Genomic DNA, 57,671 nt, shown 5'->3' on the forward strand with positions numbered 1-57,671 from the left:
TTAAATCTTCTGGAGTTAAACGACCAAGAGGTACCGATAGCCCCACATAGCTTAGCAAAGGTTGCTTTTGAGCATGAACGCCGTAATAATATCCTGCGTTCCAACCGCGAGTTAAGTCAATTCCTTCGGTTTCGAGGGGGCCAGTCAGCATAAGAAGCTCCGTCTCAAACTTCTCTCTTCCCCAATCCGCTACAAGAAATTTAAGCCTTGCATGTCGACGATTCTTTCTGTATCCATGATCTCTAAAAAGAGTTGCAACAGCAATTGAAACCTTTAACACTTCATGGGGATGTACAAACAGATTCAACTTCTGGGCAATATGTGGTTTTGCGGATAAACCACCGCCAACATAAACATGAAATCCGTAAATCTCCCTTGTTCCATAGTTCTTCATGGCCGGTGTAAATGCCAGATCATTGATTTGTGCATGCCCGGCATTATACATATTTGCCGAAATCGATAGTTTAAACTTCCGTGGAAGATTTGAAAACTCTCTGTTTCCCTGAAAGGATTCAGTAACCTCTTGTACGATTCCCCTCGTATCAATCGTTTCATTAGGGTCAATTCCAGCTAAAGGATTCCCTGTAACCGTTCGAGGACAATCTCCTTCGGCCCCGATCGTTTGCAATTGGACTTTATTCAAAATGTCCATAACGATAGGGATAGTTTCTATTGTAAGCCAATGAAACTGAACCGCTTGACGAGTCGTTAAATCTAGACTTTCTCGACCATAGTCTTTTGCAATATTGGCTAAAACACGAGCTTGTTCTGAATTGATGACTCCACTAGGAATTTTTACTCTCATCAGAAAATATCCCGCCTCTCGCGGTTTTTGCACATTAACCCCAGCCCATTTTAAGAGAGTACGCTCACTAGTATTTATAGCTTTAAATCCAGACTTTTTATATTCCGGAATTTTTTTAACGATATCTAAGCCATCGTTAACTAGCTTTACCTTTTCAAAATCATTCAGTTCCTCATAATTCTTTACCCAAACCTGGTTCATATGATTACCCCCTATTCATAGCGAATTACTAGGTATTAACTATATGTTATAGACTACTATATAATAAGGTTTTGTGCCAGTCCCAATATATAGAAGTATTTTAATCCAAATACGAAATTCGATATGTGGTGTAACAAAAAGAGGGATGCCCATGTGAGCAACCCTGAAGACTTCAGATTCAATTTTTCTTTCTTCTATAATATAGAATTTCTAATGTTTAATTTTTATTTTCTGACCGATATAAATCAGATTTGGGTTCTTTATTGAAGGATTAATGTGAAGCAAATGATGAACGGATGTGTGGTGATGATGAGCTATTTTCCAAAGGGTATCCCCTCGCTTTACGGTATGAAACATCATATGCATTGTCAGCACTCCCTTTACCAATTTAATCCATAATATTTATTCTTTGATTAAGAAGTGCAAGGCCACATAAAAATCTCAAGAAATCTAATCAAACATCCAATCCTACTAAAAAAATACCGATAGTTTTACCCCATATGTCCCAAAACTGTTTAACTGGAAGTGGGTTTGTTCCACGTCCACATTCCACCGTGAATCCCGGGCGTCTCCATTCTTGAATAAACCAGTCCTTGTACCCGGCATCACTCTCGACGTATCGAATAGATTTGTAGCCGCTTACTTCCACGAATCTTTGTACAATACGAATTGATTCGTCTGGTTCTAACCCTCTGTAACCCCAATAGATTTCCTGACCTTGTGTATGAAAAGCAATCACCAAACGAAAATTGTGAGAACGAGTAAAATTGGCCATTGCTCTTGATTCCGGTTCTGAGAGGGGTGACGGGCCTGGATAGTCGCGAGGAGCTGGGGCCAAACCTGAGCGCCTGGCTACTTCTACTTCCCATCTAGCTGGGAACTGATCATTCAAGTCAACACCTCGGAGATTAGCCTTCCATCCCCTAAAGTCTCTTAAGCCACGGTTTATCCTCATGACTGTATCATAAAGTGGATCAGTGGGCTGAATGCCATTTTGCACAAGTTCAACCCCATCCGGATTGACCATCGGGACAATCCATAAAGATGTTCGCTCAAAGAGATTCTTTACATTAAAATGTCCGATATATTTTCCATCTCGATAAGCTTTAGCATAAACCTCTAGAAACTTCATTAATAGAAGAGTTGTTATCCATTCATTGGCATGGAACGATCCGTTATAATGAACTTTCTTAATACCTTTACCAATCTGAACTGCAGGAATAGAACGCCCTGACACGGACTTTCCAATAGTACTTACTTTAATGAAAGGATAAACCGTTGACAGAGCATCTAAATCAGACATCATTTTATTATAGTCATAGTTCTCTTGAGGGACTACAATGGTCTTACGTAAACTAGGAACGTGTATTGCCTGCCCTGGTATTATTAGAGATGGATTCTTAATATCAGGATTAGCTGCCAGAAGCACATTTACAGTTAGTCCATACTTCTTAGCAATAAGAAATAGAGTTTCTCCCCGCTGTACAATATGCCTAATCATCGGGCTCATATAAAACACCCTCCTCCATAGCTATCTTATTCACGTTTATAAATAAGAATTACCAAAAGCGACTAAGGATTATCCTCAGCCGCTTTTAGGTAAATTACTTATGGTCTTTACACTTCACACATAACAAATGTTGAACGGAAGTGAAGTTATGAAGTCGGAGTTCGGCAGGGTACACCTTTTTGATCCAATACTCGTGTTCTTAAATATTGCCCGATAAGCTCAACGAGAACCACTAAAAGAAATATTGTAATAATCAAAGTTGAAACTTCCTGATACATAAAGAGTTTCATGCTAATCATGAGCTGGGTTCCGATGCCTCCCGCTCCCACAAATCCCAGTAACGTAGCGGATCGCATATTACACTCCCAACGAAACACAGTATAGGAAAGGAAAACGGGCAATGTTAAGGGGATTCTCGTCATAACCAAGATCTTCAGATCATCCATGCCTCCCACACGGGACATTTCCACAAGTCTTTGGTCAACAGATTCGAACATTTCAGCATATAATTTGCCGAGAATTCCTGTGCCATGAGCCATTAGCGCTAGAACCCCGGGAAAGGGGCCCAGCCCAACCGCCACAACAAAAATAAGAGCCCACATCAATTCTGGAACACCTCGAAGCAAAGCTAAAACACCACGGGATAAATAATATAGACCCCAACGCCAAGACCATAAAGCGCTTCCATAAACCCTTCTTGAATATTCTTCCCCCCGGGGCCTCATGGCAAAAAGCGAGAGCGGTAGAGCGAAAAAAATGGCCAAGACTGTAGCGACTATGGAAATTTCGACGGTTTCTAATAGTAATTCGAAAACAGTATGCAAAAAGACAGGACTGGTCTCTGGAGGCCATAAACCACCTGTAAAACGAGTCATGGCCTTAATATTCCCGGGATCTAAAAATTCACTGGGAGAAAAATTTGTATCAATTCCGCTGATAATCACAATTCCCAGGATGACTACCGTAATGACCCAATTAAGGATGCTGGATTTCTCGTGCTTCATACGACCTTTACCCCCCTCTCGGGGAAATTTCGCATTAGCTTTTTACTGACGTCACTTTTACAATAGTCCTCGGGAGATCCGTTAAAGGCTATGGTACCATGATCAAAAGCTAATATTTTAGAACAATACTTAAGAGCACTATCAATTTGGTGCAAACTAAGAAGTATTGTTTTTCCTTGCTTATTAAGGGATTGAAATAGTTGTAGGATAAGTTCAGCAGTTGCAGGGTCTACTGAAGCTATAGGTTCATCTGCCAAAATCAGTTCCGCACCTGAATAAATAGCTCGGGCAACAGCAACACGTTGTTGTTGTCCACCTGAGAGTTCTTGGCATCTCTCATAGAGCTTATCTTCAATACCGAGGGTGGTTAGGATCTCTTCAATCTCGGATTCCTCTTTTGCGGTAAGGCGAAAGGTTCCTCGAACCACTGAAGCGAAGGACATTTTACCAGCCTTTCCCATGAAAACGTTTCTTGCCACATCCAAGGAGGGAATAACATTAAAGTTTTGATATACCGTAGCAATCTTGCCTCGCAAGGTCTGAAGCTGTTGGCGATTTAAATGGCTCATAGTTTGACCCAGGATCGTTAGATTCCCTTCACTAGGGAAAATAGCCCCGCAAAGCAAGCGAAGTAAGGTTGATTTACCTGCACCACTGGGGCCGACGATACCTATGATTTCTCCTTTGCTTACGGAAAAGGAAGCATTGTGAAGTCCTTGTCCGTTAGGGTAAACTTTCGAAAGTCCTTCTGCGAGAATGATATCCATAATAGCCTCCATAATATAAGTTGGCAGGAATGAGGTTCCTGCCAAGCTGGTTCTTATTTGTTAGGGTTAATTAGGCCGAGTCGATTCGCTTCTTTTTCTATTTCAGTGTAATTTGCTTCAGTTACTCGGGTAAAACTCTTAGCTCTCATTAGGGTAAGGAGTCCGGGATCATTCATTTCAAGAAAGGAATTGATGATTTTTTCTTCGAGAGATTTATCTAGGCTATCTCGAACAACCCATGGATATCCCTCGACAAGATGTTTATCAATGATTCGAATCTTACTGGAGTCGACGGTTTTATTAGTAATAAGTCGGTTCAAGATACGGCCTTCGATTCCCCCTGCATCCACCGTCCCATTCTGAACCGCTTGAGCTGTCGCATCATGGCCACCGGAGTATAGGATATTCTCTAGATCATTTGGTACTTTGATCCCTGCTTCATCAAGCATGAAGCGAGGATACAAGGAGCCAGAGGTTGAGCTAATATCTCCAAACGCAAAGACTTTACCTTTGAGGTCAGCTGTGGATTGAACTGGGCTGTCTGCGGGAACGATAATTAAACTATAGTATTTTGAGGTTTGTGTCTCCTCATCGATTTCCGTTACAATTGGATGGATATTAGCTCTTTGTTTTGCCTGCGCATAAGTAAGACCACCAAAGTATGCTAGATCGAGTTTATCATTTGCCATCGCTTCTACGACTCCTGCATAATCGGAGGCAACGAAGAGTTCAACAGGCATGTCCAATGTGTCAGATAAGAATTGACGAAAAGGCTCATACTGCGCTTTAATCTTATCTGGAGCTTGATTAGGCACAAGTCCAACTCGCAAGGGCGGCTGGTTTGTTTCTTTAGTCCCTTGTGACTGGCTCGGGCTTTGGCCGCAACCACCTATAAGGAGAGTGAAGGATAAAAGAACTGAAACTATGAGTGCGATCTTTTTCTTCATTGATAGTCACCTTTTTCTTGTATATTTCGACAAGAAAATTATATAACTAACTATAAATACGTGTCAATAACTAATTAGTTATCTTCCTTCAATTTGTCGTAAGGATTAGCACAAAATAGTACAATTCTTACCACTTTGTTTAGCCCTTAAGAGTGCTTGGTCGGAAGCCACAATAAGATCATGAATAGTCTCGCCATCTTCCGGATAACTTGAAACCCCTAAGGAAATCGTAATTTGTGGGTATGAGCCGTTATCAAGCTCACTAATTTTGGAACGGATCGTTTCGGCCATCTTCCAAGAGTTCGCTTTATTGCAGTCCCTTAAAAGTAAAACTATTTCTTCTCCACCATATCTGTATACTCGATCGGTTGTACGAACACTAGCCTGAATTGCTTGTCCAACTTTAACCAATACGCTATCTCCAACATCGTGACCAAACCTATTATTAAAATCTCGAAAATTGTCAATATCAATAAATATTAATGCGTATGAACCATTATGTTCCAAGTTTTTTATATCCTCATCAAAAGCTCTTCGATTAAGTACTCCGGTTAGATTATCGGTCTTAAGCTTCACTCTTAGTTGCTTATTTATTTTAGTGAGTTTATCGAGTCTCCGAGAGAACAGTTCCGCTACTAAGAAATTTATTAATCCGAAAACTATACCTAGTACCAAGCATTTAGCCACGAAATTGTTAAAGAAGGGTACCACCATGAAGTGCGTAAGTGCTGAATGCATAATTGAGATAATAACCATAGCAAAAAACAACCAAACTCTGATCATAATTCCAACTCCCTTTATCCAGTCTTTAAGACCCTACTTCTTGTAAGTGGGGGGCCTTAGTAAACTTCGTGGAGTAGAGTAACGTACCTCAGCGCAATAGTATTCGTTACAGGCTGGGCTTTCGGTGAAACCTCCACATCAACTACAAATGGTACCACTGACTAAATAAAAAGTATACAGTTATTTATAGATCGAACCAAGCGTTTTTGCTTCGTAATAAGTAAACAATAACCTATAATCGTAATTGAAAAGGAAACTTCTTTCTAAATGAATCATTGTGCCGATACTTGATGAAGTCTTCCGAATTTATCACAAATTCTCTCTCTTCTTCGCTGTCTAAGTGTTTTATAATTACTTTCATTCCTGTTTGTATCCGTTCAATTGGAAGATCTCGGCCTCTTACAGAAAAACCCAATTCATGACTATTATCTTCATAGAGTCTACTACCACCCGAACTATAACCAGCGCCCATAGAATCTACAACATTTATACTTATGTGATCCTCAAAATACCCATTGTATTTTTCAGACTCATTATATTCTGTCGAGTCATTGATGTGGTGTGTGAACTCACATTTGCCAAAAAGGGCCGTCGTATAGCTTTTATTGTCTATTTCATAAGGGCTGCTATATAAATACATTATTCTCCAATATGGCATTACCAACGATTTCGGAAGCGCTGAAAGCAATTTATATTTGAACTTTTCAGTTTCATTAGTATCAAGAATGGGTGCTTTACGTTCAAAGTTATAAAGCACCAAACTGTTCAGATGAATACTTACATCATCAAATTCAACTGTTTTGTTAATTTTCGCTTCTTTACCTACTACGGAATGCTTAGTTATAAAATATAAGGTGAATCCGAGCCATATTACAAACAATACCGTTAAAACACTGATTACTCTTTTCAATTAATTCATCCTTCCTCCAAGTCTTATCGGTCTGGTTACTTTGGTTCTTATATGCTGACCTAATCATCTCATAATTGTTCTGCAGAATATGGGGAAACCTGTATCTCTTTATTGGAAAAAGGTCCCCTACTTTTTATAGTAAGAGACCTCACTGTTATACAACCTCTTGATACCTTAGACTACCCATCATGCTGGCAATGAACAAACAGTCTGGTTAGTGGTTAGTTAAATAATCGGCCATATGGAACAGGATTGTTCATCGCTATCTATAGTCTTTTTTGATATTTGTATCAAGGTTTTAGACAAACGCTGTACACTTTCTAGCAAAACTGCTTCATTGTGAGTCGTAAAACAAAGGCGAAACTCTTTGTCATGAGTGGGTACTGTATGGAAAGCTTCACCAGGCACAAAGGAAATTCGGTTCTTTGCAGCTTCTTGTAGGAGCCGCTGGGAAGTGACTGCTTGTTTTAATTTACACCAAAAGAAAAAACCTCCCTGGGGTAAGTTAAACTCAATTTGGTGTGCACATAAACGCTGGAGAGCTTTTGCCATTGTATCTCGGCGTTTTTTATATTCCCTACGCACCGTGGTCAAATGTTGAGGAAGCATCCCTTCGTTTAAGAACATGGTCACAAGCCATTGGGCTATGTTATTTGAATGTAGATCAACGAATTGTTTTTCAAGGGCAAGCCGATTAATTAAAATCGGCGGACCTACAAGATAGCCTGTACGTAAACCAGGGAAGAGAATTTTAGAGAACGTCCCCAGATAAACCACTCCCCCGTAGGAATCTAAAGCTTTAAGAGCCTGCGGGGGCTGTTCGGCATAACACAAATCGCTATAGGGATCATCTTCTACAATAACCAGTCGATGACGTTTGGCAAGTTTAATCAAATCCTGGCGATCATGTTCTGATAAAACTCTGCCGGTGGGGTTTTGATAAGTAGGTATCATATATAATAATTTTGGCCGGTAGCGTATGAGAAAGTCCTCCAACAGCTCCAGAGATAATTTTTCAGAGTAAGGCAGGCTTAATACCCTAGCACCTGCAGCCTGAAAAACTTGAATAGCTCCGATAAACGTCGGTGCTTCCATCACAACATAGTCGCCAGGCTCTAGTATTACTTTGCTTAATAAATATAAGCCTTGTTGAGATCCTGTAAGAGTGAGTATGTTCTCCGTCGAAGTGGGTATGCCCTTCTCGCTTAACATTACGGCGATTGCTTTTCTCAACGGAGTATAACCTTCTGTAGGAATATGTCCAAAATGGGCAGGGTCAGTCTTGCCAATATTGCGGTTAAACAGCTCTGTAAAGGTTTCCATAGGATAAAGGGCCGGATCAGGCATACCTGCTGCCAGAGATATAGTTCCTGGCGCAGGAGTCGAAACGAGATCCCTTAAGATTGATGTTATGGGATTTTGGGGATAGGCAGTAAACAGTTGAGGCCAGGGAACTTCGGATAATGACTCAACTTCACGTGCTTGCGCTACATATGTACCGCTGCCCACTTTTGTCCATACCAACCCCTGCTGTTCTAAGTGGCGATATGCATTGATAGCCGTAGTGCGGCTTACAGCGAATAGTTCAGCTAATTCCCGCTCAGGGGGAAGTTTCGTACCCGGCTGCAGGATTTGTCTTCTAATTTTATCAGCAATGAGTATGGCAATTTGCATATAGAGAGGTTGCTTATCCGAGGAATCCAGTTCCGAGCTATTTAAATGTTTGGATATGTCCATTTGGCATTTCTCCTTAATTAATATCCAATTATGATTATATATTGGTAATTGGATATTTACAATGTTTTGCCAACTAGTTAAGATTGAGAAAACATAAAGAGATAGGTGGAAGGATTATGCAGCTATCAAATCTGCTCTCAGGTAAAAACGAACTAGCGGAAGAGGTATGGATTGCACTCCGTGAGTGCACTCCTGTCGTCCTAGGGGTAGTGCCCTTTGGTATCACCTGCGGGATAATGGGGCTTACAGCACAAATGTCGGGCTTAGAAACTATTTTAATGTCAATCTTTGTTTTTGCCGGTGCGGCCCAATTCATTGGCATTACCATGCTGGGGGCAGGCATTACGGGTTGGGGAATTATTATCCTGACTACTTTACTGGTAAACTTGCGCCACTTGATTATGGGGTCATCTTTAGCACCCTATATGACTAAACTACCCTTTTCCCTTCAAGCATTTCTGGCTTTCTTTCTGACCGATGAAGCCTATGCTCTGACCATTAGCCGAATTTACAAAGCTAAATACAGTATGCTCTATCAGTTGACCGTAAGTACTACTCTTTATCTGGTTTGGGTTCTGGCTACTGTAGCCGGGGTGGTCTTAGGCAGTTACATATCAGACCCTCTAACTTGGGGACTCGATTTCGCCATGCCGGCCACGTTTCTGGTACTTCTGATACCGTTATTGGTAGACCGCAAGAGTTTAATTGTATTCGGTATGGCTGCAGTAGTCTCTGTATTAGCTGCCCTATATTTACCCGGTAAATGGTACATTATTATCGCCTGTTTAATAGCCAGTTTAATGGGGGGATTATTAGAAGGTGGTAGTAACCATGCGTAGTGAAGCTATTTATATTATTATGGGAATGGCCTTAGTAACATACTTTACCAGGATCGGTGCTCTAGTTTTATTTCGGTTTACGGGGGTACCAACCTGGTTAAACAGATGGCTTAAATATGTACCGGTTGCAATATTGACTGCCTTAATTGTACCGTCATTACTCCTGCCACAGGGATATTTAGATATTAGTTTACAAAACCATTACCTGATCGCGGGTATAGCTGCTGCTATTGTGGCTTACAAAAGCCGTAATATTATTGCTACTTTGGGCATCGGAATGTCAATTATGTTTATCTTGAACGTATTATAGATAATTACTAACTTTAAATACCCTGACACTACGAAAGCGACCTTATTGGTCGCTTTTACGCAAAAAAACGCCACTTTTCTCACGAAAAATGGTGTTTGTAATCTAAATAGCGTATGAACAAAGTTCTTGTTTGATCCGCTATACTTCAATTGATTTCGATAAGGATCCGCGTTTGTGTCCGAAGGTTACGAGGAACTTTTTATAGACTTGATAACATGAAGTTACTATAAATTTAACACTTGCAATTGCTAATAGAACCAACAGGACTATTAAAAACCAAGTAAAAATTGTTTCAGCCATTATTTATTCCCCCTTCAATATTAAATTATTGTATACTCTTTTCCTATTTTAATTATAGCAGAACGAATTCGTAAAAGATAGTGATAGTTCACACATTCTCAAAGTCTTACTCTTTTGACTAGTTTAAATTTTTTAATTATTGTGTCAACGTTAAGAATCAATGATCTTTACATAGTTAAATGCTTGCCTCCGAGCAAAAGAGGCAAGCATTTTATCTTATCTTACTTAGCAGAAAGTATAACTTCGTTGCATACTGCGAGAAGGCTAATACGTGCGAAGACAGTGTCTTCGTCTGTAGCATAAGTGCAACCAACGGTTTCGCTTTCGCTAAGGCTCGGCGAAGCCAGGTTTTCTTTAAATGCTTTTATGTGAGATCAGGTACCACAAAAAGTACGGTAAGGTTGAGTTAAGAGCTCAGGTAATGCAGAGTAATCCTCTTGTTCTGGGGAATGTGCGTAGGGGCTTGAGAGAACCTTGAGAAGCTTCTCCATGACGCTGTAGTCTCCATGTTTCACTGCCGAATCTAAGGCTGCCTCGACCCGATGGTTACGAGGGATTATCGCCGGATTGCTGTTTCGCATCAGCTGATGGGAAGAGGCTTGCGGTTCCTGCTGCCTGCCTAGTCTCGCGTGCCATAGCTCAAGCCACTGAGAAAATTCTTTAGTGCCAAATAGAGCAGTATCCTCCAACCTATCAAACGTTAAAGCCCTAAACGTATTGGTATAGTCAGCACGATATTTCTTCATCATACTGAGCAGATCTTCAATGAGAGATTCATCCTTTGACTCTTCATTAAATAATCCCAATTTCCTTCTCATTCCTGTCAGCCAATTACAGTTATACAACTCAGTGAAGTTTGATATCGCTTCCTGAGCAATCTTGACAGCTTGTTCCTCATTGACATGGAGTAGGGGTAACAGAGTTTCGGCAAACCGTGCAAGATTCCACCCAGCTATACTTGGTTGATTGCCATAAGCATAACGACCTTGAACGTCTATTGAACTGAAGACAGTAGCCGGATCATAGATATCCATAAAGGCGCAAGGACCATAGTCTATGGTTTCTCCGCTAAGTACCATATTATCGGTGTTCATCACCCCATGAATAAAACCAACTATCTGCCAATTAGCAATCAGTCCTGCTTGACGTTTGATTACTTCCTTAAGCAGGGAAAGATAGGGGTTCTCTACATCGTCAACCTCAGGAAAGTGTCGTTGCAAGGTATAATCCGCAAGGGCCCGGAGGTCTTCAACGCTGCCCCAATTTGCAACATATTGAAAGGTACCGACCCGGAGATGACTGGCCGCTACGCGGGTCAGAATTGCACCAGGCAGGGCTGTCTCCCTGAATACAGACTCCCCGGTTGTCACGACTGCTAAGCTGCGGGTGGTTGCTATACCAAGTGCATGCATTGCTTCGCTGATAATGTATTCGCGGAGCATCGGTCCAAGTGCCGCTCGGCCATCTCCTCCACGAGAATATGGCGTTCGGCCTGAACCTTTGAGCTGAATATCAACCCGCTCACCCTGAGGAGTGATCTGCTCACCAAGCAACAAAGCTCGTCCGTCCCCTAACATGGCGAAATGTCCAAATTGATGACCGGCATAAGCTTGAGCAAGAGGAGACGAGCCTTCTGGAACCTGGTTACCGGCTAGCACCGCTACCCCGTCTTTGCTACCCAGCTCCTGGAGGTTCAAACCAAGGGTTAATGCCAAAGGCTCGTTGAGAATGATCAACTTTGGGGACTGGACAGCAGTTGGTTTGAGACTAGTGAACATCAGTTTTGGCAGACGAGCATAACTATTGTCTAAGTTCCATCCGGTTGCATTTATTTCATTTTCTTTAGTCATGGTATCTCCTTTTCTTCTTTAGTTCTCAAACACCATATAGGTCAACATTTTTGGGATATGTACTTTATTCGGATATGATTCTCCATTACATTGTAACCCTTTTTAGTGTCTACCTCTTCAATTATATTATACCGTTACATATACATAGGAAATGAAATGAATTATTCAGGAACATAGGAAAAGCCAGTCTTAAACTGGCTTTCAAACGATTCTTCGAGCTTTTCCTCTTTAAAATCAACGGGTGTGTGAAATGATTAAGTCAACGGACTGAATTGCCCTTTGTTTTAATCTTATAGCTCGTGTTAGGTCCTTTATGCGGGTGATCCGTTGTTTTATCCTCGGTATTTAATAGGACATCGTCAATCTCAATTTCTGCATAGTCCCCCTCGGGGGTTTTAATACACTGGCAACAATCATCACATTGTTTCGTCGGATCTAAATCACAAACATCACAATCACCGCATTCAGTACATACACGATCCTCTAAAATACAGGAATCTCCAAGGTTATTCAAATTTCAAATCCTCCATTAAACTTCTGTGATCAAGTAAATAAATAAGTCCTATGAATACTAGCTAAAACAATCCCGGACTCAAAATTAAGGATCTTGGATCTTTAGCTAGCCCTTTCAGAGCAGCTTTTGGACGCTGCTCAGCCCAGGTCTCATCGAGTAATAAAATAGTATCTTCGTAGCGTTGCTTGCTTCCCAATAAGACCAGCAATAAGTCTCCGTCTGGTCGTGAGACATAAGTTACCAGACATTGTCCTGCTTCTGTCGTAGTTCCCGTTTTTAAACCTTTGTCTCCAGGATAAACCTCAAGGAGTCGATTTGTATTTTGTAAATAGGCATTATGTAATATCCCTTCCGCGTCAGTCCATTGGACATGAGCGCTGACCTCTTGAACAAATCCCATGAGTTCCTCATTCTCGATAAATTGAAGGGCAATTTTACTCAGATCATTGGCTGTAGTGTATTGGCCTGGTTCGGGCATTCCATGCGGGGTTGTAAAGTGAGTATTTTGACACCCAAGAGTAGCCGCATATTCGTTCATTCTCTGAGCAAAGGCTGGAATTGACCCACTGATTTTCACCGCCAAAGCTGCAGCTGCATCGTTAGAACTATTAACATAAAGGGCAGTTAATAAGTTTTGCACGGATATTTGGTCACCTGGTCTGAGTCCTAGTCGAGAGCCTTCAACATTTACTTCCGTTCCGACTTTTATGATATCCGTCGTTTTTAATACATCAATTGCTATAAGCCCAGTGATTAGTTTTAACGTACTGGCAGGGGCTCGTTGGGTATCTGGGTTATGGGATTTCAAAATTTGATTTGTCTCAGGATTAATAAGGACATAGCTCAAGTCTTGCGTTGAAAGATTTGTTTTAATTGAATTTGACTTCGGTATATCTTGTTTTGTCTCAGCGATTGCTGGTTTGATCACTGGGTTGAGGTTTGCTGTACTTAGATAATGAACTGACACTAATAAAATAAAAATGGTTAGAATGGATATCGTCATTCTCTTAAGTTTAGATTTAACTCTCGAATATCGCTGTTTAGGTTGTTTCACAATAACCCCTCTTTTTGTAACTATAAACAACGACATTATAACTAATTTAGGGAATAGAGGCAAGCTTAATGAATCTCTAAGCAGAACATGGCTATTTTCCTTCCTCCCAAATTTGCCATACTACCAAAAAAGGATAGGGATTAATCCATTGCCCGTTAGGGAGTTCAATACCAAGATGAAGATGATCGGGTGTCGTTAAAGCATCTCCTGTATGTCCCATCCCTCCAATTAGCTCCCCCGCTTCTATTCGATTCCCTTTACAAAGTTCCGGGGAAATATATTGGAGGTGTGCGTAATAATAGTAATTCCCATCGTCTCCGCGTACACCCACACGTTCTCCTCCCAGACGATTCCAACCAAGCTGTTCGATTATCCCCCCGCAAATATTGACGACGGGCGTACCTTCTTTTCCAAATACATCCGTACCTTCATGTCTGCGTGCTCCTCCTTCTCGATCAGCACCAAAACTATCTTCGAACCAATACTTTCCGATGACCGGAAAATGATATAGATTTGGTTGGAAATAGGAATACTGCTTAAGAATTTCACGATGTCTTCCCACAAGCTTAACTGTTTCCTCCCGGAGTACACCCCACTTTAGATCTGAGAAAGGAACATTAGCATTAAGTTGGTCAACTAGGGGTTGGGCCTCTCTTTGTGGAATTGTCGAACGTATTGCTAACAAGTCCTCATAGGAGATAAACGAAGATCTGTTTTTTTCTTCTAGACATTGTTTAACTAGTGTTGGAGGTATTGAACTGAAATACGGATAAATATCTGGAGATATGTTCGGTGGACGATGGATTACCTGCCAAGAAACTATCCCTATAATAATCAGAATGCACAACTGTGTAAATCCTCGAAATAAGTTAAAGGGAAATTTCATAGTTTCCTCCTACTCTACATTTATAGGTTTATGGTTTTGCTTTTAACGAACATTTGTTTGCACATTTTCGAGAAGAATGGTACAATATTCCTTAATAGATGGGGGTGTTTTTTTATGTACCCGGATTTATCTCAGCGACAAACAAAGATTTTGGAATTTATTAAGGATCAAATACGAAAAAAAGGATATCCACCTGCCGTTCGGGAGATAGGGGAAGCTGTTGGCCTGCTATCTAGCTCTACGGTGCATGGCCACCTCCAGACTTTGGAGGAAAAAGGATATATCCGACGTGATCCTACCAAGCCAAGGGCAATCGAGATTCTGGATAGTTCTAGTGAAGTACTCCATATTCAGAACGTAGTGCAAGTCCCAATTGTAGGACATGTTACAGCCGGCCAGCCTATTACAGCTATCGAAAACATCGAAGGTACCTTTCCTCTCTCGGCTGATTTTGTTCGCCAGGACAACATGTTCATGCTTCGTGTGCAAGGAGAGAGCATGATTGAAGCAGGAATTTTAGATGGGGATTACATTATCGTCCGTCAACAGAATCAGGCTCGCAATGGCGAAATTGTTGTGGCCTTAATTGGTGATGAGGCTACAGTAAAACGCTTCTATAAAGAAAGAACGCTCATTCGACTCCAACCGGAGAATTCTGCAATGGAGCCGATCTACTCTCAAGATGTTTCAATCTTAGGAAAAGTTGTTGGTGTTTTCCGTTCTCTCTAAGATATAAGGCACTTATAACAAGATATGCTCTAGACAAAAAAGTTAACCTTATTACCTTTATATTTCTTCAAAAAAATAGTCTATGTTCTTCTTTTGTTTGCTCAGACTGTCGTTACCTTATGTTTTCTAAGTAATTAAAAAGCCGGTTCTCCTTTTTGAGGAAAACCGGCTTTTATCTTTGCTTTAAGTTAGATTGAGATTTTGCTGATTTGCTTGTCCTTGAACCGTTCCAGGCCTAAAGAGATTAGACGGTCAATCAATTCAGGATAGGGTATTCCAGTAGCCTCCCAAAGCTTAGGATACATTGAAATTTCCGTAAAACCTGGTAAGGTATTTATCTCATTAACAAATATTTCACGTTTAGACGTTACAAAAAAATCAACTCGACTTAATCCGTTAGCTTCAACTGCACGAAAGGCTTCAATAGCCATGCTTTGTAATTCTTTAATCACTGAGTCCTCTAAGGCAGCTGGAATCAACAGACTGGATCCAATGTTTGAATATTTTGCTTCATAAGTATAAAACTCTTGCGCAGGTAAAACTTCCCCTGGAATCGACGCTATAGGCGCATCATTTCCCAGGACTGAGACTTCTATTTCTTGACCAATGATGGTCTCTTCTATGACGATTTTGCGATCAAAGATAGCTGCGGTCTTCAGGGCTTCCATCAACTCTTCACGATCATGAGCTTTAGAAATACCCACACTAGATCCTAAATTGGCAGGTTTTACGAAGCATGGATAACCTATCGTTTCTTCAATCTCGTTCAGACATTGTTCCGGACCATTGAGGAATTCAGATCGCAAAAGAGTAACATAGCGGGCTAAGGGCAGATTCTTTTCCAGAAAAACCGCTTTCATACGATCTTTATCCATACCAAGAGAGGATCCTAATACCCCTGAACCTACATAGGGAACATTAGCCATTTCAAGTAAACCCTGAAGAGTTCCATCTTCTCCAAAAGGACCGTGAAGGACCGGAAAAATAAGGTCAAACTTCCCTTGATCTGGGAGGGTATGCCCATTTAAAGACATAAAACGTGGGTTGGTTGGATCAATAACCAGATTAACCTGAATGGACTCATTTGGTTCAGGAAATCCATCCTTTAAAAGAGTTTCTGGTAAGACACCCCAAAACCATTGGCCTTGTTTACTAATACCGATGGTTTCAACCTTGTAACGGTTTCGGTCGATTGCTTTGTATATTGACCGTGCAGAATTTAATGAAACCTCATGCTCACCTGAGCGACCGCCAAAAAGAAGAACGACGTTTAGTTTGTGATCATCCACAATACTCCACCCTCTCAATAAGTAGTTAGATAGTAAAGTAAACCAGTATGTGCTCACTGTCCCATAAATTTTAAACTAGCCTCTCGGGATAAAGGTGCAACTTATAAAAGTATATGCGTAAAAACGAAAAAAGCTCCCACCTAACGGGCAAGAGCTCCTATTTGATCTATTGGCCAATATCGAAAAAGAGTTCTTCCAGTAATATTTTCGACGGGTAGAAATCCCCATTCTCTAGAGTCCGCACTGTTGTTGCGATTATCTCCCATAACAAAGACCGAATTGTTGGGAACCACTATTGGACCGAAATCCTTCATTGATGTTTCAAATAAATAGGGTTCATAAAGAGGTTGATCGTTAACATAGGTTTTCTTATTTCGTATTTCAACTTTATCCCCTGCTAAACCCACGACTCGCTTAATATAGTCATCCGTGGCATGAGCACTTGGCGGTGGATGAAAAACAATAATATCTCCAGGACTAATATGATCGAACCGTTTAAAGAAAAACTTGTCCACTATGACTCGGTCCTCGAGCTGAATGGTTGGAAGCATGGAACCCGTTGGGATTTTACGTGCTTCAATAACATAGGTGCGCAAAACCCAAGAAAGAGCAAAGGCAATGAGGACAATTTCTACGAGTTCTATCAAAAAACGTGCTGAACTTTTTGGTTTCTCAGATTCTTCCATATAAGCACCTCTTTTCCCCTTACATAGTAACACAGATCTACGGATGTTTAAATGGTTTAAACCTCTCTAGCGCAGCAGCCCTTGTTCCCACATAGTTAGGGCTGCTAAGATATTCCCCATTTGAACATAGGTGTAGGATATACCACCTTGCTGATAAACAATATACGGTTCACGAAGAGGTCCGTCAGCGGAAAATTCGCTGGTGGATCCTTGGATAAACGTTCCGCCAGCCATAATGATTTTATCTTCATATCCCGGCATTTCCGACGGGATAGGTAAAACATGAGAATCAATGGGTGATCCTTTTTGAAGACCTTGGCAGAAAGCAATCATTTTTTCTTGAGATCCAAGTTTGACTGCTTGAATGAGATCTGTTCTCGGGGCTTCCGGTTCCGGATGGACTTCAAACCCTAAAGCTCGCCAAAAGGCGGCAGAAAAGACTGCCCCTTTAATAGATTCGGAAACGGTTAAAGGGCTGAAGAATAAACCTTGATAAAATAAACGCTGCCACTCTAAAGTTGCTCCCATGTGCCCGCCAACCCCTGGTGCCGTTAGGCGCTGGGCACTAAGCTCCACTAAATCTGAGCGCCCGGCTACATATCCACCCGTTGGGGCTAGACTTCCTCCCAGATTTTTAATGAGGGAACCTGCCATTAAATCCACACCGATATCACCTGGTTCCTGAGCTTCGACCAGTTCTCCATAGCAATTATCAACAAAAATAATCAGTTGAGGATAGTTTGATCTGATAAAATCCACTAATTCCTTCAACTGAGCGATCATAAGTGCATTTCTCCAAGCATATCCCCGGGAACGTTGAACCATCAGCAGGCGAGTTTTATCCGTTATGGACTTTTGGATAAGATCAAACTGTAGTTTACCCATAGAGTCCAAAGGAACAGTATCATATAATACCCCAAAGTCCATGAGACTCCCTTGCCCTTTTCCCCTTAGTCCAATCACTTCTTCCAAGGTATCATAGGGTTTTCCGCTCACAGAGATAACATGATCTCCCGGGCGTAGAACTCCGAATAAAGCTGCTGCAATAGCATGTGTGCCTGATACAAACTGACCTCGGACAAGGGCTGCTTCTGTCCCTAAGATACGAGCCACTATGCCATCCAGAACCTCACGTCCTGAATCACCTAAGCCATAGCCGGTTGTTCCCTGTAAATGATAGCTTGCGACTCGTTCCTCTTGAAAGGCCTTCAAAACTTTTTCATGGTTTTGTCGTGCTATTTCTTGTAATCCAGGTAATTGACTAAAGAGTGCTTCTTCTGCTTTAGAAACTGCATCGTTAATCAATGTCGGCCATTTCTGATTCGAATACAAAAAAACTTCCTCCTAATATATAAACTAGTATAAAACTTGGTTATACCCACGCCGCCGCGCGCGAAGACACTGTCTTCGCACGTATTAACTCTTCTTGCAGACACTGTCTTCGTACTTAATTAGCATTCTTGCAGCCACACGATGGCGCCAGCCTTAGATGCACAAGGTTCCTAAAACTACCTGGTTAGCAAAGAACTAATATGTTGCCATACCGGCCTCAGAGAGTCTCCACGGGTAAGAGATATCTTGATGGGATAAGGAAGGTACCCTGCCAGCTCATTTAGATTATCGTCATCATCAACCTTATCGACTTTATTGAGCAACGTGATCATAGGTTTATCCGCACATCCCAACTGGTTTAGAACCTCCTTAACCGTTTCAGCGTGTTGGAGTGCTTGGGGATGACTGGCATCGACAACATGAATCAAACCATCCGCTTGTTGAACTTCTTCTAAGGTCGCAATAAAGGCTCGAAGAAGTTGAGTGGGCAATTTACGAATAAACCCAACTGTATCGCTTAGCAGGATTTCTAGAGTAGAGTCAATTTTAATACTACGAACAATCGGATCTAAGGTAGCAAATAACTTGTTTTCACCGGCTGGTAAGTCTGATCTGCTGCCGGCTCTCTCCATAGCAAGTTTCATAAAGGTTGTTTTCCCAGTATTAGTATACCCTACTAAAGCAATGATCGGCAGTCCACTTCTGGTTCTTTGTCGGCGCTGTACATCACGGTGCTGTAAGACGAGCTTTAATTCTTTCTCAAGGGAATTTATACGGTCTCGCATTCTTCTTCGATCAAGCTCCAATTTTGTTTCGCCAGGTCCCCGGGAGCCAACTCCCGCACCTAAACGAGAGAGAGCTTGTCCCTGTCCGGTCAAATAAGGCAGGAGATGCTTAAGCTGTGCTAATTCGACTTGCAGTTTACCCTCTCGAGACTGAGCACGCTGGGCAAAGATGTCCAAGATTAATCCCGTACGATCGAGAACTTTTAATCCGGTTTCCATCTCTAATGTTCGCAACTGGGTTGGAGATAGTTCATCATCACAGATTAGAACATTAGCTTCCGTCTCCTGTAGACGGTGAACCAATTCTTCAAGTTTTCCGCTGCCAAAATAGCTGCGTGTTTGACCATAGCGACGTAACTGGACCAACTGACCGACCACATTGACTCCGGCGGTACGAGCCAGTTCCCGCAGTTCTAATAAATCTTCATTCGTTTCTTGTTCACTTTCTTCCAGAGCAATTAAGAAAGCACGTTCTTTCCCTTGCGCGGTCACAGTTTTAAGCTTTCTAGGTGAACTTTCTTCAAGATTAGAAAGACCCTCAAGATAATCAAAGGTATCCCAATTTTGGGGACTTAGGTCAACTATATAGGGATCCCTTTCCATTCTCCGATAGGCAATTTGAATACCCGTGAGCGCCCCATCGTGAACTCCGACAGACGACATACTCTCCAGTTGTAAGGATGCCAAAGCACTATGATCCAAGGGGCTTAGTTGGTAGTTTCCATTAGGATGAGTATGAATGCACCTGAGGTGTTTTCCGATCGACCTACCCTTAATTGGTGGAAGAGCTACTGTCGCATGACGCCCTACTGCAGCTGCCAATAGGATCCCGTTCCGAGAAACATAAATGGCAATTTCTCGATTCCAAAGCTGAGTAAGGCGTATAAGCTCTTTAAGGATATCAGGATGAATTAGTTCAGAACGCTCAGTCTTAATCTCAGAAAGATGTTTTAGTTCTTGTACCTGACTTGCCCGAATTCCAGACAAGTCTCCCGAAATGTCCATGTTCATAGATTACCTCGAATTCAAAGATTTTAATGGCTACATGGGGCAGTAATTCTTACAGGTTTTCCAAGTTAATATCAGCGGGCAAAATCTGAATGAGCTCTTCACGACTTGAGCTAGGCTTTTGGAATAGACGCACTGCTTGTTTTCGCACGGTTTTCTCCACTAGGTTTCGTACAAGTCTTGCATTTCCGGCATAACGATGGGAACTAAGTAAAATTTGAAGATGAAAACGAAGGGCATCCTCAGCTTCTACAGTTAACTCATATTGTCGTGACTTGAACATTGATTTTCCGATGGCTAGCAATTCATCAAGTGTGTAATCCGGAAAATCAATATGTATTGGAAAGCGGGATCTAAGTCCTGGATTGGTTTGCATAAACCAGTCCATTTCTTGACTATACCCTGCTAAGATTAGCACAAGATTATCCTTATTGTCCTCCATGGCTTTTACTAAGGCATCAATGGCTTCCTTGCCGAAATCCTTCTCTCCTCCTCGGGCTAAGGAATAGGCTTCATCTATAAATAGGACTCCACCCAAAGCTTTTTTTACTTGCTCCCGAGTCTTTTGAGCAGTATGTCCGATATATTCACCGACAAGATCTGCACGCTCGCATTCAATAATATGTCCTTTTTGAAGAACTCCCATTTCTTTAAACAGTCGCCCGACCAAGCGTGCCACTGTTGTCTTGCCCGTCCCGGGATTCCCTTTGAAAATCATATGGAGAACAAGGGGTTCCGCTATTAGTTTTTCATGTGTTCTTCGCTTTTGGATTTCCACAAAGGCTTGCAAGTCTCGTATCAGTCGTTTAACGATCACTAATCCAATGTAGGAATCTAATTCTGCCAGGATTTCTGCAACTTTATTTCTGTCCTTATCCTTGTCTTTATCTTTTTCTTTGTCTGAGGCAGAGGAATTATTTTTACGCCCTCGCCCAATCCCCACCATTTCTACTGCAGGAGTAAGGGTGTTTTCAGTTTTGGGGGGTAAAGGAGTCTGAATTAGCGGCGGTAATTGCTTATCCTGTGCGAAGGTTATTCTGATTGTCATATGTACAGGCACCTCCCATCCTTACTACTATACGCAAGTAAGGACGAAAGGTGTCCTAAAAACCTGATGTTATTATTTCCCTGTTAAGCTTTTGGCATAACGCACACGTGACGTGTGATCAAGGAATTTCTTACGAAGACGAACGCTTTTAGGTGTAATTTCAACCAATTCGTCATCATTAATAAATTCTAAGGATTGCTCTAAGGACAGTTCCCTTGGCTTATCAAGGCGTAGAGCCTCATCCGCTGAACTGGTACGCATATTTGTCAGCTGCTTTTTCTTACATACATTAACTTCAATATCTTGCTCCCGCTTATTCTCTCCAACAATCATACCTGCATACACATGAAGGCCCGGATCGACAAATAAAGTGCCTCGCTCTTGAGCTGAATATAACCCGTAGGCGTTGGTTTCCCCTTCTTCAAAGGCGATGAGGGCACCACGATTTCGTCCTGGGATATCTCCTTTATAGGGTTCATACCCCATAAACATATGACTCATCATTCCCTCTCCGCGAGTTTGAGATAAAAATTCTCCCCGGAATCCGATCAGTCCTCTCGCTGGAATTTTAAACTCAACGCGCATCTGAGTTTCAGAGAGGTTCGTCATATTAGCCATTTCAGCTTTACGCTTACCGAGCAGTTCCATAATTGCGCCTAATGAACTCTCATGAAGGTCACATATTAAGAATTCCATAGGTTCGCATTTTACACCGTCAATGATTTTATAAATAACTTCCGGTTTAGAAACCTGGAGTTCGAACCCTTCCCGCCGCATATTCTCAATCAATATCGAGAGGTGAAGTTCTCCCCGACCTGACACTTGGAAGCAATCAGCAGAGTCTGTTTCTTCTACTCTTAGGCTGACATTCGTCTCAACTTCCTTCCAGAGACGCTCGCGGATCTTACGAGAGGTTACAAAATGCCCTTCACGCCCAGCGAAGGGGCTATTATTAACCATGAAATTCATGGATAAGGTTGGCTCATCCACTTCAATGGTGGGTAAAGCTTCCGGGTTTAGAGCACATGCCACGGTTTCCCCAATATTAGCACTGGTTAACCCGGTAAGTGCGACAATTTCTCCGGCTGAAGCCTCGGAAACCACTTCACGCTTTAAGCCATCATAAATCATGACTTTACCGACTTTAGTACGTTCAAAGCTTTCATCCCGTTTGATTAAAGTTACGTTTTCATTCTGATGAATTGTTCCACGGACAATGCGACCAACCACAATCTTGCCAACATAATCGTCATAGTCCAGTGTGGTGACGAGCATTTGGAAGGGTGCTTCCAGATCAACAACGGGTGCAGGGATATGCTCTAGAATGACAGAGAATAAAGAGGATAAGGAATCTTCCAGAGCATCAGGGTCAAGCCCTGCTATGCCAGTACGTGCCGATGCATAAACCACCGGAAAATCCAACTGATCGTCGTCTGCACCAAGCTCAATAAAGAGGTCTAAAACCTCGTCGACCACTTCTGCCGGACGAGCATCCGGGCGATCTATTTTATTGATTACGACTATCGGAACAAGTTTAAGTTCTAGGGCTTTACGTAAAACAAACCGTGTTTGAGGCATTGGCCCTTCAAAGGAATCGACAATGAGGAGTACTCCATTAACCATCTGTAATACACGTTCAACTTCGCCGCCAAAATCAGCGTGTCCTGGGGTGTCAATAATATTGATCTTTGTTCCTTCCCAGTGGACTGCGGTATTTTTGGACAAAATTGTAATTCCACGTTCACGTTCTAAATCATTGGAATCCATAACGCGTTCAATTACTTGTTGATTAGCTCGGAAGGTTCCACTTTGTTTTAACATAGCATCAACAAGCGTGGTTTTCCCATGATCTACGTGAGCGATAATAGCAATGTTTCTTAAGTTTCGAGTTTCCATAGTTGGGCTGAATTCCTTTCTATTCCTAAATATAATTATATCACTTAAAGATATCATAGTTGACTATTGAATTCAAGCACAAAGAACTAAGTTCGATGTTAACCGAACTTAGTTCTTTAGGTTTTGGGGCAACCTTTAGTTATCGTGGATTGTTTGCTGCTGATTCTGCTGCACTAGCAGCCGCTATGTTGATCGGGCGAATTGGCATAACCGTCGAAATAGCATGTTTATAAACCATTTGTTGTCTACCTTCAAATTCGATGACAACGGTAAAGTTATCAAATCCTTTTATTAGGCCCTTTAGCTGAAATCCGTTAACCAAATAAATGGTCACTGGAAGGTTTTCTTTACGCACCTGGTTTAAAAAGGTATCTTGTAAATTGATGGGCGATTTGTTCATTTATTTTCCTCCATCACCTTATATTTCTACTCTGACCCTATTTTACACGAGATTGACATGCTCTGCAAGCTTGAGCGACTGACTCAACCAGAACATTGAGATCTGTCTTTATATCGAACCAACGGATCCTAGGATCTCGTCGAAACCAAGTTAGTTGACGTTTGGCAAAATGTCGGGTATCTCTTTGTAATAAACGCAGCATCTCAGGTTTTGTGACAACTCCCTTTAAAAACCAAAGGGCGTGACGATAACCAATACTTTGTAAGGGTTTTAAGCTTAAAGGATAACCCTCAGATATAAGCGCTAAGGTCTCTTCTAATAGGCCCTGTGAAAGCATTGTGACGCAGCGTTGATTGATCCGTTCATAGATTAAATCCCGTGGAGCAGTTAGTCCGATATACACAATCGATGGGTCAAGAGGCTGGTACTCATAATCATTAAATTGACGTTGGCTTGAGAGAGTTTTACCAGTTAATTCGTAAACTTCCAGGGCTCGAACAACTCGCAGAACATTGTTGGGATGTAACTGCTCAGCCGTATCAGGGTCTCGTTTTCTAAGTTCTTCATGTAATGCTTCATTCCCGTTTAATAAAGCAAACTCATTCCATTTAGTCCGAATTTCTTCACAACCCTGTTGAGCAAAGTCGTAGGGATCGAGTAAGGAACGGATATAAAGCCCAGTTCCACCTACAACAATTGGAACATGTCCACGACCTCTAATCTCTTCAATTAAAGACGTAGCCATAACCTTAAATTGTGCGGCGGTAAAAGGCTCCGCAGGATCAAGAAAATCAATCAGATGATGTGGAACGAGTTCAAGTTCTTCTCTAGTGGGTTTAGCTGACCCAATGTCTAGTTTTTTGTAAACCTGGACAGAATCCCCGGAGATAATTTCTCCACCTAGCTTCTGGGCAAGAGCTAAACCGAGGGCTGACTTGCCAATGCCGGTTGGACCAATAATTATTACAAGTGGATGCACGAAACCACCTCCATTAAACTAGACCGAAATCCTGTTATTAATCGATGGACACCACTTGTTCAACTTAGTTAAACGAGTGAATCTGCCTTATTTTATTCCTAGCCATAGCCATAGCCATAGCCAATATTTAGCCTATTGATTAGTATACCCGGCACAGCATGCAGGCAAACTCCTGGGGGTTTTGTTCACAAAGTCACTTGGTGGCAACTAATCTAGGTGCGATAAAAGCGTTTTTCTAATTCAGTACGAGTCATTGTAACCATTGTAGGTCGTCCGTGTGGGCAGGTATAGGGATTTTGAGTAAGGCTAAGCTTGGCAATAAGTTGTTCCATTTCAGGCAAGTTCAGGGGATCTTGGGCTTTAATCGATTCTTTACAAGCTAACATATAAACCCATTCTTCCAACATCTTATCGAAGGTCGGAGGAGAATTCTTTAATAAGACCTCGTCGATAAACTCACGAAGTAAATCATCAGGTTGATTGGATCCTGTTTGAATGGGCACGCCGCGCAGTAAATAAGTTCGTGAACCGAATTGTTCCAGAATGAACCCCATCTCGTTTAGAATCCATAAGTTCTCAAGTAAGGCTTGTTCCTCTTGCAGAGTAAACTCCATAGCAAGGGGAATCAAAAGCGTCTGACTGGCTAGTTCTGCTTGTCTGAACTCCCTTAATATCCGCTCATAGTTTATCCGCTCATGAGCAGCATGTTGGTCTATCATAAAAAGTACGTTACCGTCAGTCGCTAAGATGTAGGTGTTAAATAGCTGGGTTATGGGCCATATATGGTTCAGAGGTTGATCGGCTTGCAAAGGATCCAAGTCCTGAGAATTCTCCGGATGTTCTAAGATCTCTTCTGCCTTTGGTTTGATTGTTGCTATACTGTCCAGGGGTTTTAACTGAGGTTCTAAAATAGATTCAAGGAGTTTAGGTTGTTTCGTTGTTTCAGGCTTGAAATTGATTTGCGGTTGGCTATAGGTTTTGGGTGCTTCTGACTCTTGAATAATTAACTCCGTTGTCTTATTGGTAGGTCGAGAAGGTGTCTCCGAATTTGGAACGCTTATAGACGTGTTAGGAGCTTTAGGAGGAGGTGAAAGGGTTACTTTGGTTAGAATCGAAGGTAATGGTTTACTATTAATCAACGTATTATGAACAGCCTCACGAATAAAGAGGGTTAAGGCATGCTCCTCCTTAAACCGCACATCCATTTTCGTAGGGTGAACGTTCACATCATACTCAGTAGGCGGAACCGTCAAGTGAAGCACAACAATTGGGTGAAGCTTTGCCGGGATCAGAGTGTGATATCCATCAGCAATGGCTCGACTTAATAATGGTGATCGAATGATACGTCCATTGAGCATAAAGAATTGAGCTTGTTTCGACGATCGGACTAAGTTGGGTGGACTGATAAAACCTTCAAGGCGCCAATTTTCGTGCAATACGTTTATAGGAATAAGCTGGCGAGCGATGGCATGTCCAAGGACTGCAGCGATGGCTTCCCTTAAATCCCCACGTCCGGAGGTTTGTAAAACAACCTGGTGAGGATGGGCTAGGGAAAAAGCGACATCCGGATGGGCAAGGGCCATTCGTCCAACGGTATCGCTGATTAGACCAAATTCGGTAGGGGTGGACTTTAAAAACTTTAAGCGTGCAGGGGTATTAAAAAAGAGATTTCGAACCGTAACGGATGTTCCAACAGGGCAGCCGATTTCTTTAAACTCGCCTTGTTCTCCGCCGTCCAGAGTATAGCTTATTCCAGCGGCTTCATTAGCTGGACGTGAGGATATTTCTAAATAGGAAACCGAGGCAATACTGGGAAGTGCTTCTCCTCTGAACCCTAGGGTCTTCAGATGATCTAAGTCTTCAATCTGAGAAATTTTACTAGTTGCATGTCGGATGACTGCCAGAGGTAAGTCCGCAATTCCTATTCCACTACCATCATCCCGCACCTGAATTAAAGGGACTCCGTTTCCTTCTATGGTTATATCTATACGTTTTGCCCCAGCATCGAGAGAATTCTCGACCAACTCCTTGACCACAGAGGCAGGACGTTCAACAACTTCTCCAGCGGAGATTTGGTTTGCTGAGTGCGCATCAAGAATATGAATTAGCGGTGTCAATACTCCCTCAGTCCTTCTTTCTTAGTCCAAACATAGTATCGATCCTGTAACTGATTTTGCAACAGCCCACTTATGATATCCTCCCTCGATTGTTGAATATGCTCCCAAAGGTCATACCCCCCTTGTTCGCAACTCGGACAGGCCTGGAAGGGAATCCTCACGAGGATTGACTTCTGCGTATACCGTCTGCTTTCTATATAGACGGTTCCTCCACAATGACTGCACTCACGAATGTAATCATGGCGGGTTTCTTGAAATCCCTCTGTATCATAATAGACGGAATGAGGACTGTAAAACCAATTTCCTTTTGGAAAATGGGTCTTGTTCTGGATGGAGATTTTTTGCTTGGCAGTTTGCTGTTGCTTTTGAAGCTCTTGAATATAGGGTTTTAGTGCGGTTAAGGTTAATGAAGAACGTTTCTGTTTCTGGGGTTCACGAACGTGATGATAGTCTTCTCCGGCAAGGGCAAGTAAGATAGCTAAATTGACATAAGGTAGTGCCCCTTCAATAGAATATCCACCTTCAAGGACGGCTAGATCCGGCTGAAGCAGCTCAGTAATCCGACCATATCCACCAGCGGTTAGATTCATGGAGGCCAGTGGATCCGTGAAATGATTATCCTGTCCTGCAGAATTAATAATCATTTCAGGAGCAAACGCCTGAAGTCGCGGCAGTACCCAATTTTCTAAAACATAGTGGTAGCCTTCATCACCAGTGCCTGGGGGAAGGGGAATGTTTAAGGTCTGATCCCATGCATTAGGACCTCCCTTTTCATGAACGAACCCCGTTCCGGGAAAAAGGGTGCGACCATCTTGATGAAGAGAAATAAAGAGAACATTAGGGTCATGGTAAAAAATATCTTGAGTTCCGTCACCATGATGGACATCCGTATCAACAATCGCAATTCGTTTTATTCCAAACCGGGCTCTTAGATAGTTTACAAGCATACCTTCATTATTTAGAGAGCAAAATCCACGATTTCCCCACACCGTTGCCCCCGAATGATGTCCGGGGGGCCGAGCCATCACAAAACCATTATGAATGTCACCCTTCACTTGGGCTTCTCCGAGGAGAAGTGAACTTCCTGCAGAAATAAGATGGGGATCTAGGGTTTCCAGATGTGTTCCCGGATGAGGAAATAAGGCTTGCGCTCTAAGTACATCTTTAATAGCGGCGACACGGGGGGAAAACTGTTTGATTTGAGGTAAATCCAGAATTCCTTCTTCAAAAAGTTGTTCTTGAGTATAAAGAAGACGCTCTTCACGCTCCGGATGGGAATCCCCTAATGACCAATCAAAGGCTGGGAAAAATAAAATTCCTGTTCGTTTCATTCTCTTACCCTCCCGATCACACCTGGTCGCATATGAACAGCCCCACGGACAATTTGACCTACCGTTTGATAATTTTGCACGATGGGAAAGAAATCAAAGGGTTCCTTCTCCATATCTTGTAGTTGAATATCATAGTGGGCAGCCTGCTTTTGTACAAGGGTTTCCAGAAATCCCTCCACTTCCCGGTGAGGGCGCAGTGATCCCGTCCATTTCCCTTGTTCTCCCGTCTCTTCAACCCGATAATGCTTCATATATGTATCAAGATGAAGGGTACAGTCAAAGGTGGGTCTAGCCAGTGCAGCACCTAAGGCATTAGATACTTCCGGGAAAGCGCCGAGACGAACAGAGGTCTTTAGTCGTTTTCCTAAGGCGGTTGCAATTCCTCTTGCTCCCCCACCGCTGACCAAGGTATTAAATTCTTTGCTCTCATGGGGATGGAGAACTTGCCAAACTTTATAAGCCGGTTCGTCTTCCCACTCTCGCTTAAGTGAACCAACAGCCTCGATGATTCGGTCAACCACTCTATCGATGATTCCCGCAGCCAGTTCCTGAAGGAATTGTGGGGTTCTCTGTTCAGGCGATAAAAGGGTGGCCAATCCTTCTTCAGCCAGTTGTAGGTTTCCATAGTCAATTAAGCCAAGATAACGCATAGCATCCGTTGGGGTTGGTGCCTTTCCACCCAGACAATAGGCTGCTCCAAGTCTATATGGCTCAATGATAAAGCCTCGATCATTCTGATCATTCGAGCGGACAACGGAGTCACCACCCACTGGAATCGAACGAACCGCTAGTGAGCGAACTAGCGTAGAAAACCCACCTATCTTGGCACCTTTAGAGCTCAGTAGTGGAACACCGGACAGTATGAGGCCAATATCTGTCGTTGTACCGCCAATATCAACAATAATCGATGAGGAATCCGGTTCAATTTGAGTAAGAGCTGCTAACACACTCGCTGCCGGTCCAGAATAAATAGAATCTATGGGTCGAATCTTGGCGAGGGGCAAATTTCCCCCATCTGCTTTTAAGATAAAGATAGGAGCTTGAATTTTTCGAGCCCTTAATGCATTTTGCAAGTTCTGGGCGAATTGCTGATATAACTCAGAAACACCTAGATTTAGATAGGTTGTCAGACTACGCCGGTAAAAATTGGCTTGTCCCCACTCATGCCCCAAGGCAATCCTCAAAGATGGATGTCGTTCTTTTAAGAAACCCGCCAGCTGTTCCTCATGAAGAGAGTTTCGGTGAGAAAACTTTCCCACAATGGCAACATGAGATCTGTTAGCCTGAGCTGCTGATAATGGAAGGCTCTCCCATTCCTGTTGATTAGGGGCCTCAATTTCTCTACCTCTAAAATCCATCTCTCCAGTAAGTTCTGTGTAGTTGACTGGCCAAGGAAGCGCATCGATTTTCATCCCATGTCCTGAAAACAAAAGTAACTCAACGGGTGGTATTCGATTTTGGAGAATTGCATTAGTAACAAGTGTGGTACTTACCGTGATCTGGTTAATCTCTTGTTCATCTGAGATATTCAAGGTATCAAAAGCATTCATAAGGGTTTCTACTAAGTTTTCCGACTCGGTAGGTACCTTTGCTGTGTGTTGGATCCGTCCATTTTTAAAAAACACGGCATCAGTATAGGTGCCTCCCACATCAATTCCTACTCGATTATTCATAAGATCCCCCCTACTCGATGTTTGATATTGGTGGTTCGCTTTTTATGCTCAAACGTCTAAAGACGTTTTTGACTATGAAAGCTGAACGCTGAACGCTGAACGTTAGCCTTTGAACTTAGGATAGGAATCTGTCCACTTTTCATATCACCAATTTGCAATACTGCTTGGTTTCACCCCGTCCCATTGACACATTGACACTCCCTTTCGCGTCATTGCTGCGAAAGCATCTCATAGCTGTGTCATCCTGAAGGAGGGACGACTGAAGGATCTAGATCCTTCGCTATCGCTCAGGATGACGGTTAGCCAAAACTCTCACTCATACCCTCATCTAGATCTTCGACGAACTAACTACGACCTACGAACCACGAGTAGCTACATGGTTTCTGTCGCTTGTATGCGTTCTCGTAAGTCAAAGAGGTACTGAAGGGCTTGGCGCGGAGTCATATCTTCTAAGGTTAGTTTTTCGACTTCTTGCAAAAGTGGATGGATTTTCGGAACGTCAAAGAGAGAAAACTGAGTGATAACCTCGGTTGGTTTTGCTGCTAGAGTATGTGCGGGTTCTGAAGACTCTAATTCTAATAATAATGTCTTAGCCCGCTGAAGTAAATCTTGGGGAAGACCGGCTAAACGAGCTACCTGAATACCATAACTACGGTCTGCGCGACCAGGTAAGATTTTGTGTAAAAACACAATATCCTCTCCCCGTTCTTTTACGCCGACATGGAGGTTAAAAAACCCGGAAAATTCGTCTTGAAGCAGAGTTAACTCATGATAATGAGTAGCAAAAAGGGTTTTGGGGGTGAACTCAGGATTTTGTACAAGGTGTTCAGCAACTGCCCAGGCGATGCTGAGTCCATCGTAGGTAGCGGTCCCCCGCCCAATTTCATCTAAAATGATCAAACTTTTTCTACTAGCGTAATTTAAAATATGAGCTACTTCCTGCATCTCAACCATAAACGTACTTTGACCGGCGGCTAAGTCATCTGAGGCACCGACTCGTGTAAAGATACGATCAACCAGTGAAATGCTTGCTTTGTTAGCGGGGACAAAGGACCCAATATGAGCCATCAGAACAATTAAAGCAACCTGGCGCATATAGGTCGATTTTCCCGCCATATTGGGACCAGTGATTAGAGCTAAATGCTGACCTTCGGACAAATGCGTATCGTTTGGAACAAAGACACTTTGATCCAGCATTTTTTCAACGACTGGATGTCGACCATCTGTTATGAGAATCTGACCATCGTCCTTCAACTGAGGACGTACATAATAGTTGCGAACTGCCACCTCTGCTAAACTGACAAAAACATCAATTTCGGCAAGTGCCCGAGCTACACGAATTATTCTCTTAGTATTTATTCGGACGTCTTCACGTAAAGCTAAAAAAAGGTCATACTCAAGTTCTTTAAGCTTTTCTTCTGCGCCAATAATTTTAAGCTCATATTCTTTGAGCTCTGGCGTAATAAAGCGTTCTGCATTGGACAAGGTCTGCTTGCGTTGATAGTCCGTCGGAATAAGATGGGCATTGGCATGGGTAATTTCGATGTAGTAACCAAAAACTTTGTTATATCCTATCTTTAGGGACCGAATCCCTGTACGTTCTCGTTCAGCATTCTCCAGCTTAGCCAACCATTCTTTGCCGCCTGTCGAGATAATCCGTAATTCGTCCACTTCTTTAGAGTACCCAGTTTTGATTAGGCTGCCCTCACGTAAAGAGAGCGGCGGATTTGGGTTAAGCGCCCTTTGTAGTTTAGAGACTAAGGGATCAAGACCCTCCAAATCGGGAATCTTTAGTTTTAGGGTTTCTGCGGTACTTGGTGTGATAAGTGTGCAAAGTTCGGGAAGCAAGGCTAAGGTTTGAGTTAGAGCTAGTAAGTCTTTAGCATTAGCCGTTCCGTAGGACACCTTCCCCATCAGACGTTCTAAATCATAAACCTCAGAAAGTAGTTTAAACAGATCTTTGCGAAGAAACGAATCTGATATCAATTCTTCAACAGAGTTAAGGCGACCTTCTATTTCATCTTGCCTAAGCAAGGGTTTATCAATCCAATGCCTTAAGAGCCTTCCTCCAAATGCGGTTTGGGTTAAGTCAAGAACTGAAAGTAGTGTTCCTTTCTTCCCATCCCCTCGAAGGGATTCAGTAAGTTCTAGGTTCCGTCGTGTCCATTGGTCGAGGAACATCCATCGTTCGGGACGGTAAGTTTTGATTTCTATGATATGGGTAGGATCTACCCCCGGCATAGTTTCCAGCAAGTAGGTCCATAAACCTGAAGCAGCTAGGGCAGCGACAGGAAACTCTTTAAATAACGTCTCCTGACCTTTAAAATGTTCACCCAGCGTTTGGCTGTCAAATGTCTTTCCGTCGCGCAGGGTACAATAATATCCCACCCAGTGTTTGGGCTTTTTCATTAACTCAGGAGGCAGGAGGAGTTCAGCAGGGTTGATTCGAGACACTTCCGCAAGCAAAACATTGAGATCGGTGGTTTGGAAAATGGTAAACTCTCCAGTGGATAAATCTAAAAAGGATAACCCCCAGCTTTCAGAGTAATATACACTAGCTAAGTAGTGATTTGAACGGTCTGAAATCGATTCTGTTAATGTACCCGGGGAAACAATTCGGATAATATCACGTTTGACAATCCCTTTGGCATCTTTGGCATCCTCCACTTGTTCACAAATGGCAACCTTGTGACCCGACCGAACGAGTCTTGACAAATAATTATCAACAGCGTGATAAGGAACTCCGCACATGGGAATACGTTTACCTTCCCCTGCATCTCGTCCGGTTAAGGCAATTTGTAAGATGGGTGCTGCAAGTTCAGCATCTTCACCAAACATTTCATAAAAATCACCTAAACGGAAAAACAGAATAGCATCGGGGGCTTTTTCTTTAATACTACGATATTGTCTCATCATGGGGGTAGTCATACTTGTCTTCTCCCCTTTTAGATTAAGTTCTGATTCAGGCGTAGGGATTCATAAATTGCCCCTATAAATTTAAAAAAGGGAAGAGCTACCAATTAGCCCTTCCCTCTTCTTGTTAGACATTTGTATGGGGTTTAGCTGCAACCACAGCCTGAGCTACCGCAGCCACCTGGATTACAACCTCCAGGCTCGCAGGTGTTATCCGCACAGGAACAACCATCCGAAGAATTTGCAATAGCACCTGCTAGAATAGCATTAACGCTATCTAACATTTGCGTGAAATTGTCTTGTGCTTTCATATAAGCTGCAATGGCCTCGTTCGCCTCGACTTTAGCTTCAATTTCATCGACCGCTTTTTTATCAGCTTCAGAAGGCTCTTCACCATTTTGTTGCGCTTCCATAAACCGTTCTTGAGCTTTCTGTAATTCTGCAATCAAAAGTTGGGCAGAAGCATCAGCAGCCATGGCATCTTCCTTGCTGTGTAGTTCTTCAAGCTCTGAGCTTCGGGCAATGGCATCTGCCAAGAGTCGGGCATTTTCAATAATTTCATTCGTCATGTGTGTTCCACACCTCCGTATACTACATTCTACATAGACTAACATGATTCCTGCTTTAAATTGCGGGTTTAAACAAATTCTACGCTTTAGTTTGAATATCTCCAACTAGGGTCCAGGTCCCAGCTTCAGTTATCCTGATATTAACTAATGACCCAATCTGATCTGGATTTCCATCAAAAACAACTAATTCGTTTCCCCGGGTTCGTCCTACTAGGCGCTCTGGATTAGTTTTACTAGGTCCTTCAACAAGAACTTCATAAGATTTTCCGAGCATCTTTTGCCGCCATTCTAAACTGTTCTGGTTTTGTACACTCATCAATCTCTGTAAGCGACGTTTTTTAACATCTAGAGGAATTTGATCCTCCAATTCTGCAGCCAGGGTTCCTGAACGTTTAGAATACATAAAGGTAAAGGCATGACTATAGCGAATTAACTTCATAATTTCTAAGGTCTGTTCAAAATCCTCTTCCGATTCACCAGGAAACCCAACAATTATATCCGTTGTTAAGCTTGCCTCCGGCAAAAATTCGTGAATCTTATCAACTCGACTTAAATAGTATTCCCTTGTGTATTTCCGATTCATGCGTTCTAAAATAAAATTACTGCCTGATTGAATGGGGAGATGAAAATGCTCGCAGAGCTTCGTTCCTTGAGCGACGGTCTCAATTAACTTATCGGACAAATCCTTAGGATGTGAGGTGATAAAACGGACTCGTAATAAATCCGGTATTTGATCTACTTCCTGTAACAAGTCTGCAAAGTCATAGGTGGGGGTAAATTCCTTACCGTAAGAATTTACGTTCTGGCCAAGTAAGGTTACTTCACGACATCCACTAGAAACAAGGTCTCTAATCTCATTAATGATTTCCTCAGGTTTACGACTTCTTTCTCTACCACGTACATGAGGAACAATGCAATAAGAACAGAAATTATTACATCCGTACATAATATTTACGTTTGCTTGCAGCTTACCTTTTTCTGCTTGCGGAGTGGATTCTATCGTCGTTTTTGGTTCTTGCCATACTTCAGCGACTTTTTCTCCCTGCTCTGCTTGATGGAGAAGAGTCGAAAAATCGTGCAAATTATGTGTTCCAGCCCAAATATCAATATGAGGAGCTCGTTTCTTCAACCGCTCTAAGGCACCCGGTTGTTGGACCATACAGCCGCTAATAGCAATTTTCAAGTTTGGGTTGTCTTCTTTTAGTTTTTTTAATTCACCAATTTTCCCAAGTATTTTATTTTCCGCGCTTTCTCTTACACAGCAGGTATTTATGATAACTAGATCTGCATTTATAAGATCATCTGAACTCGTGTAGCCTTCTTGTCTTGTAATATGAGTCAATGTTTCAGCATCACGCTCAGACATCTGACATCCGTAGGCTAATGTAACAACTTTTTTATCTTTTTTCAAGATCTGTTCAACTCCAAATCATGACCATTATTTATATAATCTCATTATAATGCTTTATTAATACAAGAACAAATTATGGCCGGCATAATTTGTTCTTGATTTAGTATTTCACTTCATTTTAGTATGATTTGTATGAATACTTCCCGTTAAATCTTTCCTTCTCGATAGCCGAGCCTGTCTCCGCCAATAACGAGCCTTTTTCCTTTGATTATTATTGATAATGAGCCCAATTACAGTAATAACCATGATTGACCCGATAATCCAGGATAAATGAGAAGAACCCAAAGAGTCGATACTAGAAGAAACCGGTTCGACGTTTCTTGATGTTTTTAAGGGAAATGTATTTACGAGAGTATCCCCATCTCGAACATCTACCTTAGCAACCACTTGTCCTTTGTCTACAGAAGTCAATTCGCTGGTGTACAAGGGGGTTACCCTTAGGCTAAGCATTGGCTGCTGTTCATTCAGTTTATGTGTTACGATGATCGGATGGTCGATAACGAGATCAACTGGTTCATCATTTACGGTAATGGAGGAAATGATTGTACCACTCGGTTTGAGGACCGAGTTGTTAAACTGGGTAAAGCCATACTCAAACATAGCCTGCATATCAGTGTAGATCTCACTTCCTGGGGACTTGAGTATCACACCAATGAGTTGACGACCATCTTTTGAGGCCGATGCAACCAGACAGTTTTTTGCAGCGGCAGTATAGCCTAATTTAATTCCATCAACATAAGGGTCTCTCCATAATAATTTATTTTGATTAACCATCAGTACGGGAACATCCGTTTTGGCTCTGGAGATAGGCTGGGTTTTAGTTCGGACATACTCTGCAAATACTGGATTTTGATAAGCTACACGCGCAATAAGAGCGAGATCGTGAGGGGTTGTGACATGTCCCTCTTCTGTTAAACCACTTGGATTAACAAAGTGAGTCTGAGTTGCACCAATCTCCTGAGCTCGTTGATTCATCATATCTACAAATTGTGGTACACCATTCCCTATATGTTCCGCTAATGCAACTGCCGCATCGTTAGCGGAATTTAATAAAGTAGCATAGAGAAGGTCTTTAAACTCTAGTACTTCTCCTGGTTCAAGATATATTTGAGTACCGTAAACAATCTCATTGTTTAGCATTGTAGAACTTGCAGTTACTTTATCACTAAAATTTCCTTTTTCAATCGCTAATAGTCCGGTCATAATCTTGGTAGTACTTGCCGGTGCTAATTGTTTATCGGGGTTTTTCGTAAAAAGGGCTTGTCCAGACGCTACATCAATTAAATATGCCCCCTCTCCACGTATGACCGGCGGAACGTTCTGAGCATTAACAATGGGCGTAAAACTAAACGTCAAATATACTGCTAGTATAATAGCCGTGATGAATTTCAACGAAAAATGCCTCCTATAACCGAAAAAGTTTATCAATTAGACTATATTTAGTATTGGTAAAGAAAAATTTAGTTTATACTTTCTATTTAGTGTAAAAAAGCGCTAGTGTTCCTGGTCCTGTGTGGCTTCCCACAACGCAACCAATATCACTAATCCAAATATCTTTCACTTTAAACCGTTGCTTAATTTCATCTGCTAAGATTTGAGCATCCTTAAAACAAGCTGAATGAGATATCCCGATCACTTGTTGCTCAGGATTAGCAATCTCTTGTTCCATAACATTCACTAATTTACGAATAGCAGCTCGGCGAGTTCGAACTTTGGCATAAGGTTCAATCGTTCCTTGAGGGGTAAAATGCAAAACAGGTTTGACATCAAGTAGTCCCCCAATAAACCCAGCCGGTTTGCTAATCCTTCCCCCTTTAACGAGGTAGTCAAGAGTGTCTAAGGTGAAAACATAACGCATGTTATTGCGGTAGTTTAAGATAGTCTCTTTTACCTCAGACCATGAAGTCGCTGATTCTAAGGCAGTCTTGGCGAAAAGAGCCAGTAATCCATATCCAAATGAAGCACCTAAGCTATCAATTATATGGACCCTTTCCGGAGCTGAGCACATTTCACGAATCATTTGAGCCGTGGAAAAGGTAGCACTTAAACCGGATGAAAGATGAATTGCTACCACTTCATGCCCTTCGGCTAAGGTTTTTTCGTATTGTTCCAACAATGAATTCGGATTAGGCTGTGATGTTTTAGGAAGTTCTTTAAAGGAATCAAATTGGGCATAAAAATCCTTGGTTTCTAAATTAACTCCTTCTAAATAAGTCTTATCATCAATGGTTACAGGCATTGGAACAACTATGATTCCAGCTGTAGTTGCTTTGTCTATGGGGATATCAGACGAACTATCAACAATTACTTTGAAGGACACATAGCACACCTCCAACAAAAAGATAACTTAATTTTTATTCGTGGGTGGGCAATAAATCTCCTGCAATCTACAAAAAAATAAAGCCCATCAAAGCGATAGGCTAATTCTTACTTAATTATGAAGTTTAACACAGGTTAAGAATGAGGATGATCTTAGAACTTTTGGATGATTGCATGGTGCCCGAGGGTAGCCATTAGGTTTGAAAGTTCCTGCTTCTTCACAACTCGATAGTTTACTTCTTCTCCTTCAATCCAAGTAACAAGAAACATACAATCCCTTCTCTCCTTGTATTATGTATACATAATACCACGTAAGATAGGATAACACAATCACTTTATCAATAACTTTTATCTATGATAAAGGCACCACTGAAGCAGTATGTTTTTCAAGGATCGGTTGCAATCGCTGCCAAATTTCATATTTACGGACATCTGACGGACGGCCATTTTGGTTAATGAATACGTGAACTGTCTTTCCATCAGCCACAAGAGTTTCATCGCGATAGACGTGATAAGTAAAGGTAACGCTTCGAGACGTCATACTCTCAACTTTTGTAACGACTACTAGTTCATCGTCGTAGCGAGTAGGTTTTCGATAACGACAATTTGCTTCCACTACGGCTAACCCCAACCCTTGTTTCTCAAACTCGGTATAAGGAAGATTTAAATCTCGAAATAATTCCGATCTGCCAACTTCAAACCAGATAAGATAATTTGAATGATAGACTATTCCCATTTGATCTGTTTCCGCATAACGAACTCGCAAATTAGTATTTGAAGATAAAGCCAATTTAATAACCTACTTTCAAGTGTATTTAAGATTGATTCATGCTAGCTATGCTTTCTAGGAGAGAAAATTGTAATTAATTATACCTAATGGTATAATGTGCAAAACATTGATTGACAGGATAAAAGGAGGACTCTTTCCCTTGAGTATTTCACCAATGCAAATAATTATCGAACGAATAAATGAGTTGTCCAAGAAGCAACGATCGATTGGTTTAGAAGAATGGGAGCGTGCTGAACAAGAAGCCTTACGCCAAGAGTATTTGACATATATAAGAGAACAAGTTAAAGATACCTTGAGCAGAGCTCAAACCACACAGGATTCCCCTATCCAATAGCCCCACCAATTTGAGTATTCGACAATTTATTGCCAATCCCTTTTAAAGGATGAACATTCTCTGGATCTTGAAAATGTATTTGTTTTAAGCATTAGGCAAATAATAAGTAAGGATCAATAATCTAAGTATAGATTAAGGAGGAGGATCACCTTTGCCTGAACGTATTCTAAAATATGGTGGAGTAAAATTCCGAAATCTTGTACCGCCAGTGAAAATCAACCGTTTTATTAATCGTTTACCGCGTAATAAGCGTGAGTCATTGTTTGAAATCGCTACTGAACTTCAGCAAGCGGGACTCATCAGAGTCTTTAATGACCGATCACATAGTACTATTGATAAAGATACTATTGATAATCAGATGACTAATACAGGTAATTTTACTCATGAAATCCAGGGACTAAAAAGACATACTGAAGATACCAAAACTCTTCCCAAGTAATTTTTAACTAGGAGTACTGTTGAAATAACGCGAATAGCCGATGGGCTATTCGCGTTTTAGGTAATTGGGTTTAAAGAATACTAACGGAACCTTCATACATCATACCAGTCAAGGCATCAACTGTTATCGTTTGTCCATTTGATACCTTAGTAAATGCCTGTTTAGCACCTACAATGGCTGGAATCCCATATTGTAAGGCTGAGATAGCCGCGTGGGAGGTCAAACCAGCCTCTTCGACGACTAATGCGCCAGCCCGTGCAATTAATGAAACAAAGCGCGTATCCGTAAACTCTGCAATTAGAATGTCTCCTTCATTAAAAACATCCTTTTCAGGAAATTTAACGTTTCGTGCGAATCCGGAATAAGATCTCCGCCCTATTCCGGTACCCTTGGACAGAATGTTCCCCATGATTTGAACTTTTATCATATTTGTCGATCCAACCTTACCAATAGGTACACCGGCAGTTATCACGACTACATCACCAGCCTGTATATAGTTATGTTTTAACGATGTATTTACTGTTACTGACAGCATTTCATCCGTTCCGGTGCTTTGAGGAACAAGAATAGGTTGGACACCCCATAGGAGAGCTAGTTTTCTAGCCGTCTTATCAAAAGGGGTTGCCGCAATGATCATAGCCAAGGGGCGATACTTAGAGATCATCCGAGCAGTTAAGCCAGAATGGGTTGGAGTCAGGATAGCTGTGGCCTGAAGGTCCTTGGCAATGGTATAACTTGCAAAACTGATTGCTTCAGCAACATTATGCTGAGCTTGCCGGGAGGATTGATTTTTGTTACAGGTTTTTTCAGTACGCACAGCAAGTTTATCCATCATTTTCACAGCTTCAATGGGATATAGACCTGCTGCGGTTTCTCCGGAAAGCATAATCGCATCTGTTCCATCTAAAATTGCATTAGCTACATCACTTGCTTCAGCTCTTGTTGGTCTCGGTTGGCGTATCATAGAATCTAACATCTGAGTTGCGACAATAACAGGTTTACCTAGTAGATTACACTTACGAATCATTTCCTTCTGTCTGATGGGGACTTCTTCAACTGGAATTTCAACCCCCAGGTCACCACGTGCGACCATCAGTCCGTCAGCAACCTCAAGTATAGCGTCTAGATTATTAATCCCTTCTTGACTCTCAATTTTAGCTATGATATGAACATCTGCTCCCATTTCTTCGACAACTCTGCGAACGTCCAAAATGTTTAAAGCTTTGCGCGTAAACGAAGCCGCGATAAAGTCAATACCCTGGGAAATTCCAAAGCGTATGTCTTCAATATCTCGTTCAGTTACAGCAGGCAGATCAATCAGTGCGTTTGGCGTATTAACTCCTTTTTGTGATTTTAGGATTCCGCCATTACGAATAATCGTACGAATAATTTCCGGTTCACTTGACGTAACTTCTAAATCTAGCTGACCATCATCGATAAGAATATGGCTGCCTGGTTTGACTTTACGCCATAAATCAGGATAGGTGATTCCTACCCTTTGTTGATTGCCTACGCTGTTGAGATCGGTATCCAGGATAAATTCCGATCCATTTTCTAGATTAATCCCCTTATCCGGAACTTTTCCAGTGCGTACTTCCGGACCTTTCGTGTCAAGTAATATCCCTAAATGCTTTCCGACCTTAGCTGCTTCTTCCCTTAAGATTGAAATTCTTCGACTATGCTCTTCATAAGTTCCGTGGGAAAAATTAAGTCGTGCAACATCCATACCGGCAGCTAGAAGTGCTTGAACCTGTTCCTTTGATTCACTTGCTGGACCAATTGTACAGACAATTTTAGTCCTTCTCATGCCTATATCCTCCTTCTAGCTACAACCCTTTTGTTACAATAAGCTTTGCCAAATCTAAAATGCGATTCGAATAGCCCCATTCATTATCATACCAGGCTAAAACTTTAACCATGCGATCTCCCATCATCATGGTCGATAATCCGTCTACAATAGCGCTGGCAGAATTCCCGTTAAAATCACGAGAAACAAGTGGTAATTCAGTATAAGCCAAATATCCCTTATAATTACCCTGGGCTGCTTGCTGTAAAGCAGCGTTTACATCGTCTCGAGAAGTAGGCTTAGTTAAATTAGCGACAAAATCGACTAAGGAAACATTGGGAGTTGGTACTCTTACCGCGAGTCCATGCATTTTCCCTTTTAGTTCTGGTATTACTAGACTGACTGCTTTAGCGGCTCCGGTGGTTGTAGGGATCATGGATTGATATGCAGCTCTAGATCGACGCCAGTCCTTATGTTCTAAGTCTAAAATACGTTGATCATTTGTAACTGAATGAGTTGTTGTCATCATTGCTTGTTCTATTCCAAAGGTTTCTAATAATACCTTAGCGACTGGAGCAAGACAATTCGATGTACAAGATGCATTTGAAATAATATGATGCTTTTGTGGATCATAAAGATTATCATTTACACCCATAACGATTGTAATGTCTTCGTCTTTTGCCGGAGCTGAAATAAGCACTTTTTTAGCTCCGGCAGTGAGATGTTGTGCCGCATCCTCTCGCTTCGTGAAACGCCCGGTTGACTCAATAACGATATCAACTCCTAGCCTACTCCATGGTAAATCTAATGGACTTTTTTCAGCTAAAACTTCTATTCGTTGATCGTCAATCATCATAGTACTTCCATCAATTTCAACTGAATTAGAAAGAACTCCGTGAACTGAGTCATACTTAAACAAATGGGCTAATAAATCCGGACTTCCTAAATCATTGATGGCAACCACTTTGAAAGGCAGAGTCTGACTAAGGGCTGCTCTCAAAGTAAGTCTACCGATTCGACCAAACCCGTTAATTGCTACGTTTATACTCACTTGTTAAACCTCCTAGAATTTCAAAATCTGTCATTCAAACAATACTCTCTTATACTACATAGATTTATAGGTAACCAGTTCCTTAAATATTTGATATTGTTACTTTGTATCTATATAAAGGACCATTTTGTAATAAAGAGATTAAACTATTTACAGGTTATGATCTTATCTTTTTTATAATTCCCTAAAAAGAAAAAAACTTGCAAAGAATTGCAAGTTCAGTACGAACACTTTATTAATTACGAGTTTGTTTTTGGGCTTGTAGTAACAACGGCTACAGCTTCTTCTACATCATATTCCAGGATCCTATCCAACACTGTTTTAAGTTTTTCCTCAACTTTCGAGAAATTCATCGCTGGAACATAGTACGTTTCTAGTAAGTCGTGAGTAGCCTTCGCTTTTGAAGAATGTTTAAGGGCCCTAGTAATATGTTGATTTACTCTGATCTGACAATCCCTAATATCTTCTCCGCAGTCTTCTATTAGCTGACTCTTATCAACACTTTCTTCAAAATCCAGGGTTATCCTTTTACCGTTAAAATTAGGAGTATAAGCATAGGGTTCAGCATCAATAACCATGGCTATTTGAAGATCTGGAAGAATAATAAGGTCCAATTGCTCAGGGTCAAGGGTATTATGATAATACTCAATATCTAGGCCGTAAGTCTTTCCTCGCTGTGCAATTTTTGAAAGGAATGTGGACTTTCCCGTTCCCGGTTGCCCTTTGAGTATATAGAGAGTCTCTGTTCCCTTTAGCAGCGAATCAATAAACTGTGTTTTTCCTTGCGGAGTATGACCCCAAGCAAATAGATGACGTTCTTTACTCCGATCTTTAGGGGGGATTTTAAAGATGTCTCGTTGAACTCGTAAGGTCATCTGATTAATCTGATTCCAATCCTGGTAGGATGAGGTATAATGTTTCCACTCACTTAAGGCAATTTCAGCTTCTTTTAAGGCAAAATACGCTCGAGGGAAATAACCTGAGGCCTTTGCACTGCAGGCGATAATTTTATCTCTGGCTTTTTTAAGCATGTCTTCGTTCCAATATTCACCAAGGTTGATAATTTCGTCTACTGCGCCTGGGTTTTTCGGATCCACGATATGAGGTGCTGTTCCATCTAATAAACCAATTTTAAGTTTAGGAATGACAACTCCATCAATCGATCCATTATCCGAAGAACAACAATGATACTCAATATCGTAACCGCGATCTAACATAGCTTGAGCAATCTTTTTCATAAAGGATGATTTCCCTACACCGGGTCCCCCTTTGAGAACAAAGATATGGTTGGCGTCTTGTTCAATCAAATAGTGATAGAATGAGTAAAATCCTTGGGATGTAACGGCACCAGGAAACATCTTCTTTATATGTGCATTAGACATGTAGAAATCTCCTTTCCTCTTTAGCGTCTGCACACCATTTTTATTCAGATAGACTAGTTTTAGTTCCTGTTTTCTAAAATATTCATAACGCGCGAAGACACTGTCTTCGCACGTATAAGTCCTTTTTGCAGACACTGTCTTCGCAGGCGTTTACTTTCTTGCAGGTATACTGCTGCAGTAATTTCTAAGAAATACCGAGACATGCGCCTGGGTATTTAGGGTAATGTCGAAACGAAGGTGCTTGTCATTCTGAACGCAGTGAAGAATCTATCCCGCTTCCGAAAACTTGGGTTAATAAGATCCTTCGCTGCGCTCAGGATGACATAAGTAAAAGGGTACCTCAAACCTTATACTTCAGATAAATATATGAAAAGACCAACTGATCATGATCAGTTGGTCTTCGGTAATTCTTCGATACTGGTTTTACAACGCTTTTTCTAAAATCTCTGCTACATCTAGTGCCTTCATTTGTTCCCCAGCTTCTCGTGCAGCAATTCCGTCGGCAAACATAGTAAGACAGAACGGACAAGCGGTGCCAACATAGTCAGGTTTAACAGCGATAGCCTGATCTGTACGCATTTCATTAATACGTTGTCCTTCGTGTTCTTCCAGCCACATACGGCCTCCACCAGCTCCACAACAGAAACTTTTCTCGCCGGTATGTGACATTTCTTTGAGACTTAACCCGACTGCTTTAAGTAATTCACGTGGTTGTTCGTAAATTTCATTATAGCGGCCTAGGTAACATGAATCGTGATAGGTCACTGATTTTCCATCAGAGTTCGATAGTTTTAGTTTTCCGGATTTGACCAAGTCTAACAGGAAGACCGTGTGGTGAATAACTTCGAAGTTTCCACCGAATTGTGGGTATTCATTCTTTAAGAAGTTATAGCAGTGTGGGCATTGAGTAATAATTTTCTTAACGCCATAACCATTCATAACCTCAATGTTTTCAGTGGCTAAGGAATAGAATAAATACTCATTTCCTAACTTACGAGCGGAGTCACCGCAGCATTTTTCTTCATTTCCAAGTATTGCAAAATTAACACCTGCAGCTTGGAGCAACTTGACAAGGGCTGCTGAAACTTTTTGATTACGTGCATCAAATGCTCCGGAGCAACCGGGCCAATATAAATACTCAGCGTCTGGGGCTTCTTCAAACGTTTTAACCCCTAGGCCTGTAAGAAAATCAGCACGTGTACTCCAACCAATCCCCCATGGGTTCCCGTTATTTTCCATATTACGGAAGGCAAGTTGAGCCTCAGATGGGAACCGTGTCTCCATGAGAACAAGGTTACGACGCATATCAATCGTTTTGTCAACATGTTCTACGAACACTGGACATTGTTGTTCGCAAGAACGACAGGTTGTACAAGCCCAAAGATCATCCTCAGGGATTACTTCGCCAATGAGGGCTCTACCAGTCCACTCTTCAGTCTCTTCAGCCTCGCTTGCAGCAGCAGCTTCTTGACCGGCAGCCTGGGCTAATCCTTTTGCTTCAACTTGGAGAGCCGCACCGGTTTCTTCCATCAGAACCCGCATATCTTGAATAATACGTTTTGGACTTAAGTGTTTACCGCTTAGGTAAGCAGGGCAGTTATCTTGGCAACGTCCGCAACGCAAGCAAGCATCCGTATTGAACAATGTTTTCCAAGAAAACTCACGTAATTGGCTTTTACCAAAGGTTTCAAGGTTCTCATCTTCAAAGTCAATGAGTTCAGGTATCCCAATAGGTCCACGATTACGGAAGAACTGATTGAGTGGTCCCAATAGAATATGAAAAAGCTTAGAGTATGAGAAATATGCAATGAAGGCCATCGCTAAGACAAGATGGAGCCACCAGAGGAAAACGTGTAAGGACAAGAGTTGGGCTTCATTAAGTAAGGCTTTTAATGGAACAGCCATCCACTGTCCAACAAAGGCATACGCTGCCCAAGGATCAGGCACTACAGCCATACGTGCTCCTTGGATAACAAAACCCGTCAAAAGAATAGCAAATAATAACGCAAGGGTGATAGCATCATCTGCTTTATTATCTAAACGATCGGGTCTTTGAATATACCGTCTGTAAGCAGCGATGAGGATGGCGATAAGAGCTGCAAGTCCAAATAAGTTAGCTGTTACTTTAATGAAAAGATAAAGCCAACCATGAAATATGTTTAATGAGAAATCCGCTTGTACTGTGATAACGGCAGTGGCAAAAGCTAGAAATAAAAATCCATAGAATATGCCAGCATGCATTAATCCAGGATAACCGTCCTTAAGAATTCGCTTATGGGCAAAGGTATAAACAAGAACGTCTTTAATTCCTGGCCATATATCTTTCCATCGATTCTCAGGCTGGCCCAGTTTCCAGAGCTGAAGCCGTTTATAGACTCCATAGCCAAAGATAGCAAGAGCAATGATAAAGAATAAATAAAGCCAATTATGTCCTTCAATGTTCCAATACACTTGACGTGTTGCCATTCTTTCCTCTCCTCACCCTTTTATTTAAGGAAGCGCCTTGAGAGGCGCTTCGCTAAATGCTATTCCTTATTCATTGACGAGTTTCTTAAACTCTCCAGTCAATAAGGGAACTACTTCGAATAAGTCTCCAACGATACCATAATCAGCAACATTGAAGATGTTAGCTTCAGGGTCTTTGTTTACAGCTACAATGAATTTTGAGGACCCCATACCAGCTAAGTGTTGGATTGCTCCAGAAATTCCGCAAGCAATATAGAGGGTAGGAGCAACAGTTTTGCCTGTTTGTCCAACTTGGAACTTGTGCTCCTTCCAACCTGAGTCTACAGCAGCACGGGATGCTCCAACAGCAGCACCGATTACATCTGCTAATTCTTCAAGGATAACATAGTTTTCAGGACCTTTCATACCACGTCCACCAGAGACAATGATATTTGCTTCTGTAAGTTCTGGACGTTTGGAAGCAGCAACGGCAACTTCCTTCAGGATGGCAATTAGGTCAGAAGGATCAATCTCTGCAGCTTCTTTGACCACTTCAGCCTGACGTGCAGCATCTGGAGCAGCTACAGGGAACGTGTTGGGGCGAATCGTAGCCATAATTGGGCGAACATTTGATGTAAGGTGAGCAAATGCTTTACCTGCGTAAATAGGACGTTTGAAGTTCAGGAAGTTACTGGGGTCAATTTCCATACCTGTGCAGTCGGAAGCTAAGCCAACGCCAAGTCGTTGAGCTAAACGTGGAGCAAGGTCCTTACCAACAGCGGTATTTCCAAGTAAAACAGCCTGAGGCTCTTCTTTACGAATGAGTTTATTTAGGACAGAAGTATAGGCTCCTGTTGTATATTCAGCTAGCTTAGCGTCATCAACAAGTATAACTTTATCTGCTCCGCATTCGGTGGCAGCTTGAGCTAATCCATCAATACCCTGACCGAGAACAACAGCTACCAAAGGTTCTCCTGTCTCATCTGCAATTTTTCGGCCTTGGCTGAGAAGTTCTAATGAAACTTTACGAATTTGCAAGTTGCGTTGTTCGACAATTACCCAAATCCCTTTAGCCATGTTTAATTCCTCCTTTTACAGAACCTTTGCTTCTTCACGCAAGAGTTTTGCTAATTCACTTGCAGCTTGTGCTGCATCACCAGGAATCACTCGTCCCGCCTTACGAGGAGTAGGTAAACTAAATTCATTTACCGTCATTTTTGGGGCAAGATCTCCGGCACTTAATCCAAGATCAGCAACAGTTAAGGTTTTTAATGGTTTCTTCTTAGCTTTCATGATACCAGCAACAGATGGATAGCGAGGCTCATTCAGCCCTTTTTGGGCAGTGATAACGGCTGGAAGGCTAACTTCAATTAACTCTGTTCCACCATCGATTTCGCGAGTTACAGTTGCTTGTGTTCCAGCAATTTCGAGCTTAAGTACACTGCTGACCGAAGGAACATTTAATGCCTCTGCTAAACGAACAGCAATTTGACTTGCACCATCATCAATGGCAATACGACCGGCTAAGATTATGTCATAAGGGATTTGAGCAACTGCTTTAGCTAGAATTGCAGCTCTGCCACACTCGTCCGTATTGTCAACTTCTGGATCATTGACCAATACACCTTTGTCTATCCCCATTGCCAATGCAGTGCGGACAGCTTCTTGGGCACGTGGACCTCCCATAGCTACTACGGTTACTTCACCGCCAAATTTTTCCTTAAGCCTGATTCCTTCTTCAATGGCAAATTCATCATAAGGGTTGATAATTAAATTAACCCCATTGGCATCGATTTTACCGTTACCATCTAGTACGATTTTTGCCTCAGTATCAAATGTTTGTTTGATGAAAACGACAATATTCACACTGTTTCCCCCTTACTGCAACAAAATAAATACTTAAGATTACGACTCTGGTTCATTAAGTCTCACTGGTACCATTGATAGACGAGGTGACGAGCCTCCACTCAAAACAACTTCGTCTCTGACTCATAAAGTCCTCTTCCAATAGGTCCCTAAAACGTCTGTCTTTTTTTCATAACACCCCCCATAAATGCGTGAGAAGGAATTTATTTTCCAACACAAGTATTGTAGACCCTGACTAGACACAGGCTAAGCAGAGTTCCCGGCAAAATCCTTGGATGAACGCATAAATAAGATTTCTTTCACATATTTAATCGAATGGGTCATTCAAGATTAAAACATTGACCTAGTGAACGTAATAAAATGCACAAGCTATTATATTGTTGCTTCTCACAAACTAAGACTAGCATTGAGTGCTCAATAAGTCAATATGGCCACAATTAATAAATCATATAGTACTTTGATTCTACTAATGATTTACAAACCAAATTTGGTCAACTTTTACCTAACCATTATTAATCTTGTTTTCTGTATATTCGACTAAAATCAGACAAATCCTTCTTTTCAGCCAATTACATTTGTGATTGAAACATTATCAATAATTATAAAGAACAAAAATAGGAGTGGCTTCTCAGCTCACTCCATTTTAATAAGGTATTAGTAGGTTTTATGTGGTAATGTGTTTTGAATATTACGCTCTTTATGCGTGTCAAACTCTTGATAATGTGGATCTCTTACAGTTACTGGAGATTTAGGACGTGATACTTTCTTGTGAGCACCCATTTATGTGACCCTCCCTTTTCCTACTAAGCGAATCCTAACGTTATTTTTCCCTTAGCAGACATTGATATGCTGGTTTTTAATGTAAAATAAATGTCATTCAAATTTAAGATCATATTCAATTGGCGTGCTATAATAAACATAGAAGTGAACATCAAGTTGCAGATATGAATGTCCCAAATAGTCTGGAGGAATAGAATGCTAAATGAGCAACACCTGCGAGAGGTTTTATCCACAAAACTATTCTCAGGCAAAATGACGCCTGAATTTGTAGACTTCTGCCTATCACATGGAAGACTTCGGCACTATGCACCCAAACAATACCTTTATTTCTCTGGGGATGAGGCAACAACGGTTTATTTCCTTATCTCGGGAAGAATTCGACTATACTTAATGGGTGAATTCACTGAGAAGATAATCCGCGTTCTGAAGCCGCCAGTTTTTTTTCCAGAAATAATTCTCGACGGAAAACCCTATCCTCATGCTGCTCTTTGTATTGAGGATACGGAGGTTTTAGCTTTAGACCAGCAAACCTTTATGCGATTCCTGGAAAGCAGTCCATCCTTACTGTGGATTCTTTACCGTGAACTTGCCCTGGATTTACGCCGCTCCTACCGACAAATAAAAAATCTATCACTTGGAGATGCTCGTCTACGTTTAGGTGCTAAGCTTTTTGCTTTAGCGCATGTACATGGGCTAAAGACACAGAACGGTGTATTGATTACTATTCCCCTATCCGCTACGGAACTTGCAGGAATGTGCAGTCTTGCTCGAGAGTCTGTGAGCCGAATTTTAACCGAATTAAAGGACATAAAATTAATCGAGATTAAAAAGAAGAAGATTACAGTTCTAAATACAGATGAATTAAGTTTATGGATTCGCGAACGAGCAGCCCGCTCTCGCTCTCTAAACTGAAATAGTTTTGCGTTCAAGAAAGTGTGTTAGTCTCTCTTGTGCCTCGCCATTTTCCATATAGTCGAGGACGGTTTTATAAACCCATTCGACCACTTCATCAATCGTTGAAACTTTTCCGATGAATGTCGCAAATCTTGGATGTCGCCCTACTCGACCGCCAAGGCGTAAGATCCATCCACTTTCTCCTCTTGTCAACGTCCCTGAAGGGCAAACCCTTTGACAGTTCCCACAGGAAAGACATCGATCCTTGTCAATGCTTATACCCTTCGGTTGTAATGAAATAGCTCCTTCTAAGCAAGAACGGACACAGACTTCACATTGCAAACATGGAGCATCGGTAATTAAAGGGTTTACATATCCGGAAATACTAAAGTCTTTAATATCTGGTTGGGAGCAGCCATTGGGACAGCCTGCCAAGCCAATCTTCGGGAGATGGTGATGTAAAATGGGATGAAACTTCTGTTCAAGAGTTTCATTTATCTTTAAATCAGCAAGTTTGGTTCTCAATGCTTCAAGAAGGTCGTTCCATTCGCAAGCAGATTTTGAGCAATTCGACCGACAGTGTTCGATTTGAAAGCCACTTTGGTTCAATTTAATTCCCCCATAGATTTTCAGAATTATGAATGAGAACTTACTTTATCTTTCTGAGTTAGTGTAGCAAATATACTAAACGATTGATGTGTTTTTGATCACACTGTGAATTTATGGCTAAAAAACAAATCACTAAGGTCAAATATTAACCTTAGTGATTTGTTTTTTCATAAATATATAGAGCTTCTAACTGGCATAGTAAATACTGTTTGTTATTACTCGTTCAAATCCATTCTTTTACCGTTACAAATATAGACGATTTCCTCAGCAATATTTGTACAGTAGTCTCCTAGTCGTTCTAAAAAGCGACTAGCAAAGAGTAGGTAATTAGCTTGGGTCACTTTATTAGGGTCTTCCATCATGATAGACCTAAGTTCTCCAAAGACACCCGAGTAAATTTTGTCTATCTGATCATCAATCAATGACATTTCTGAGGCAGCACCGCAATCTTCATCAACATATGCTTTTAGTCCAATATCTATCATTTCTTGAACCAATACACTCATACGAGGAATGTCAACGATGGGCTTAATAAACTCTTCTTCCCCTATTCTGATAGTTACCTTTGCGAGATCAACTGATAAGTCACCCATTCTCTCGAGGTAGATGGAAATTTTAAAGCCAGCCACAAGCTTACGTAAATCTCGAGCAAAAGGTTGCTGAGTTGCTATAAGAAGAATACATTTTTCTTCAATAATTGCTTGCAAATCATTGAGTGCAATATCCTTTACTACGATAGCGTTAGCTAGTTCAAGGTCCTGGTTAATCAAAGCACGTACGGCATCCGCTATTTGTTGGTTCACCATATTCCCTAGGTTAAGGATGTTTGTTCGAAGTTCCTCTAATTCATGATCGAATTTCTGACGAGTTGGCATTTCTGTTGCCCTCCTCTCTTTAAATGGTTTGATTAAATGGTTTAATTATAAGCGTCATTCCTATAAAAATATAGAGGCAAGTAAGATTCTCAAAATCAGTGATATAAATAAACAAAAAGTATTAACCGAACCGACCGGATATATAGTCCTCGGTTTTTTTCTTAGCTGGGCGAGTGAAGAGGATACTGGTTACATCTTCTTCGATTAAATCTCCACTTAAGAAAAATGCAGTTCGGTCAGAAACCCGAGACGCTTGATGCATATTATGAGTAACGATCATAATTGAATATTTATCCTTCAATTCTGCAATTAATTCCTCAATTTTCATGGTAGAGATGGGATCGAGGGCTGATGTCGGTTCATCCATCAATAAAATTTCTGGACCTACAGCTAAGAGGCGTGCAATACAAAGACGTTGTTGCTGACCACCTGAAAGTCCTAGTGCTGATTCATGGAGGCGATCTTTGACTTCATTCCACAAAGCGGCATCTTTTAAACTGGTTTCTACGATCTCATTCAATCGTTTCTTATCGGATTCCCCATGAATTCTAGGACCGTAAGCGATATTTTCAAACACTGACTTAGGAAATGGGTTCGGATTTTGAAAAACCATGCCGACCTTTTTTCGAAGTAATACAACATCGGTATCAGGAGCGTATATGTCCTGCCCGTCAATCGTTATTTTACCTGAAATCTTAACACTTGGTATTAAGTCTTGCATCCGATTAAGAGTTCGCAAGAATGTCGACTTGCCACAGCCCGAGGGACCGATCAAGGCAGTCACACTTTTCTCCTTCATTGTTAAACATATCTTATTTAAAGCCTGTTGATCACCGTAAAAGAGATCCAGTTTATCAACTACGATCTTGTCCATGTTAATTCTCCTCATCCCCTTCTAGTACTATGCCTTATTTTTTCCTTGATGCCGATGTTGCAGCCAACGACTAGGTATTGTCAAACATATATTAAATACAATTACCATGATGATTAGTAAAGCGGCTGTCCCATCAGCAATTTGATCAGCATTGGTTCCTGGCAGTGGATTCGACTTTACAGCAAATAAATGGACCGCCAAGGTCTCTCCGGCTGCCAGAGGATTTACGTCAAAGGGTATTCGAGATACATTCATCCCCGCCGTAAAGATTAAAATGGCTGTTTCTCCTAAGGCACGACCAGCGACGAGGGTTATTCCTGTGATAAGTCCAGGCAACGCAGTAGGTAGAATGACTTTTCGCAAGGTTTGCCACATAGTAGCTCCTAAAGCTAAACTAGCCTCTCGATAACTTCTAGGCACTGCAAGCAAGGATTCTTCCGTAACACGCACTAAAATCGGTAAATTCAGTAAGGCAAGAGTGGCCGCTCCTCCTAAGATGGTGAATCCTAGGCCCAACATGTTCACAAACAGTATCATGCCGAAGAGACCAAATACTATAGAGGGAACGCTTGCTAAACTTTCTGTGCTTAAGCGAATTAGATCCGTAAGTTTGTTTTTTGGAGCATATTCAGCCATATAGATCCCCGCACCTAAGCCGACAGGGAGAGAAAACACTAAGGAAAGGAATAATATATAAAAGGAATTGAATAATTGACCTCTTACGCCATCAGGACCATTAAAGAACTCAACCGTTAGATGGGGTAGACCTCTACCTAGAATTAAAATTAAAAAAGCAACAAGTAACGTGACAATGGCTAAGGCTCCTACCCAAAGTAAAGCACTGGCTAAACGATCTGATTGATGAGCTTTCAACGTGTTGCCCCCTTTCGTGAGGCTGTTCGAACAAGAATTATCATGATAAGGGCAATGATCAAAAGAATAAATGCCATCATAAATAAGGCATTATTCCAAGTTGATCCAAAGGGAGTGTTGCCCATTTCCATAACAATATTACTGGTCAACGTGGATGTAGGGCTGCCTAATGAATCAGGGAAGCGTGGAGAATTTCCAATAACCATCTGTACTGCCATTGTTTCTCCTATGGCCCTAGCCATTGCTAAAATGATTGCTGTTAATATTCCAGGAGATGCTGCTGGTACCAAGACCCTGCGAATTGTCTGCCAGCGAGTTGCTCCTAAGGCTAGTGAAGCTTCTTTATAGGTTCTCGGCAAAGAGCGTAAAGCATCTTCCGAAAGACTTATCACCGTTGGTAAAATCATAATAGCTAATACAATCCCTGCTGCTAACATGCCGTACCCGGTTGGGGAGTCGGTAATCTTTCCTGTAAAACTTACGATGACTGTAATCCCAACGTAACCGTAAACCACCGATGGAATCCCAGCAAATAGATCAGTTGCCGGGCGCATAATAGAGCGTACCCACGGAGGAGCAATCTCTGCTAAAAATACAGCTCCTGCTAGTCCTAGTGGGCCTCCAAGTAGTATTGCAATTATAGTCGTCCCAATGGAACCAGCAATGAACGTGAGGGCTCCGAATTGACCATTATCAGGACTCCATTTGCTACTCGTAAAAAACTCAAGGATGCTGGCCTCTTTAAACGTGGATAAGCCCTGCATACCAACGAACCAAATAATACATAAGATAATCAGTGAAACTAAAATCGCGCTGCTGATAAACAAGTATCGTGCTAAACGATCATTAAGATAAACCCAGGACTTACGGTTCGTCAACCTTTTACACCTCCAGCCTTTACTAATCATTTATTCAAACTGCTAAATAACAACAAACTTCACTATTAAATTATTCAGCACGATTTATTCTAGCTTATTTGTGTAAACTGTCGATTAAGGTAGTGTAAAGTTTAGGTTAAGTTTGCTATAGACTTTAAATAATTATTTAATCCTACTCGTAGAGATAGGAGCAAGGGAAACCTTGCTCCTATCTCTGTCGTTTATCCATCGTTTCAGAATTCCCATACGTTACCCGCGTTACTAAACGAAAGATTATTATGTCATCCTTGCGTTAGGGAAGGATCTCGAATCTTTCAGTCGTTCCTCCTTCAGGATGGCATAGCGCTTGAGTTGCTTTTGTAGCAATGAAGTATGTGGCCACCTGCTAAAGTCACGATTATTTCTTAAGCAAGCTGACTGGGATAAATCCAGTTTTTTCTACATTCTTCTCTTGGAATTCTTTACTCATAATATAATCTAAGAATGCCTTTACAGTACCTGTCGGCTCACCTTTAGTATACATGTGTTCAAAGGCATAGATAGGATACTGTCCATTAACAACTGTTTCTACGCTGTATTCTACGCCATTGTACTTCAATGCCTTAACCGTATCTTTCAAGTAAGCTGCATCACAATAACCGATTGCTCCCGGAGTTTGTGCTACACCAGTAATTAAGTTTCCAGTTGAGTCTTGAGCAGCTGCTGCATCAGTAAAATCTTTTCCGTCCATCACAATTTTACTGATGGTTGCACGAGAACCGGAAGATTTTGCACGACCAATAATCGATATTTTGGAATCCTTGCCGCCAACATCTTTCCAGTTGGTAATTTTCCCTGTGAAGATGTCTGTTAGTTGTTCTTTAGTCAAGTTATCCACAGTGACATCTTTATTAACGATAATTAGAAAAGGTGCTATCGCAACTTGGTGATCAACTAATCCTTTGTCTTTTAGTTCATTAGTAACTTCAACATCTGAGTTTCCGATATCTATAGAACCACTTGCTACATTATTCAGTCCTGTAAACGATCCACCGCCGCTAGTGTTAACTTGTACTCCTGCATTTTTTGACATAAACTCATCGGCAGCTAATTTGACGAGTGGTTGGAGGGCTGTAGAGCCAGCAGCAGAAATCGTCTTCTTCTCAACAGTTGGGGCTGGTGCAGGTGTTGTTGGATCTGCCTTTTGGCCACATCCGACCAGTGTTAGTAAAGCAATTAAAGTTGTACTTACAAGAGCAATCTTAGATTTCGTTTTAAACAAGTTTGTTTCCCCCTTAATTTTTTCTTAAGTTTTAATCTTAAGTGCAAATTGATTATACAAAATGTTTGTAAAGTCTTAATGAACTAAATGTAAAGTTTAAGTTAAAGTTTTAGCTACTTTCGACGGATAAAAAGATATCCAACTCCCCTAACTGAATCAAGAACTGGTCCTACTGACTTAAGTTTATTTCTTAAATGACTTATATGCACATCCAGAGCTCTGGTCCCTGTGCTGGAAAGATTGCCCCAAACCTTCTGAATTAAGTATTCGCGGCTAAATACTTGGTAAGGATTGGTTACAAAGAGAACCAGCAGTTCGAACTCCTTCGCCGTAAGGCTTAGAGGCTGTTCATCTAAAGTAACTTGATAATTTTCTTGCCAAATTTCTAGGTTTCTCCACCTTATTGGACAATTTTTAGCTTCAGCTTTCCGTTGAACTTCCCTAAGTCTCGCTTTAATCCTCGCCGATAATTCTCTAGAATTGAAAGGCTTTGTTATATAATCGTCCGCGCCAAGTTCAAGCCCAATTACTTTATCTGTTACATCATCACTTTCACTTAAAATTATTATTGGCGTAGATAAGAATTCATTTAATGCACGTAATTTCTTACAAACATCTAATCCATCAATCAAAGGGAGAGTTTGATCTATTATGATGAGATCCGGATTTTCTCGTCTAGCTACATCTAATCCCTGTTCACCGTTGACAGCAATGAGTACAGTATGCCCTTCTTTTTCCAAATCATCGCGAGTGAGTTCTTGAACTCCAATTTCGTCATCTACGAGCAAAATTTTGGCCACAACATAACTCCCCTCAATAAAGTTTCCTCCCTTATGAATAATTTTTCTAAACGATCAACTACTCCTATCATAAGGGTTGTATGTAAAGTCTGAATGAACATTATGTAAAGTTACTGTTAAAGATTGTTATCATCGATCGTATAAACGGTCAATTAACATAAATAACAGCTATCTCCCAAAATCAATTCGAAGACGGCTGTTATTATACTTTTTAAATGCTTTTAGGCACTTTTTTATAGGAACCAACCCCTTTATGTTACAACCAATTCTTAAAGAAATGGAATAAAATCCGAATTTCCTTCTCTACTAAGCAATTCCCTGCTTATGCCTAGTAAATCCTTTAATGTTTGATTCTGAGCGTTGGTAACGGCGTAAAGCCAAATATTTCAAGACTCGTTCAGGCGAAGTATTGAGAATTAGATGTTCTGAAATCCCGACATCACGAACTAACTCCACTGCTTCGCTAAATTCACCAACCCGATCCCAAAAGTGAGCATCACTTCCTATAATTACGGGACCTTTATACTTCGCCATGTACCTGGCAATAGAACGACAATTATCCTGCGCTCTAGCCTTATCTACAATCGTTGACAGTGAACTATTATTAACCTCGACAGGAATATTCAAACGTGCCGATGCGTGGGCAATTTTTTCTAAATCCATATCAAAATCAGGTCTTCCAGGATGAACCATTATATCTGTATAGGGATTTTCCATTGCTTTTATATACGCTTCAGTATTTTGTTCGCAGGTCCCACCCTGATAGCAGATCGGATGCAACCCGACAAGTATAAGTTCTAAATGATCTAAATAACTTAACGGCATATCCAGTTCGCCTGCATGGTTTGTGATATTGGCTTCGACGCCAGGCAGTATTTTAACTCCATACAGTTGATCTGGAATAATAGATAGATTTCCAAAATGGTAAAGGTCAGGAGCACCTGGCATACTTGGACCATGGTCTGTCATTCCTAATAGTTTGAGTCCTTTGTGTGAAGCTGCTAGTGCATTTTCTGTTATAGTACTGTACGCATGTCCGCTTGCAATGGTATGAGTATGCAAATCAACCAAAAGTTTCATTCTAACATCACCTCATTACTTTTTTCTAATGACTTTTTACTCATTATATATTTCAATTGTTAACAAGGAATTAGGGTTACGTTAAGGGAATGTTAAATAATTCAAACGTCTTACGCATGTTGATAGTGATACCCTTCCTTAATCAACATCTTCTTTACTCTAGTCAGTTCTACTGGGTCATAGAAATGTACATCTTTTCCGCTGCGCAGAGTCCAAATCTGTGGATTTAATTGTCCTTCTTTTGAACCCTCGTGCAATTGAGTTGTATCAAACTCTAGTTATCCAGTTTTTTGCTTCATTCTTAAATGTGACACTAACTGAAGTAATTCATCGACGGTGCGTTCTGCGGAGCGACCTGGTAAAGCGAACGTTGCTTTTTCTTGCATTCGTTCAATATCCTCTGGATAGCTTAATAAGCGATCTAGAAGTTGTTCCAATTCCTCTTCAGTTCCTGCAAATAACCCTGCGCCTTTGCGCTGCACAAACAGTGCATTTTCAACTTCCTGGCCAGGGATGGGCTTAAATATACAAAGGGGCAGGTGCTTCGTTAATGCCTCAGTAACCGTTAACCCTCCGGCCTTTGTGATAATCAGATTGGATACCTCCATTAATTCCTCTACATTGTCAACATACCCAAACCGCACAATAAGGTTAGGAGTCTGTGCACTTAGATCTTCTAAAGAGTGATAAAGCTTTTCATTCTTTCCACAAACAATCAACGACTGAATTGGAACCTTAGAATCTGCGAGTCGCTTGCAGATTCTTTTTACGATTTCTCCCTCGTAGACTCCGCCCATCACTAAAAACGTTGGTAGATCCGGACTCAAGCCTAATTTTAAAAGAATATGCCCACGATCCTTTACCCTTTCGAATTTGGGACTGACTGGAATGCCTGTGACACGAACACTTTGCGCTTCAATTCCCCAAGACACTAAACTTTCCTTAACTTCCTCACAAGCAACCATGTAGCGATCAACTCCTGGATGGACCCAAAGACTGTGAACTGCATAATCCGTGATTACTGTAATCACTGGAACAAGAAGAATTCGTTCCAGCCTGAGTTGGGCTAGCATCGAGGAAATTGTTGGAAAAGTACATACAATAAGATCTGGCTCAAACCCCTTTATATAGTTAAGAAAATCACTACGACCTAATTGATTCAGAAAACGCTGCATTATTGACTTAGGTTGCAGTTTAGCTGTTTTATAATAAAATTTCCCCCAAAGCCTCGGGGTATGTTTAATCATCTCCATGTATAAGCGTTTAGCCATGGCGTTCAGTCGTTTACTCAAAAAATCTCCAAAGTCCAGATGGTTAATTTCAGCATAAGGCTCCTTAATACGTATGCCTTCAATCACAGCTTCTGCTGCCCGAAAATGTCCGTTTCCAAACCCTGCAGAGAATACGAGAATCCTTAACTGCTTCAACTCTGTATCTCCCCTTTCAGCATACTTCATCAAAAATTTCAAAACCACTTTCACCCTATATAACGACAACTGAAAAATGATCTATTCAAATCTTAACAAGCGTTTTCTCGCAAAATCCAGAAATCCTGCTGAAGTGGAAATTGTAAGAGGGATCAAAACTTCAGAAGCCCTTGTATAGCTTTCTGCGTTACACCCTTCGCAAAGTGATACCAAGGGGTATAGGGGGGCAGAAACGCTGGCATTATGATCAATCCATTGAGCGGGGTGAGAGAAAGGCATATACATACCACTTTTTGCAGGAAACTTATCCCAACGTTTAGTAGCC

54 protein-coding genes (2 of these 54 cut by a window edge) are annotated in these 57,671 nt (G+C 41.4%); 6 read left to right on the forward strand and 48 right to left on the reverse strand.

The features are described from left to right. The 9 genes from HGJ98_RS02280 to HGJ98_RS02320 all read right to left on the reverse strand — a co-directional run. Positions 1–1,006, reverse strand: partial view of a nitrite/sulfite reductase gene (locus tag HGJ98_RS02280; protein ID WP_291349371.1) — the 5' portion only. 617 nt of this gene lie to the left of the window's left edge; only the first 1,006 of its 1,623 coding nucleotides appear in the window; its start codon is at positions 1,004–1,006; the stop codon falls past the left edge of the window. Positions 1,007–1,216: 210 nt separating this feature from the next. Next, a complete protein-coding gene (locus HGJ98_RS02285) occupies positions 1,217–1,372 on the reverse strand; it encodes a LysM peptidoglycan-binding domain-containing protein (protein ID WP_367142651.1) in 156 nt (51 codons plus the stop codon). 88 nt (positions 1,373–1,460) lie between these two features. Next, positions 1,461–2,516 carry a M14 family zinc carboxypeptidase gene (locus HGJ98_RS02290; RefSeq protein ID WP_291349372.1) on the reverse strand — a complete coding sequence of 352 codons (1,056 nt, stop codon included), beginning with the start codon at positions 2,514–2,516 and terminating at the stop codon, positions 1,461–1,463. Positions 2,517–2,662: 146 nt separating this feature from the next. Continuing rightward, a complete protein-coding gene (gene phnE / locus HGJ98_RS02295) occupies positions 2,663–3,520 on the reverse strand; it encodes a phosphonate ABC transporter, permease protein PhnE (protein ID WP_291349373.1) in 858 nt (285 codons plus the stop codon). Next, entirely contained in the window at positions 3,517–4,287 is a 771-nt protein-coding gene (locus tag HGJ98_RS02300) for a phosphonate ABC transporter ATP-binding protein (protein WP_291349374.1), read from the reverse strand. Before HGJ98_RS02300 ends, phnE begins: the two co-directional genes overlap by 4 nt. Before the next feature lie 53 nt (positions 4,288–4,340). After that, a complete protein-coding gene (gene phnD / locus HGJ98_RS02305) occupies positions 4,341–5,234 on the reverse strand; it encodes a phosphate/phosphite/phosphonate ABC transporter substrate-binding protein (RefSeq protein ID WP_291349375.1) in 894 nt (297 codons plus the stop codon). A 105-nt stretch (positions 5,235–5,339) separates the two neighbouring features. Then, positions 5,340–6,017: a GGDEF domain-containing protein gene (locus HGJ98_RS02310; RefSeq protein ID WP_291349376.1), complete on the reverse strand. Its 678-nt coding sequence runs from the start codon at positions 6,015–6,017 to the stop codon at positions 5,340–5,342. 232 nt (positions 6,018–6,249) lie between these two features. Then, positions 6,250–6,927, reverse strand: coding sequence for a hypothetical protein (locus tag HGJ98_RS02315; protein WP_291349377.1), 678 nt, complete (start codon positions 6,925–6,927; stop codon positions 6,250–6,252). Between the two features lie 225 nt (positions 6,928–7,152). Then, entirely contained in the window at positions 7,153–8,664 is a 1,512-nt protein-coding gene (locus HGJ98_RS02320; RefSeq protein ID WP_291349378.1) for a PLP-dependent aminotransferase family protein, read from the reverse strand. 116 nt (positions 8,665–8,780) lie between these two features. Between HGJ98_RS02320 and HGJ98_RS02325 the strand changes: the two genes are divergently transcribed. Next, a complete protein-coding gene (locus tag HGJ98_RS02325) occupies positions 8,781–9,503 on the forward strand; it encodes an AzlC family ABC transporter permease (RefSeq protein ID WP_291349379.1) in 723 nt (240 codons plus the stop codon). Then, positions 9,496–9,813: an AzlD domain-containing protein gene (locus HGJ98_RS02330; protein ID WP_291349380.1), complete on the forward strand. Its 318-nt coding sequence runs from the start codon at positions 9,496–9,498 to the stop codon at positions 9,811–9,813. Before HGJ98_RS02325 ends, HGJ98_RS02330 begins: the two co-directional genes overlap by 8 nt. Positions 9,814–9,951: 138 nt before the next feature. On the opposite strand, the gene HGJ98_RS02335 is transcribed toward HGJ98_RS02330, so the two are convergent. From HGJ98_RS02335 to HGJ98_RS02355, 5 genes are all read right to left on the reverse strand, one after another. Further along, positions 9,952–10,113, reverse strand: a complete 162-nt coding sequence (locus HGJ98_RS02335; RefSeq protein WP_291349381.1) for a hypothetical protein — start codon at positions 10,111–10,113, stop codon at positions 9,952–9,954. Positions 10,114–10,487: 374 nt separating this feature from the next. Then, complete coding sequence (locus HGJ98_RS02340) at positions 10,488–11,963, reverse strand: YdiU family protein (protein ID WP_291349382.1); 1,476 nt, start codon at positions 11,961–11,963, stop codon at positions 10,488–10,490. A gap of 259 nt (positions 11,964–12,222) precedes the next feature. Further along, complete coding sequence (locus HGJ98_RS02345) at positions 12,223–12,477, reverse strand: hypothetical protein (RefSeq protein WP_291349383.1); 255 nt, start codon at positions 12,475–12,477, stop codon at positions 12,223–12,225. Between the two features lie 61 nt (positions 12,478–12,538). Continuing rightward, complete coding sequence (locus HGJ98_RS02350) at positions 12,539–13,531, reverse strand: D-alanyl-D-alanine carboxypeptidase family protein (protein ID WP_291349384.1); 993 nt, start codon at positions 13,529–13,531, stop codon at positions 12,539–12,541. A gap of 91 nt (positions 13,532–13,622) precedes the next feature. Further along, positions 13,623–14,417: a M23 family metallopeptidase gene (locus HGJ98_RS02355; RefSeq protein ID WP_291349385.1), complete on the reverse strand. Its 795-nt coding sequence runs from the start codon at positions 14,415–14,417 to the stop codon at positions 13,623–13,625. 114 nt (positions 14,418–14,531) lie between these two features. Here HGJ98_RS02355 and lexA point away from each other — a divergent pair, with 114 nt between their 5' ends. Next, a complete protein-coding gene (gene lexA / locus HGJ98_RS02360; RefSeq protein WP_291349386.1) occupies positions 14,532–15,146 on the forward strand; it encodes a transcriptional repressor LexA in 615 nt (204 codons plus the stop codon). A 188-nt stretch (positions 15,147–15,334) separates the two neighbouring features. Here the strand turns inward: lexA and HGJ98_RS02365 are convergent, their stop codons facing one another. The 17 genes from HGJ98_RS02365 to HGJ98_RS02445 form a co-directional block, all read right to left on the reverse strand. Further along, positions 15,335–16,435, reverse strand: coding sequence for a D-alanine--D-alanine ligase family protein (locus tag HGJ98_RS02365; RefSeq protein WP_291349387.1), 1,101 nt, complete (start codon positions 16,433–16,435; stop codon positions 15,335–15,337). Between the two features lie 140 nt (positions 16,436–16,575). Next, the gene (lepB, locus tag HGJ98_RS02370) at positions 16,576–17,121 is read right to left on the reverse strand and encodes a signal peptidase I (RefSeq protein WP_291349388.1); all 546 of its coding nucleotides are present in this window, start codon (positions 17,119–17,121) and stop codon (positions 16,576–16,578) included. Positions 17,122–17,187: 66 nt separating this feature from the next. Then, a complete protein-coding gene (locus HGJ98_RS02375; RefSeq protein WP_291349389.1) occupies positions 17,188–18,453 on the reverse strand; it encodes a methionine gamma-lyase family protein in 1,266 nt (421 codons plus the stop codon). A 176-nt stretch (positions 18,454–18,629) separates the two neighbouring features. Further along, the gene (gene hflX / locus HGJ98_RS02380) at positions 18,630–20,243 is read right to left on the reverse strand and encodes a GTPase HflX (RefSeq protein ID WP_291349486.1); all 1,614 of its coding nucleotides are present in this window, start codon (positions 20,241–20,243) and stop codon (positions 18,630–18,632) included. Positions 20,244–20,298: 55 nt separating this feature from the next. Then, the gene (locus HGJ98_RS02385; protein WP_291349390.1) at positions 20,299–21,294 is read right to left on the reverse strand and encodes an AAA family ATPase; all 996 of its coding nucleotides are present in this window, start codon (positions 21,292–21,294) and stop codon (positions 20,299–20,301) included. A gap of 72 nt (positions 21,295–21,366) precedes the next feature. Beyond that, a complete protein-coding gene (gene typA, locus HGJ98_RS02390) occupies positions 21,367–23,190 on the reverse strand; it encodes a translational GTPase TypA (protein WP_291349391.1) in 1,824 nt (607 codons plus the stop codon). A gap of 139 nt (positions 23,191–23,329) precedes the next feature. Continuing rightward, on the reverse strand, positions 23,330–23,590 hold the full coding sequence (hfq, locus tag HGJ98_RS02395; RefSeq protein ID WP_291349392.1) for an RNA chaperone Hfq: 261 nt from the start codon (positions 23,588–23,590) through the stop codon (positions 23,330–23,332). Between the two features lie 37 nt (positions 23,591–23,627). Next, positions 23,628–24,569 carry a tRNA (adenosine(37)-N6)-dimethylallyltransferase MiaA gene (miaA, locus tag HGJ98_RS02400; RefSeq protein WP_291349393.1) on the reverse strand — a complete coding sequence of 314 codons (942 nt, stop codon included), beginning with the start codon at positions 24,567–24,569 and terminating at the stop codon, positions 23,628–23,630. 212 nt (positions 24,570–24,781) lie between these two features. Next, positions 24,782–26,686: a DNA mismatch repair endonuclease MutL gene (gene mutL, locus HGJ98_RS02405; protein WP_291349394.1), complete on the reverse strand. Its 1,905-nt coding sequence runs from the start codon at positions 26,684–26,686 to the stop codon at positions 24,782–24,784. Next, the gene (locus HGJ98_RS02410; RefSeq protein WP_291349395.1) at positions 26,683–28,017 is read right to left on the reverse strand and encodes a histone deacetylase; all 1,335 of its coding nucleotides are present in this window, start codon (positions 28,015–28,017) and stop codon (positions 26,683–26,685) included. The genes mutL and HGJ98_RS02410 overlap by 4 nt, the downstream gene beginning before the upstream one ends. Next, on the reverse strand, positions 28,014–29,690 hold the full coding sequence (locus tag HGJ98_RS02415; RefSeq protein ID WP_291349396.1) for a hydantoinase/oxoprolinase family protein: 1,677 nt from the start codon (positions 29,688–29,690) through the stop codon (positions 28,014–28,016). The genes HGJ98_RS02410 and HGJ98_RS02415 overlap by 4 nt, the downstream gene beginning before the upstream one ends. 372 nt (positions 29,691–30,062) lie before the next feature. After that, complete coding sequence (mutS, locus tag HGJ98_RS02420) at positions 30,063–32,618, reverse strand: DNA mismatch repair protein MutS (protein ID WP_291349397.1); 2,556 nt, start codon at positions 32,616–32,618, stop codon at positions 30,063–30,065. 131 nt (positions 32,619–32,749) lie between these two features. Further along, positions 32,750–33,172: a YlbF family regulator gene (locus HGJ98_RS02425; protein WP_291349398.1), complete on the reverse strand. Its 423-nt coding sequence runs from the start codon at positions 33,170–33,172 to the stop codon at positions 32,750–32,752. Positions 33,173–33,251: 79 nt separating this feature from the next. Further along, entirely contained in the window at positions 33,252–34,583 is a 1,332-nt protein-coding gene (miaB, locus tag HGJ98_RS02430) for a tRNA (N6-isopentenyl adenosine(37)-C2)-methylthiotransferase MiaB (RefSeq protein WP_291349399.1), read from the reverse strand. A gap of 108 nt (positions 34,584–34,691) precedes the next feature. Then, on the reverse strand, positions 34,692–35,975 hold the full coding sequence (locus tag HGJ98_RS02435) for a D-alanyl-D-alanine carboxypeptidase family protein (RefSeq protein ID WP_291349400.1): 1,284 nt from the start codon (positions 35,973–35,975) through the stop codon (positions 34,692–34,694). A gap of 82 nt (positions 35,976–36,057) precedes the next feature. Further along, positions 36,058–36,903 carry a DegV family protein gene (locus HGJ98_RS02440; RefSeq protein ID WP_291349401.1) on the reverse strand — a complete coding sequence of 282 codons (846 nt, stop codon included), beginning with the start codon at positions 36,901–36,903 and terminating at the stop codon, positions 36,058–36,060. A gap of 351 nt (positions 36,904–37,254) precedes the next feature. After that, entirely contained in the window at positions 37,255–37,692 is a 438-nt protein-coding gene (locus tag HGJ98_RS02445) for a thioesterase family protein (RefSeq protein WP_291349402.1), read from the reverse strand. Positions 37,693–37,846: 154 nt separating this feature from the next. Between HGJ98_RS02445 and HGJ98_RS02450 the strand changes: the two genes are divergently transcribed. Next, a complete protein-coding gene (locus HGJ98_RS02450; RefSeq protein WP_291349487.1) occupies positions 37,847–38,026 on the forward strand; it encodes a DUF896 domain-containing protein in 180 nt (59 codons plus the stop codon). 151 nt (positions 38,027–38,177) lie between these two features. Next, positions 38,178–38,465 carry a hypothetical protein gene (locus HGJ98_RS02455; RefSeq protein ID WP_291349403.1) on the forward strand — a complete coding sequence of 96 codons (288 nt, stop codon included), beginning with the start codon at positions 38,178–38,180 and terminating at the stop codon, positions 38,463–38,465. A gap of 70 nt (positions 38,466–38,535) precedes the next feature. On the opposite strand, the gene pyk is transcribed toward HGJ98_RS02455, so the two are convergent. The 6 genes from pyk to HGJ98_RS02485 form a co-directional block, all read right to left on the reverse strand. After that, on the reverse strand, positions 38,536–40,272 hold the full coding sequence (gene pyk, locus HGJ98_RS02460) for a pyruvate kinase (protein ID WP_291349404.1): 1,737 nt from the start codon (positions 40,270–40,272) through the stop codon (positions 38,536–38,538). Positions 40,273–40,291: 19 nt separating this feature from the next. Continuing rightward, entirely contained in the window at positions 40,292–41,302 is a 1,011-nt protein-coding gene (gene gap / locus HGJ98_RS02465) for a type I glyceraldehyde-3-phosphate dehydrogenase (protein ID WP_291349405.1), read from the reverse strand. Between the two features lie 239 nt (positions 41,303–41,541). Further along, positions 41,542–42,684, reverse strand: a complete 1,143-nt coding sequence (locus HGJ98_RS02470; RefSeq protein ID WP_291349406.1) for a PRK06851 family protein — start codon at positions 42,682–42,684, stop codon at positions 41,542–41,544. Between the two features lie 423 nt (positions 42,685–43,107). Continuing rightward, complete coding sequence (locus HGJ98_RS02475) at positions 43,108–45,150, reverse strand: heterodisulfide reductase-related iron-sulfur binding cluster (protein ID WP_291349407.1); 2,043 nt, start codon at positions 45,148–45,150, stop codon at positions 43,108–43,110. A gap of 66 nt (positions 45,151–45,216) precedes the next feature. Continuing rightward, a complete protein-coding gene (locus tag HGJ98_RS02480) occupies positions 45,217–46,206 on the reverse strand; it encodes an electron transfer flavoprotein subunit alpha/FixB family protein (protein WP_291349408.1) in 990 nt (329 codons plus the stop codon). 15 nt (positions 46,207–46,221) lie between these two features. Then, entirely contained in the window at positions 46,222–46,995 is a 774-nt protein-coding gene (locus tag HGJ98_RS02485; RefSeq protein WP_291349409.1) for an electron transfer flavoprotein subunit beta/FixA family protein, read from the reverse strand. A 975-nt stretch (positions 46,996–47,970) separates the two neighbouring features. Between HGJ98_RS02485 and HGJ98_RS02490 the strand changes: the two genes are divergently transcribed. Next, a complete protein-coding gene (locus tag HGJ98_RS02490) occupies positions 47,971–48,687 on the forward strand; it encodes a Crp/Fnr family transcriptional regulator (RefSeq protein ID WP_291349411.1) in 717 nt (238 codons plus the stop codon). Here the strand turns inward: HGJ98_RS02490 and HGJ98_RS02495 are convergent. From HGJ98_RS02495 to HGJ98_RS02545, 11 genes are all read right to left on the reverse strand, one after another. Next, complete coding sequence (locus tag HGJ98_RS02495) at positions 48,679–49,278, reverse strand: 4Fe-4S dicluster domain-containing protein (RefSeq protein WP_291349412.1); 600 nt, start codon at positions 49,276–49,278, stop codon at positions 48,679–48,681. The genes HGJ98_RS02490 and HGJ98_RS02495 overlap by 9 nt on opposite strands. 215 nt (positions 49,279–49,493) lie before the next feature. Beyond that, the gene (gene phoU, locus HGJ98_RS02500) at positions 49,494–50,153 is read right to left on the reverse strand and encodes a phosphate signaling complex protein PhoU (protein WP_291349413.1); all 660 of its coding nucleotides are present in this window, start codon (positions 50,151–50,153) and stop codon (positions 49,494–49,496) included. Between the two features lie 121 nt (positions 50,154–50,274). Next, entirely contained in the window at positions 50,275–51,027 is a 753-nt protein-coding gene (gene pstB, locus HGJ98_RS02505; protein WP_291349414.1) for a phosphate ABC transporter ATP-binding protein PstB, read from the reverse strand. Between the two features lie 27 nt (positions 51,028–51,054). Further along, the gene (gene pstA, locus HGJ98_RS02510; RefSeq protein ID WP_291349415.1) at positions 51,055–51,900 is read right to left on the reverse strand and encodes a phosphate ABC transporter permease PstA; all 846 of its coding nucleotides are present in this window, start codon (positions 51,898–51,900) and stop codon (positions 51,055–51,057) included. Beyond that, a complete protein-coding gene (gene pstC, locus HGJ98_RS02515; RefSeq protein WP_291349416.1) occupies positions 51,897–52,778 on the reverse strand; it encodes a phosphate ABC transporter permease subunit PstC in 882 nt (293 codons plus the stop codon). Before pstC ends, pstA begins: the two co-directional genes overlap by 4 nt. A 397-nt stretch (positions 52,779–53,175) precedes the next feature. After that, positions 53,176–54,039, reverse strand: coding sequence for a phosphate ABC transporter substrate-binding protein (locus HGJ98_RS02520; protein ID WP_291349417.1), 864 nt, complete (start codon positions 54,037–54,039; stop codon positions 53,176–53,178). Between the two features lie 113 nt (positions 54,040–54,152). Continuing rightward, a complete protein-coding gene (locus HGJ98_RS02525) occupies positions 54,153–54,839 on the reverse strand; it encodes a response regulator transcription factor (protein WP_291349418.1) in 687 nt (228 codons plus the stop codon). Positions 54,840–55,145: 306 nt separating this feature from the next. Continuing rightward, positions 55,146–55,919: a phosphatase gene (locus HGJ98_RS02530; protein WP_291349419.1), complete on the reverse strand. Its 774-nt coding sequence runs from the start codon at positions 55,917–55,919 to the stop codon at positions 55,146–55,148. Between the two features lie 110 nt (positions 55,920–56,029). Beyond that, positions 56,030–56,176: a hypothetical protein gene (locus tag HGJ98_RS02535; protein WP_291349420.1), complete on the reverse strand. Its 147-nt coding sequence runs from the start codon at positions 56,174–56,176 to the stop codon at positions 56,030–56,032. 21 nt (positions 56,177–56,197) lie between these two features. Continuing rightward, entirely contained in the window at positions 56,198–57,346 is a 1,149-nt protein-coding gene (locus tag HGJ98_RS02540) for a glycosyltransferase (RefSeq protein WP_291349488.1), read from the reverse strand. Between the two features lie 81 nt (positions 57,347–57,427). After that, positions 57,428–57,671, reverse strand: partial view of a zinc dependent phospholipase C family protein gene (locus HGJ98_RS02545; RefSeq protein ID WP_291349421.1) — the end only. Its footprint extends 458 nt past the window's final position; the window shows 244 of its 702 coding nt (coding positions 459–702); its start codon lies off the right edge, out of view — the gene reads right to left on this strand; its stop codon occupies positions 57,428–57,430.

The organism is Desulfosporosinus sp. (assembly GCF_014237355.1).
Taxonomy (GTDB): Bacteria; Bacillota; Desulfitobacteriia; order Desulfitobacteriales; family Desulfitobacteriaceae; genus Desulfosporosinus.

Bases quoted from the DNA above. Each gene is read 5' to 3' on its own strand.
- HGJ98_RS02285 (WP_367142651.1), bottom strand. From the start codon at position 1,372: ATGCATATGATGTTTCATACCGTAAAGCGAGGGGATACCCTTTGGAAA.
- HGJ98_RS02290 (WP_291349372.1), bottom strand. From the start codon at position 2,516: ATGAGCCCGATGATTAGGCATATTGTACAGCGGGGAGAAACTCTATTT.
- phnE (WP_291349373.1), bottom strand. From the start codon at position 3,520: ATGAAGCACGAGAAATCCAGCATCCTTAATTGGGTCATTACGGTAGTC.
- HGJ98_RS02300 (WP_291349374.1), bottom strand. From the start codon at position 4,287: ATGGATATCATTCTCGCAGAAGGACTTTCGAAAGTTTACCCTAACGGA.
- phnD (WP_291349375.1), bottom strand. From the start codon at position 5,234: ATGAAGAAAAAGATCGCACTCATAGTTTCAGTTCTTTTATCCTTCACT.
- HGJ98_RS02310 (WP_291349376.1), bottom strand. From the start codon at position 6,017: ATGATCAGAGTTTGGTTGTTTTTTGCTATGGTTATTATCTCAATTATG.
- HGJ98_RS02320 (WP_291349378.1), bottom strand. From the start codon at position 8,664: ATGGACATATCCAAACATTTAAATAGCTCGGAACTGGATTCCTCGGAT.
- HGJ98_RS02325 (WP_291349379.1), top strand. From the start codon at position 8,781: ATGCAGCTATCAAATCTGCTCTCAGGTAAAAACGAACTAGCGGAAGAG.
- HGJ98_RS02330 (WP_291349380.1), top strand. From the start codon at position 9,496: ATGCGTAGTGAAGCTATTTATATTATTATGGGAATGGCCTTAGTAACA.
- HGJ98_RS02335 (WP_291349381.1), bottom strand. From the start codon at position 10,113: ATGGCTGAAACAATTTTTACTTGGTTTTTAATAGTCCTGTTGGTTCTA.
- HGJ98_RS02340 (WP_291349382.1), bottom strand. From the start codon at position 11,963: ATGACTAAAGAAAATGAAATAAATGCAACCGGATGGAACTTAGACAAT.
- HGJ98_RS02355 (WP_291349385.1), bottom strand. From the start codon at position 14,417: ATGAAATTTCCCTTTAACTTATTTCGAGGATTTACACAGTTGTGCATT.
- lexA (WP_291349386.1), top strand. From the start codon at position 14,532: ATGTACCCGGATTTATCTCAGCGACAAACAAAGATTTTGGAATTTATT.
- lepB (WP_291349388.1), bottom strand. From the start codon at position 17,121: ATGGAAGAATCTGAGAAACCAAAAAGTTCAGCACGTTTTTTGATAGAA.
- hflX (WP_291349486.1), bottom strand. From the start codon at position 20,243: ATGGACATTTCGGGAGACTTGTCTGGAATTCGGGCAAGTCAGGTACAA.
- HGJ98_RS02385 (WP_291349390.1), bottom strand. From the start codon at position 21,294: ATGACAATCAGAATAACCTTCGCACAGGATAAGCAATTACCGCCGCTA.
- typA (WP_291349391.1), bottom strand. From the start codon at position 23,190: ATGGAAACTCGAAACTTAAGAAACATTGCTATTATCGCTCACGTAGAT.
- hfq (WP_291349392.1), bottom strand. From the start codon at position 23,590: ATGAACAAATCGCCCATCAATTTACAAGATACCTTTTTAAACCAGGTG.
- HGJ98_RS02410 (WP_291349395.1), bottom strand. From the start codon at position 28,017: ATGAAACGAACAGGAATTTTATTTTTCCCAGCCTTTGATTGGTCATTA.
- HGJ98_RS02415 (WP_291349396.1), bottom strand. From the start codon at position 29,690: ATGAATAATCGAGTAGGAATTGATGTGGGAGGCACCTATACTGATGCC.
- mutS (WP_291349397.1), bottom strand. From the start codon at position 32,618: ATGACTACCCCCATGATGAGACAATATCGTAGTATTAAAGAAAAAGCC.
- HGJ98_RS02425 (WP_291349398.1), bottom strand. From the start codon at position 33,172: ATGACGAATGAAATTATTGAAAATGCCCGACTCTTGGCAGATGCCATT.
- HGJ98_RS02450 (WP_291349487.1), top strand. From the start codon at position 37,847: ATGCAAATAATTATCGAACGAATAAATGAGTTGTCCAAGAAGCAACGA.
- pyk (WP_291349404.1), bottom strand. From the start codon at position 40,272: ATGAGAAGGACTAAAATTGTCTGTACAATTGGTCCAGCAAGTGAATCA.
- HGJ98_RS02470 (WP_291349406.1), bottom strand. From the start codon at position 42,684: ATGTCTAATGCACATATAAAGAAGATGTTTCCTGGTGCCGTTACATCC.
- HGJ98_RS02475 (WP_291349407.1), bottom strand. From the start codon at position 45,150: ATGGCAACACGTCAAGTGTATTGGAACATTGAAGGACATAATTGGCTT.
- HGJ98_RS02480 (WP_291349408.1), bottom strand. From the start codon at position 46,206: ATGGCTAAAGGGATTTGGGTAATTGTCGAACAACGCAACTTGCAAATT.
- HGJ98_RS02490 (WP_291349411.1), top strand. From the start codon at position 47,971: ATGCTAAATGAGCAACACCTGCGAGAGGTTTTATCCACAAAACTATTC.
- phoU (WP_291349413.1), bottom strand. From the start codon at position 50,153: ATGCCAACTCGTCAGAAATTCGATCATGAATTAGAGGAACTTCGAACA.
- pstB (WP_291349414.1), bottom strand. From the start codon at position 51,027: ATGGACAAGATCGTAGTTGATAAACTGGATCTCTTTTACGGTGATCAA.
- HGJ98_RS02530 (WP_291349419.1), bottom strand. From the start codon at position 55,919: ATGAAACTTTTGGTTGATTTGCATACTCATACCATTGCAAGCGGACAT.